This window comes from Photobacterium sp. GB-1 (assembly GCF_003026165.1).
Lineage (GTDB): Bacteria > Pseudomonadota > Gammaproteobacteria > Enterobacterales > Vibrionaceae > Photobacterium.
In genome coordinates, this window is the sequence record NZ_PYOB01000022.1 from 1 (window position 1) to 57,671 (window position 57,671).

Annotated in this window: 43 protein-coding genes (1 of these 43 running past the window's edge); 18 read left to right on the top strand and 25 right to left on the bottom strand. The window is 39.9% G+C overall.

Translation table 11 applies throughout. The features are described from left to right. Positions 1–272: 272 nt before the first annotated feature. Positions 273–629, bottom strand: coding sequence for a hypothetical protein (locus C9J45_RS17110; protein WP_107208398.1), 357 nt, complete (start codon positions 627–629; stop codon positions 273–275). Positions 630–1,424: 795 nt separating this feature from the next. Here C9J45_RS17110 and C9J45_RS17115 point away from each other — a divergent pair. Further along, complete coding sequence (locus tag C9J45_RS17115; protein ID WP_107208399.1) at positions 1,425–3,134, top strand: L,D-transpeptidase family protein; 1,710 nt, start codon at positions 1,425–1,427, stop codon at positions 3,132–3,134. 190 nt (positions 3,135–3,324) lie between these two features. Here the strand turns inward: C9J45_RS17115 and C9J45_RS17120 are convergent, their stop codons facing one another. Then, positions 3,325–3,663, bottom strand: coding sequence for a cytosolic protein (locus tag C9J45_RS17120; protein ID WP_107208400.1), 339 nt, complete (start codon positions 3,661–3,663; stop codon positions 3,325–3,327). Between the two features lie 285 nt (positions 3,664–3,948). On the opposite strand from C9J45_RS17120, the gene sigZ reads away from it, so the two are divergent. The 5 genes from sigZ to C9J45_RS17145 all read left to right on the top strand — a co-directional run bounded on the left by sigZ (position 3,949) and on the right by C9J45_RS17145 (position 11,632). Next, complete coding sequence (sigZ, locus tag C9J45_RS17125) at positions 3,949–4,524, top strand: RNA polymerase sigma factor SigZ (RefSeq protein WP_107292795.1); 576 nt, start codon at positions 3,949–3,951, stop codon at positions 4,522–4,524. A 231-nt stretch (positions 4,525–4,755) separates the two neighbouring features. Further along, positions 4,756–6,429, top strand: a complete 1,674-nt coding sequence (gshA, locus tag C9J45_RS17130; RefSeq protein ID WP_107292796.1) for a glutamate--cysteine ligase — start codon at positions 4,756–4,758, stop codon at positions 6,427–6,429. Beyond that, positions 6,426–8,261 (top strand): ABC transporter ATP-binding protein, encoded by a 1,836-nt coding sequence (locus C9J45_RS17135; RefSeq protein ID WP_107292797.1) that lies wholly within the window; start codon positions 6,426–6,428, stop codon positions 8,259–8,261. The genes gshA and C9J45_RS17135 overlap by 4 nt, the downstream gene beginning before the upstream one ends. Then, the gene (locus C9J45_RS17140) at positions 8,251–10,080 is read left to right on the top strand and encodes an ABC transporter ATP-binding protein (protein WP_107292798.1); all 1,830 of its coding nucleotides are present in this window, start codon (positions 8,251–8,253) and stop codon (positions 10,078–10,080) included. Before C9J45_RS17135 ends, C9J45_RS17140 begins: the two co-directional genes overlap by 11 nt. Positions 10,081–10,108: 28 nt before the next feature. Continuing rightward, positions 10,109–11,632, top strand: a complete 1,524-nt coding sequence (locus C9J45_RS17145) for a glutathione synthase (RefSeq protein WP_107292799.1) — start codon at positions 10,109–10,111, stop codon at positions 11,630–11,632. A gap of 495 nt (positions 11,633–12,127) precedes the next feature. On the opposite strand, the gene C9J45_RS17150 is transcribed toward C9J45_RS17145, so the two are convergent. After that, on the bottom strand, positions 12,128–15,562 hold the full coding sequence (locus tag C9J45_RS17150; RefSeq protein WP_107292800.1) for a M66 family metalloprotease: 3,435 nt from the start codon (positions 15,560–15,562) through the stop codon (positions 12,128–12,130). A 514-nt stretch (positions 15,563–16,076) separates the two neighbouring features. Then, a complete protein-coding gene (locus C9J45_RS17155) occupies positions 16,077–16,736 on the bottom strand; it encodes a cytidine deaminase (RefSeq protein WP_233217823.1) in 660 nt (219 codons plus the stop codon). A 584-nt stretch (positions 16,737–17,320) separates the two neighbouring features. On the opposite strand from C9J45_RS17155, the gene C9J45_RS17160 reads away from it, so the two are divergent. Both C9J45_RS17160 and C9J45_RS17165 read left to right on the top strand, forming a co-directional pair. Beyond that, the gene (locus tag C9J45_RS17160) at positions 17,321–17,695 is read left to right on the top strand and encodes a cupin domain-containing protein (protein ID WP_107208407.1); all 375 of its coding nucleotides are present in this window, start codon (positions 17,321–17,323) and stop codon (positions 17,693–17,695) included. A 310-nt stretch (positions 17,696–18,005) separates the two neighbouring features. After that, on the top strand, positions 18,006–18,596 hold the full coding sequence (locus C9J45_RS17165) for a hypothetical protein (protein WP_107292801.1): 591 nt from the start codon (positions 18,006–18,008) through the stop codon (positions 18,594–18,596). A 371-nt stretch (positions 18,597–18,967) separates the two neighbouring features. On the opposite strand, the gene C9J45_RS17170 is transcribed toward C9J45_RS17165, so the two are convergent. Further along, positions 18,968–19,843, bottom strand: a complete 876-nt coding sequence (locus tag C9J45_RS17170; RefSeq protein WP_107292802.1) for a WYL domain-containing protein — start codon at positions 19,841–19,843, stop codon at positions 18,968–18,970. Positions 19,844–20,127: 284 nt separating this feature from the next. On the opposite strand from C9J45_RS17170, the gene C9J45_RS17175 reads away from it, so the two are divergent. The 4 genes from C9J45_RS17175 (at position 20,128) to C9J45_RS17190 (ending at position 26,632) form a co-directional block, all read left to right on the top strand. Continuing rightward, positions 20,128–23,886, top strand: coding sequence for an ATP-binding protein (locus C9J45_RS17175; protein ID WP_158260229.1), 3,759 nt, complete (start codon positions 20,128–20,130; stop codon positions 23,884–23,886). Beyond that, a complete protein-coding gene (locus C9J45_RS17180; RefSeq protein WP_107292804.1) occupies positions 23,883–24,530 on the top strand; it encodes a hypothetical protein in 648 nt (215 codons plus the stop codon). Before C9J45_RS17175 ends, C9J45_RS17180 begins: the two co-directional genes overlap by 4 nt. Further along, entirely contained in the window at positions 24,531–25,772 is a 1,242-nt protein-coding gene (locus tag C9J45_RS17185) for a hypothetical protein (RefSeq protein ID WP_107291283.1), read from the top strand. A 227-nt stretch (positions 25,773–25,999) separates the two neighbouring features. Continuing rightward, complete coding sequence (locus C9J45_RS17190) at positions 26,000–26,632, top strand: hypothetical protein (RefSeq protein WP_146144328.1); 633 nt, start codon at positions 26,000–26,002, stop codon at positions 26,630–26,632. A gap of 144 nt (positions 26,633–26,776) precedes the next feature. Here the strand turns inward: C9J45_RS17190 and gcvP are convergent, their stop codons facing one another. Further along, positions 26,777–29,656, bottom strand: a complete 2,880-nt coding sequence (gcvP, locus tag C9J45_RS17195; protein ID WP_107292805.1) for an aminomethyl-transferring glycine dehydrogenase — start codon at positions 29,654–29,656, stop codon at positions 26,777–26,779. A gap of 119 nt (positions 29,657–29,775) precedes the next feature. Then, positions 29,776–30,156, bottom strand: a complete 381-nt coding sequence (gene gcvH, locus C9J45_RS17200) for a glycine cleavage system protein GcvH (RefSeq protein WP_107208410.1) — start codon at positions 30,154–30,156, stop codon at positions 29,776–29,778. A 350-nt stretch (positions 30,157–30,506) separates the two neighbouring features. On the opposite strand from gcvH, the gene C9J45_RS17205 reads away from it, so the two are divergent. Together C9J45_RS17205 and gcvT are read left to right on the top strand one after the other, a co-directional pair. After that, positions 30,507–31,133, top strand: coding sequence for a helix-turn-helix domain-containing protein (locus C9J45_RS17205; RefSeq protein ID WP_005365619.1), 627 nt, complete (start codon positions 30,507–30,509; stop codon positions 31,131–31,133). 85 nt (positions 31,134–31,218) lie between these two features. After that, positions 31,219–32,337, top strand: a complete 1,119-nt coding sequence (gene gcvT, locus C9J45_RS17210; RefSeq protein ID WP_107246068.1) for a glycine cleavage system aminomethyltransferase GcvT — start codon at positions 31,219–31,221, stop codon at positions 32,335–32,337. Between the two features lie 63 nt (positions 32,338–32,400). On the opposite strand, the gene C9J45_RS21690 is transcribed toward gcvT, so the two are convergent. The 6 genes from C9J45_RS21690 to C9J45_RS17235 all read right to left on the bottom strand — a co-directional run bounded on the left by C9J45_RS21690 (position 32,401) and on the right by C9J45_RS17235 (position 40,354). Then, positions 32,401–32,565 carry a hypothetical protein gene (locus C9J45_RS21690; protein WP_199187161.1) on the bottom strand — a complete coding sequence of 55 codons (165 nt, stop codon included), beginning with the start codon at positions 32,563–32,565 and terminating at the stop codon, positions 32,401–32,403. A 147-nt stretch (positions 32,566–32,712) separates the two neighbouring features. After that, positions 32,713–33,822 carry a M20/M25/M40 family metallo-hydrolase gene (locus C9J45_RS17215; protein ID WP_107292806.1) on the bottom strand — a complete coding sequence of 370 codons (1,110 nt, stop codon included), beginning with the start codon at positions 33,820–33,822 and terminating at the stop codon, positions 32,713–32,715. A 267-nt stretch (positions 33,823–34,089) separates the two neighbouring features. Then, positions 34,090–35,364, bottom strand: coding sequence for a tyrosine--tRNA ligase (gene tyrS / locus C9J45_RS17220; protein ID WP_107208413.1), 1,275 nt, complete (start codon positions 35,362–35,364; stop codon positions 34,090–34,092). Positions 35,365–35,393: 29 nt separating this feature from the next. Further along, positions 35,394–36,617: an amino acid permease gene (locus C9J45_RS17225; protein ID WP_107208414.1), complete on the bottom strand. Its 1,224-nt coding sequence runs from the start codon at positions 36,615–36,617 to the stop codon at positions 35,394–35,396. 158 nt (positions 36,618–36,775) lie between these two features. Beyond that, entirely contained in the window at positions 36,776–38,689 is a 1,914-nt protein-coding gene (locus C9J45_RS17230) for a pyridoxal-dependent decarboxylase (protein WP_107208415.1), read from the bottom strand. Positions 38,690–38,911: 222 nt separating this feature from the next. Next, positions 38,912–40,354: an APC family permease gene (locus C9J45_RS17235; protein ID WP_107208416.1), complete on the bottom strand. Its 1,443-nt coding sequence runs from the start codon at positions 40,352–40,354 to the stop codon at positions 38,912–38,914. A gap of 1,150 nt (positions 40,355–41,504) precedes the next feature. Between C9J45_RS17235 and C9J45_RS17240 the strand changes: the two genes are divergently transcribed. Beyond that, positions 41,505–42,197: an FCD domain-containing protein gene (locus C9J45_RS17240; protein WP_107288041.1), complete on the top strand. Its 693-nt coding sequence runs from the start codon at positions 41,505–41,507 to the stop codon at positions 42,195–42,197. Positions 42,198–42,354: 157 nt separating this feature from the next. Further along, the gene (locus C9J45_RS17245; protein ID WP_107291286.1) at positions 42,355–43,536 is read left to right on the top strand and encodes an amino acid aminotransferase; all 1,182 of its coding nucleotides are present in this window, start codon (positions 42,355–42,357) and stop codon (positions 43,534–43,536) included. A gap of 56 nt (positions 43,537–43,592) precedes the next feature. Here C9J45_RS17245 and C9J45_RS17250 read toward each other — a convergent pair whose 3' ends face one another. From C9J45_RS17250 to C9J45_RS17265, 4 genes are all read right to left on the bottom strand, one after another. Beyond that, on the bottom strand, positions 43,593–43,973 hold the full coding sequence (locus C9J45_RS17250; RefSeq protein ID WP_107208419.1) for a PH domain-containing protein: 381 nt from the start codon (positions 43,971–43,973) through the stop codon (positions 43,593–43,595). Between the two features lie 389 nt (positions 43,974–44,362). Next, the gene (locus C9J45_RS17255; protein ID WP_107292807.1) at positions 44,363–45,469 is read right to left on the bottom strand and encodes a DSD1 family PLP-dependent enzyme; all 1,107 of its coding nucleotides are present in this window, start codon (positions 45,467–45,469) and stop codon (positions 44,363–44,365) included. 315 nt (positions 45,470–45,784) lie between these two features. After that, on the bottom strand, positions 45,785–46,609 hold the full coding sequence (locus C9J45_RS17260; RefSeq protein ID WP_105062077.1) for a phosphate ABC transporter substrate-binding protein: 825 nt from the start codon (positions 46,607–46,609) through the stop codon (positions 45,785–45,787). Positions 46,610–46,738: 129 nt separating this feature from the next. Further along, positions 46,739–47,161: a DUF3859 domain-containing protein gene (locus C9J45_RS17265; protein ID WP_107292808.1), complete on the bottom strand. Its 423-nt coding sequence runs from the start codon at positions 47,159–47,161 to the stop codon at positions 46,739–46,741. 169 nt (positions 47,162–47,330) lie between these two features. Here C9J45_RS17265 and C9J45_RS17270 point away from each other — a divergent pair, with 169 nt between their 5' ends. Beyond that, entirely contained in the window at positions 47,331–48,155 is an 825-nt protein-coding gene (locus C9J45_RS17270) for a CPBP family intramembrane glutamic endopeptidase (RefSeq protein ID WP_107292809.1), read from the top strand. 54 nt (positions 48,156–48,209) lie between these two features. Here the strand turns inward: C9J45_RS17270 and C9J45_RS17275 are convergent, their stop codons facing one another. The 7 genes from C9J45_RS17275 to C9J45_RS17305 form a co-directional block, all read right to left on the bottom strand. Continuing rightward, a complete protein-coding gene (locus C9J45_RS17275) occupies positions 48,210–49,343 on the bottom strand; it encodes a M14-type cytosolic carboxypeptidase (protein WP_107292810.1) in 1,134 nt (377 codons plus the stop codon). Between the two features lie 155 nt (positions 49,344–49,498). Beyond that, positions 49,499–49,819, bottom strand: coding sequence for a cytochrome c (locus C9J45_RS17280; protein ID WP_107208424.1), 321 nt, complete (start codon positions 49,817–49,819; stop codon positions 49,499–49,501). 127 nt (positions 49,820–49,946) lie between these two features. Next, a complete protein-coding gene (locus C9J45_RS17285) occupies positions 49,947–51,149 on the bottom strand; it encodes a dihydrolipoamide acetyltransferase family protein (protein ID WP_107292811.1) in 1,203 nt (400 codons plus the stop codon). Further along, entirely contained in the window at positions 51,146–52,129 is a 984-nt protein-coding gene (locus tag C9J45_RS17290; protein ID WP_107208426.1) for an alpha-ketoacid dehydrogenase subunit beta, read from the bottom strand. Before C9J45_RS17290 ends, C9J45_RS17285 begins: the two co-directional genes overlap by 4 nt. Next, the gene (gene pdhA, locus C9J45_RS17295) at positions 52,122–53,231 is read right to left on the bottom strand and encodes a pyruvate dehydrogenase (acetyl-transferring) E1 component subunit alpha (protein WP_107292812.1); all 1,110 of its coding nucleotides are present in this window, start codon (positions 53,229–53,231) and stop codon (positions 52,122–52,124) included. The genes C9J45_RS17290 and pdhA overlap by 8 nt, the downstream gene beginning before the upstream one ends. Positions 53,232–53,467: 236 nt before the next feature. Continuing rightward, on the bottom strand, positions 53,468–54,412 hold the full coding sequence (locus C9J45_RS17300; protein ID WP_107247945.1) for a DNA ligase: 945 nt from the start codon (positions 54,410–54,412) through the stop codon (positions 53,468–53,470). Positions 54,413–54,570: 158 nt separating this feature from the next. Beyond that, positions 54,571–55,113: a hypothetical protein gene (locus tag C9J45_RS17305; protein ID WP_107292813.1), complete on the bottom strand. Its 543-nt coding sequence runs from the start codon at positions 55,111–55,113 to the stop codon at positions 54,571–54,573. 309 nt (positions 55,114–55,422) lie between these two features. Between C9J45_RS17305 and C9J45_RS17310 the strand changes: the two genes are divergently transcribed. Next, entirely contained in the window at positions 55,423–56,115 is a 693-nt protein-coding gene (locus C9J45_RS17310) for a hypothetical protein (protein WP_107292814.1), read from the top strand. Positions 56,116–56,240: 125 nt separating this feature from the next. Here the strand turns inward: C9J45_RS17310 and C9J45_RS17315 are convergent, their stop codons facing one another. Further along, on the bottom strand, positions 56,241–57,671 hold the 3' portion of the coding sequence (locus C9J45_RS17315; protein WP_107292815.1) for an FAD-dependent oxidoreductase. 42 nt of this gene lie beyond the right edge of the window; 1,431 of the gene's 1,473 nt are visible here — the last part of the coding sequence; its start codon lies off the right edge, out of view; the stop codon is at positions 56,241–56,243.

Here is a 57,671-nt window from a genome sequence, read left to right on the forward strand (position 1 = left end):
GTTACATTGTCCGAGCCGCTGCTTTATTCAGGCTCGTAGGTTCATCTGGTGATACAGACGGTTCACTCATAAAGCGGTGAACAACGCTTCATACGACTTCAGGTCGCACGGACAAAAGTGTGTTACGCACTTAGCTCTATTCTGGCTGGTAAGTATTAGGAAAGGTAGGGATAACGCCCAAATAATGGGCTAAAAATTGTTGGCTAAAATAAGCGACGCAGGAGTAAAAGCCAACTGTTTTTAGTCCTGATTTATTTGCTTGTTATGTGTATTTAACCACAATCCAATTTTTTATTAGCTTCTACAAATAAAGCTGAAGGATTTATTACCGCATTTGGAAAGTCCGGTACAGGAAAGTTTAGTGTTCTAACTTTTATCCAAGCAGGATATTTCTTGAATGCTGATTTAACTATGCTATTAAAGTCATTAATTTCATTACGATTATTGCACAAGCATACATGATGTTCTTTTCCAGATTTAATGCAAGAAGTTACGCTTTTTGAAACATCTTTTAAAGCCTTATGAATACCTAAAGCGACATTTAATTCAGCCTCATTGCTTAGATGTAAATCTTGAGCGAGTACAACCGGTGATAAAATAATAGAGAAAATAATGAATAATTTACGCATGACATCCTTATACACATAACAGTATATTAATAAGCATTCTTACTTTCGCGCAAAAATATACTTATGAAATACCTTTACCATACTCGATATAATCGTTGCATATTATGAACTTGATAGCACTTTCTTACATTTATCGATTTGAAAGAGGGTGTGAAAAGTAAGAAATGTATTTAATCAGTCTTATTAAATACAAACTGAAATATTAAATTAACTAATTATCAATTAGTTATAGCTTCACCTCTGTTTTTAACAAGAAATATTTCTTATTAAAAACAGAACTAAAGCGATAAAATCACCACGTTTCATTATAACTGTTGATATATACAGTAAACAAAACTAATCCAAAACCAAGTTAACACGATATGAATGAGTAAAAGGTCTAACGCATAAAGGGGCAGAAATGAGTTAGAATAACTAGCGGCATTCATGAGCACAAAAAAAGAATTAGTTCATTTCTATTATTGGTTTGCATTTAGTTTTAAATTACCGAATATCGTTCAATTTATTTCGCTTTTATTTACTATTTGTAAATAATGATTCACTGGCACTTTTGAGAAATTTATTTTAACAAAACAAACAATTAATGATCTTTATTGCATCATTTTTTATCAACCGCAATCGAACAAAGTTCAGGTTAAAATTTAATATTCCGAAAGTGTTATTTCCACTTATCGTTTTTTAGCATAAATTACTCACTATTAGTTACTTTGAAATCTTTGTCACTTTTTAATGAGAATGATTTAAATGCTAAGGAGGTAAAATTTTACTTCCTTAGTTTTAGTTAAGGAATGTTGGATGAAGTTTAGTCGAAAAAAAATAAATACATTCATTGGTTCGGTAATGGCGGTTTCGGCTTTATTGACTTGTGGCTCGGCTTTCGCTGCTAATAATGTGGCGCAACCAGATTTAGATTGGCATGTGTTAGATGGTGTTAAGATAAATAGCACTGCGTCTTTATGTCCGCAATCAACCGTAAAAGTGTGTAACGATAACATCTTAGATGCACTATATGCTGATAATAACTTCATGCCATTTTGGTTAAACCCTGCGCTTGTCAGTGCGATCATGCCGCAATTACAAGCGTTGGCAGATTCAGATACACTACCTGGTATGAAGCAGCGCCTACAAGAGTTGAAGAAATTAGAGACAAGGCAAGATGAGCGTGGCTTTGATTTACTATTAACGGATACCTATTTGGTGTACGTGGATTATGTGCACCAGTTAATGCAAGATCCTCGACCGTTATACAATTCACAGCCAGTAAAATTAACGCCTTTGTCGTTAACAATGGCGCAGAAATATTTCCCATTAACGGTTCAAAAAATCAATTCTCTTATTCCTTCTTCGCAGTTTGTTCCAACAATGGGGGTGATTAACCATTTATTAAGTTTGCCAGCTAACCCACTGGATTCAAGTGTCGTTCACTTCGATAAGGTTATTAGCATTGGTGAGCCGATCCCTTATGGCGACAAAGTTGCAACGGTGCTTTGGAATCTGGGTTATTTAACTCAGCCTGAGTATCAACAAGTTGTGGCTCAAGCAACAATTACCAATACTGGTGTGATTAACCAAGCGATCAAAGCTTTTGAAGGAAACTATGGCTTGAAGATGGACGGCATTATCGGGCCTGACGTTATGAGTCAATTAACACGCCCTTATTCAAGTTTGGTACGTCTTGCTGCATTAAACTTACAACGTGAGCGTTTTGCCCAATTAGAAGGGGATGGTCCACAAATTATTGTGAATATTCCTGATTACAAAATGACGCTATACGATAATCAAAAGCCAGTATTTGAGTCGAAAATTATTGATGGGATGCCAAAACGTCCAACCAATTTGTTTCAGTCATACATTAATACGGTTGTGATAAACCCATACTGGTATGTACCTGAAACCATTAAAGTGCAGAATACGATTCCATCGGCTAAAGCAAATCCTAATTTCTTAACGAATAGTCGTATGGATGTGATTAATAGCTGGAGTGATCGCTCTGTTGTGCCGCCGAGTTCTATTGACTGGGCAACGGTAAATCCAAAAACATTTACTCATGAGTTTCGTCAAGATCCTGGCCCTGAAAATGCGCTTGGACGAGTTGCATTTTTGATGCCTGATTCATTCTCTGTGTATATGCATGATGAAGCGCAATCAGAGTATCCATTGTTTAATCGTCGTCATCGCGATTTAAGCTCTGGCTGTATGCGTGTACAACAACCACGTAAAATGGCGACACTTATTTTGTCTTACCAAAATATGCCTAACTTGCCTTCTGTTGACGATATGATTAATACCAACAACCACCGTGAGATTGGCTTGGATACACATGTGAATCTTGATGTGGCTTACTTAACGGCATGGGTAACACCGAATGGTCAGTTAGCGATACGTCCTGATATTTACGGTTACGATAGCCCTCGCGCTAAACCGATTCAGAATCAATTTATTTCGATTCCCAATTACCGCACTCATCAACGTATGGCACTGGCATTGAATGGGCAAAGTAGTTAATTCGAAAGTAGGTTTTAGTTTCGAAGAATAAAGCGCTTATTCAGCGTATGAAAAAGGCTAAGTGCAATACACTTAGCCTTTTTACTGTATTTAATCGGGCAATATTTATAGGCTGCTGTTAATAAATGAAATGCTGACGGATGAGTGGGGAGGGATGCCAATTTTTCGATGAGTAATTACTGATCAATTTTCAGTCTATTCGGGTAATAAAGGTTTGCTCGTCATCCACAAAAGCGACAAAGCCACCGTGATAGATGAACACTCGACCGCGTCCTTCAACGAGGCAAGCAAGTTGTGGGTTCAAACCTTCTTCGTTATCTTTGCTTTGAAATGTACCTGTATCGGTGATAACACCGCGGAGTACAGGCAAATACCCATAAGTCCGCTTGGCTTGATCAATCAGGCTTAATTCGCTGGTGGTAGAGAAGCAATAAGGTATTTTACCGGCTTCTTCGATAAACATAGTTTTGAATTCTTCAAAAGCTGTGATCACCAGCCAGTCAATGTCGTTAACGTGATGGATAAACATAGAGTTTCTCGGTAATTCTGATATGCAGATTCTATCACTATCAGGGCTGAGTGGAGTAGATATTGCGCCTAAAACTAGCGAGGTATTGAGAGTGACCGTGGCGACAAGAAACGTAAGCCTGAAAAAGTAGCTCATTTTGTTGCTTTCATTTGCGCGGACATGGGATGCCTTAAATGTGACAGGGAATGGTTGCTTGAATTGTTAGATCTTTGCGCTTTACCTACTCACTATATTTCGATTATTATCGAAATATAGTGAGTAGGTATCGATAATTGAGGAAACGCTATGTTAGCAGAGTGGCTCATACACAAAGATCAACTAAGAAGTTACATAGTGAAAAAGACGGGAGATCTTGATTTAGCTGATGACATTTTGCAGGACGTTTACATCAAGGCCAGTCAAAAGATTGAACAACTAGAATCGAGAGATAAGCTCCACAATTGGTTGTATCGCATTACGCATAATACGATTATGGATTTTTATCGGACTCAACAAATTCACGAAGAGTTGCTTGACAATCAAGTGGCAGAAGAAATGTCGGCAGAGCTAATTAACCTGCAAGCGGTGGCGCAGTGTTTACGTCCAATGTTTGATTGCTTGCCCGAGAAATACCGGCAAGTGATGATTCTTGCAGAGCTTGATGGATTGTCGCAGCAGGCTGTTGCTGAACAATTAGGGCTATCACTTTCAGCAACGAAGAGTCGCATTCAACGAGGTCGCGTAAAGCTAAAAGAGATCTTAATGGATTGCTGCAACATCGAAGCAGGAGGTGAGGGAATTGTCGATTTTGACCCTGATCCAAAGTGCGTAGAGTTCTGCAAAACAAGCGCGATAAATGACGGTGTTCATCAATCAGCCTAGGTGACCACACTCTAGATGATTTCTTGAATACTGGGGCGTACAACTGCATGATTTTTACTATGATGCACTTGTGACAGCCTCATTACCTTGCCTAACAACAGCGTTTTTTCCTTGCCTTTCCCATCCACATTTTCGTCAAAAATTAATTATAAAAATAGCGAATATTTTTGCGTCTTTTTTGGTTTTATTGCGTCTTCACAGAGTGAATAACACTTTTATTGAATAAGACAAATGAAAAATAAAGCCACCCCAATTGATATAGAGACTCTGGTTGATGAGTCGCTGTTGGTATTTATAGCAAGTGATGATGTGCAAGATACACTGCAAGGTGTTCGTCGTGGTATAGAGCGTGAAATGCTTCGAGTGACACCAAGTGCTCAGCTTTCGCACCGGCCCCATCCGAAATCGCTAGGTTCCGCACTGACTCACCCATACATCACGACCGATTTTTCAGAAGCACAGTTGGAACTAGTGACGCCTGCGGTGACCGGTAGAAAGGAAACATTTAAAAAATTGGCTTCGTTACACCACTTTGTAGCTACACATTTGCCGGAAGGTGAATCAATGTGGGCGGCAAGTATGCCTCCGTCTCTACCTTTAGATAGTGATATTGCGATAGCAAATTATGGCACATCCAATGTGGGTATGGCGAAGATGCGTTATCGAGAAGGCTTAGCAAACCGTTATGGAAAAAGAATGCAGCTTATTTCAGGCATTCATTACAATTTTTCGTTACCAAAACCTTTCTGGCAGATGCTTCATGCAAATACAGAAAGTCAATTGCCGCTAGAAGATTTTATTTCTGAGCGATATTTTCATCTGATCCGCAATGTTCTACGCAATGGTTGGATCATTCCATATTTGTTTGGTGCTTCACCCGCAGCCGACAAGAGCTATCTGCGAGATAAGCCTTATCAGTTACTGCAGTTAGATAGCACGACAGATTACTTACCTTGGGCGACATCGTTGCGCTTAAGTAACTTAGGGTACGGAAGTAGTGAGCAATCTCGATTCCCGATCAGCTTTAATAGCAAACAGGATTATCTGATCGGACTATGCAAAGCATTAACTCAACCCAGTGTGCAATATTCATACTTAGCAGAGCATCAGCAGTTGAATGGTTCGGTTCTTCAACTCGAAAATGAATTATACGGTTCCATACGTCCTAAAATTGTCAATGCACAAATGCGCCCATTGGTGGCCATGTGTCATTACGGGGTGGAATACATAGAATTACGCAGTTTGGACAATAATCCTTTGTTACCGCTTGGTATTGATGAACTTCAAAGTCAATTCATCGATCTATTTCTACTTTACAGCGCATTATCGCCTAGCCCTGAAATAAGTAAGCAGGAAAGAACCTTGATTATGCAAAGGCAAGAGTTGGTCGCGACACAGGGCAGAAAGCCGAATTTGATGTTGCCTACCTTGAATGGTGAGGTGCTACTGACGGATTTGGCGAAACCACTAATGAACCTGTTAGCCAAAATGGCGACCATCATGGATGGCGGGCAGAATAATAATGGCTATGAGAAAGCCGTGATGCGTGAACAAGCCAAGTTTGATGCCAGCCAGTTAACGCCTTCAGCACAGATTTTAGCGGTTATGGAGCAAGAAAACCTAAACTTCACAACGTTAATGAAAAGCTATTCAGACGAGCACCAACAAGGATATTTGAGCGATACGCTCTCTGACGATGAAATGACGCAATTACAAATGCTGGCATACAACTCTTTACTTGAGCAAAAACAGCTAGAGGCAGGAAATGAAGAAAACTTTGATGAGTATTTAGCCCGAAAACGTCATATCAATTGTGAAATGCCTTCTCGGGCTGATGCCGCGTTATCAATGCAAAGATATTCGATGCAATTTCAAGACAATAAAGAGCCAGCTAATCAATTATGAATATGCTTTGGAAATTAAAAGGCTACATCAAAATGTATGGCCGGCACTATCTCATTGCCCTTATCGCTTTGCAGTTGGTTGCTTTGATCAATTTGGTGCCTTCATGGCTGATCGGTCGAGTAGTCGACGGCATTAATCAAGGAACATTAGATGCACACAACCTAGTTATCTACGTCGGTGGAATCATTGTTTCGGGTGCGGCAATGTATGGTCTGCGCTTTGTGTGGCAAAGCAAGTTATATGGGGCGTCTATTGCGATTACTCGTGTAATGCGCAGTGAATTGTTTCAAAAGTTCTCACAACTTCCTCCTGCCTTTTATGCTCGCCGCAGTGCTGGTGATTTAATGGCGCATGCAACCAATGATCTTAACGCTGTTGAAGAGACTATGGGCATGGGAATTATGACGTTAGTGGACTCTTTCATCGCAGGTATAACCGTCATTTTAGGGATGATTTTTGTTGTCAGTGGTGAACTGACCGCCATTGCTCTGCTTCCCTTTCCGTTGTTAGTGCTGATCACTCGTCGTTATGGAGTGCAGCTACATAAAGCTTTTGGAAAGGCACAGTCTGCATTTTCTGATTTAACGGAAGAGACGCGTGAAACGGTATCGGGCATTCGTGCGGTTCGTACACACGGTATTTCTGGTCGTCAAGAACAACGCTTTGGACAAACCTTAGACCAAACGGTCGATGCCAATCTGACTGTAGCGAAAGTCGATGCAGCGTTCACTCCAACAATACAATTGGTTTACGGATTGTCGTTTGTGATCGCTCTTGGATACGGCGCATGGTTAATCGAACAGGGTAGTATCACTGTCGGTCTCTTTACGACTTTTACTTTGTACCTTGGTCAACTGCTGGGTCCATTTATGCAGTTTGGTTGGCAATTCAATGTCTTTCAACGGGGTAAGACCTCTTGGCGTCGGTTGGAGCATTTGTTTGCGGAACACTCGGAAGTGGTTGAGGGGGATCTAACATTAGCCAAAGATTCGGATTCAAGTATGTCATTTGATATCCGAGAGTTTAGCTATGAGCAATCAAATCGAAGAGTTTTGGAGAGCGTAAAGTTTGAAGTGCCATCAGGTGGATTAGTGGGCATTACTGGGCCAACAGGCAGTGGCAAAAGTACGCTTCTGCATCTGGCTTTGCGTCAATTTAAACTTGAGCAGCCATCCAGTATTCATGTTTCAGGCATGCAAAGTGACAGCCTCACCTTTGATGCTTTGCGCAGCAAAATGGCTTTGGTTCCTCAAAAGCCGTATTTATTTTCCGGCACGATCGCAGAGAACATTGCCCTGTCAAAACCGAATGCGTCGTTGGCTGAAATAAAGCATGTGGCAGACATGGCTTCTATTCGAGCAGAAATTGAAGCGATGCCTGAGGGTTTTGATACCCGACTTAGAGAAGGCGGTACGAATCTATCGGGGGGCCAAAAGCAGCGATTAACACTTGCTAGAGCACTCCTGTCGGACACTGATATCTTGTTGTTAGATGATCCTTTCAGCGCATTAGATATAAAAACAGAGGCGCAAGTTCGTCAAAATTTAAAATCGTATTATTCTCACAAAACGATGCTGCTTGTCACCCAGCGCCTGACCAACCTTATTGAAGCTGACCAAATCTTAGTATTAAACGATGGTCAGGTGGAGGAACGCGGTTCTCATCATCAATTATTGGCAAACCAAGGTTGGTATTCCATGGTTTATCAGCGTCAAAGTCAGTTAGGGGAGAAAGGCCCGTTGGTGAGCGCAGAAGCATTGCATGCACGTTCAAGCAGTACTTTTAACGTTAACAACGATCCTGCTCTGAAGGAGATCTACCATGGGAAATAATACGCTTTATCGCCGTTTGTTAGCGTTTGCATTGCCGCACAAAGCTCGTTTTGGTTTTGCATTTGTCATGTTGGGGCTAGCGGTCAGTGCTGAAATGACAATTCCTTGGTTGGCAAAAAGTGTCCTTGATGACGTAATCGTGCCTCAGCAATTTGAATGGCAACAGCTTATCTTTTTGATTGGGCTGGTTATGTTTTTTTACGTTTTAGCTGCGGTGTTCGGGTATTTTCAGGCGGTCGCTTTTAAACACGGCGCATTGCTTGTGGTCAAAGATGTGCGCGAGCAGTTATTTCGCCATGTGCTGAACTTTCCCATTGCGACATTCGACAAGCTGCCGACGGGGAAGCTGGTCTCTTACATTACTAACGACACTGAGTCATTGCGAAATATGTTCGTGTCGACGCTACCTACCGTGGTTCAAGGAACCTTACGTATTTTAGCCACTTTTATTGCTATGGCGTTTTTAGACTGGCGTTTGATGTTATTAAGCTTGGTGTTGATCCCCATATTACTTGTGACCATGCATCTATATCGCAAGATTTCAACGCCAGTATTTGATGGCATTCGAGTTCAAGTCAGCAACATCAATTGCCAAATCAATGAGTCGTTACAGGGAATGGCGTTGATTCAAGCGTTTCGCCAGCAGAAACGCTTTCAAACCAAGTTTGAGAAAGAAAATCAAAGCTGGTTTAACTTCAGAACCAAATCGGTAGCCATTGATAGTTTGATGTTGTTGCCATTGACCCGTTTGATTGGGACGCTGACCGTAGCGGGTATTGTTGCCTGGTTTGCAGGGGCTTCAATGTCGACCGTTGTGGAAGTGGGCACCTTATACGCTTTCTTAAACTATGTTGAGCGATTCTTTGACCCGTTCCGACAGTTATCGATGGAACTGCATAAATTGCAGGTTGCTACGGTATCGTCAAAACGTATTTTTGAGCTACTAGACGATGAGTCTGAGGTTCATCATCAAGTGATGCCAGAGGTAGAGTTCAATGATAGTCACGATATTGAGTTTCGCAATGTCACTATGGGGTACGAAGAAGATAACCCCGTGCTTAAAGACGTTAGCTTTACAGCAAAAAGTGGTGAGTTCACCGCAATTGTCGGCCATACCGGAAGCGGGAAAAGCTCCGTAATCAATCTGTTAATGCGTTTTTATCAACAACAGCAGGGTGACATTTTCATTGGCGGGCAATCGCTTCGAACTCTTCCAGAAGCACAATTGCGTAAGTTGTTTGGCTTGGTATCGCAAGATCCAACCATCTTTAGTGGTTCAATTGAAGATAACATTAACTTATCTCACGATGTTCTTACCATTGATAAAACAAGTGCAAACACATTGGCGAAAAGCCGTGAGAGAGCGATTCATGCAGCCCAATTGGTGCAAGCAGACCGATTCATTCATCGTCTACCTGATGGTTTTGAACACAAACCAGGTAATGGCGGTGCCTCGCTTTCCGTTGGGGAAAGGCAGTTATTGGCGTTAGCTCGGGCGATTTCCCACGATCCGAAAATATTTCTACTCGATGAAGCCACGGCGAATATCGACAGTGAATCGGAAGAAGCGGTTAAACAGGCGCTTGATAATATCCAGGGCGGCAGAACGGTTATTGCTGTGGCACACCGGTTATCTACCATTCAAAACGCTGATCAGATTTTGATGATGAACAGCGGCAAGGTCGTACAAAGAGGCACACATCAAGAACTGATTGCTCAAGATGGCGACTATCGAGATTTGTACCTAAGTCAAAAAGCGCAAGAAGAACATGACACTCAAAACAGCACGCTTGGTTTAACCGCCGCCAGTGCAGCATAAATAGTTAATTATGACGAGCAAGAACATTATGAAAAACCACACAACGCACATCGAATCTAATGATACTGATCAAACACAATTTGTATCTGAGCAAGTGATTGAAGACATCCTTGAGTGGGAAATCATGCACGGCGTAGCATTTCGTCAGGCTGACAATACCGCAAGGCATGTTCCCTTTAGTATTGCGCCGATGACAATGGAACGTTCAACGTATGACCACCTACGTAAGGTCACGCCATTGATTGCTAAATTGGTGAGCAACGTTTCTGAAGATCATCGTTTTCTGCAAACCTCATTGAGTGAGATGGCGAAAGCCGACCCGTTCTTCGGTCGCTTAATGGAGCTCCATCAACAAGCTCATGGCGATAAAACCGCCCCTAAGCAACCAGCTCGTCAGCCGCTGTTATTAATGAGAACAGATTTTATGGATGACCGACAATACGGGGCGAAAGTTATTGAATTTAATGGCATAGCGGCGGGAATGGGCCCTTTCGGTCAACGTGCTTTCGAGCTGCATCGTTTTGTTGAAAACCAATGGAACGAGGTTTACCGAGAGTGGCTAGAAGATGATTCAGCAACACCTGCCGATAACCAAGGATTGGAACAATTAGCCCTAGGCATCGCAACAGCAGCAAAAAAGGTTCAAGCTCATTTTGCTGATTCTGACAAGAATGGCGTAAGCAAAAATCCTGATCAAAAGCCAACATTCTTAATGATCGTCCAAAAAGGAGAAGACAATGTGTATGACCAACATCTTTTGGAGGTGGCATTACATAAGTTGGGCGTTCGTACCGTTAGGCGTACATTCGAGCAATTGAGCACTCAACTTTCAAGTGGTGATAACCAGCGTTTAATCCTTGATGGTGTTGGCGCTATTGATACCGTGTATTTACGCGCGGGTTACCAATATTCAGATTACTGCGCGCCAGAGTTGGATGAAGACATTTGTTGTCACACATTGAGCCAAACTCGCTTGTTTATTGAAAAGCATTACGTGGCGATGAATGCCACCATCAGTCAACAATTAGCGACGAGCAAATCTATGCAAATGCTATTAACGCAAATGCCAGCCGAGGCTTATATTCAATGGGGATTGTCCCTTAATGAAGCCCATTTAGTGAAAAGCGTTTTGGCAGAGATGAAGGCGATCACCGCAGAAAGTATTGAATGGTTTTATCAGAGTGCGAATAAAAAAGAGTGGGTATTGAAGAACCAAGGGGAAGGTGGCGGTCACTGCGTATTTGGAGAGGATATTAGTGCTATTTTGCAACGACTAAAGCCAGAAGAATACAATGCGTGGACGTTAATGCAGCGCTTGTACCCACATGAACGTGACACCCCAACCATTGCCGTTCGAGATGGCAAGCAAACCTTAGTTAGCGACCTTGTTAGTGAAGTGGGGCTTTTTACTGCGCATTATCAAGGTAAGCCTGTTACTGAAAATAACGGTTATGCTGGATACTTAATACGCAGTAAGCCTGCCAGTGAGAATGAGGGCGGAATACATAGCGGGCAGGGGATTTTGGACTCATTAGTCTTGATTAATAACTAACTATATATTCGTGATGTACAACTTGCATGCGAGTTGTACATCAGTGGTTAGTTCAAAGGTTTGGCTTAAGTTTTTTTTGATCTGTTTGTAGGTGTTTGAGGAAACCTTTAATTTCATCAAAATCGGCTACAACTTCAATGATCGTTGAACATGAACGTATACCTGCGGCTGTGTCGTGACTAATGCTATATCATGAGGAAAAACAATGACTTGGCGTTCTAGTGATTACTCTATTAACCTTTTGCGACTTTTTCACTCTATTCTAGGGGGGCTGGCAGCTCTTGGGTAAATACTTCCATGCCATAATAAGAAAACACACTCCAGAGCTCAGAAAGCGTCTGTCATCGATTCTGAGTGAAAATTCAGTGGAAGCGCTCTTTAAGGGGACGCCAAGAATAAAAATCAGGCACATTGCAACTAATTAAAACCCCTAGTCATTTAATCTATAAGACTAGGGGTTTTCTATTATTGTGTCTTTATGTGGTTGGTTATTTATTAACGGTAGCTATATTGACCGAAGCCGTTAGAAAAAGTCCAATGCTTGCCGTTAGACCACTTAATCCCTGGAACTTGAGTACATTGTCCACCTGCATTAATGAAGCCTGCGCCATAAAAACCACTTGTGTTTACGCTACATAAATTCGCATGACTTCCTTCAACAGCTTTAACTGATTGACCTACTTGTGCAGGGTTGTTTAAAGACATCCACTCAAATTGGTTCAGCATTGATTGCAATGGCATTTCTCCTTGATTACTTGCCACTGAAATTTCTGAACCACCTGTGCACTGATAATCTCCATTGCCAAAATCTTCAACGTAGCCATGTACTGTTTGTTCAACACCATTAATTGCTAATGGAAATCTACAAAGATACGGCTTTTCACTTCCTACACGCATTGTCGCTAATGAGTTACGATCTCTTACTGACAAAGTGTTAGGATCAAAGCCGTTAGTATGAGCAAACCAGCTTGATGGAATATTCGATTCAAGAGCTTCGTACCCGTGCTCTTGCCCTATAATTACAGGTCCTTTTAGGTCATCTGCTGCAGGGTTTCGAAGTGTCGATTGTGAATCTAACACTGTTTTTGTACCAGAAGTTGATGCGCACTCAATGGAGATACGTGTTGGGTGATTATCTGCTGGTAAATTGAGGTGTAGTTTGTTGCTTTCATTATTGTTATAGCGGTGGCCGTTCAATGCAATTTTAGTGACATCACCATTTTCAGTCTCAACAATAAGTTGGCACTGCTTTTGTGATGTAAAGCTGTATTGTTTTATTCCGCCTTGGTGATTTACGTATGACCAATTAGCTCCATTATTATGTTTTACGCCATCAATTTGCATACATTTATCGTTTTCTATAAATCCAGCACCATCGTGGGATGTTCCTGGTTTATCTAATGTACACAATGTTTTTTCACCCAGTTCAATTGTCGGAGTGTAGGTTACATAGCCTTCTGTTTCGCCTTTCGTGGCCAGTAACATGTAGTCATTGAAAGCCGACACTGGTACTTCGCGCTCATTGTTTACAGACCAATACATATCTGAAGAAACTTGGCATATGCCTGTTTCGCTATTTTCAAAGCCAACAAAATTCGCGGTCTGCCCGTTCATGTTAGTGTAACTAAATTGACATAATGGTAACCAGTTATTGTCTATTTTAATTGTTTGCCACTCTGTATTATTTCGATCCTCTTCATTTAACTCGACAGTTGAAACCCATCCTTCAAGTTGAGAAGGTGTTGTAGAGGGCTCTGGTAGATCGAATAAATTACCGTAGTTTGAGTAAATCAATGGGTATATTTGACTTGGATTTTTTTCTGTTGGGTCATAGATACCTAAGACAGTAATTACAGGCACACCTTGTTGACTTGGCTTATTAAAGTTGGTTTCTGAATCAGTATATCGCTGACTTTCATGATCCCATTGAACAAAGCCTGTGGAGCTATTTAGATCAAGGTTGTTAGACTGATTAAACCAATCTTGAGTCATGCGAGTTGCAATTGGGTGCTCCAAAGTATAATGGCTTATTAGGCCAGTTAATGGGGGCTCGCCACCTCCCATAGCCTCACGCATAAAGCGGAATTCATTTTCAAATGGCGGCACACTTTCTCCGCTATTTTCATTCGTCATTGTTATCGGATCATCTGACCAATGAATATTTCCAATAAAACGTTGGTATCGTGCATCCCAGCCCCAACCAGACTCCATATCGTGAATAGATGCGTTTTGAGGATGGTGGCCTCTATTATAGTTATGGCCTAATTCATGAGACCATTCATTGCCACGTGTTGAACTTAATGTAACTATGCCACCACCACCGCTCAATCCATGGTTGACGACATTAGAAGTGATGACTCCGGTGTCAGGATCTTTAGATAAGTAGCGTCCGCGATTGTTGTGGGCAGTAATATGGCTAAATGGGCGAGGCCAACTTGCATCACCTCCAGCAGTATCTACTATGCCAAAGTTTGCATTGTTAATACCTAAAGAAATCAGATTCTTGCCAATAAACTCACGCATATCACCAGCATAAATTCCGGCATTTTCATATTCACTAGCTTTGGTGTAGACCTTTCCGTTAGGCATGGTGACTTTACGTAGATGTAATGGTGTATAGTCTGCCATAACCATCTTAGATACAGGTATCTTTTGGAAATAATCAGTAGCTAACTGTGCCATGTCATCAATCATTTCATATTGGTTGCGCGGTTCAACCAGCATACCTATATCAATATTTTGAAGAACTAGCTCAGGTGCACCACCAAAAACGAAAAGATTTTCCGTTATTTCTCCCTCACGGTTGCGATTGTCGCTAAATTTAAGTGACAAGCCAGGTTTCATCCATTCCCAGCTTAATGGTAGGCTCCATGCGTGGTGTGAGAATATGACTTTGCTTTTGCCGTTATCGCGCTGATCTGTATCAGGGAGTGCGCTTGGTGGGTTCATGAGGTGGCGCCCCATAGTTACTCCATCAACAACTACTTCAACCCATAATTGATGAATATTTCTCACTTTAGGTGTTACTAATAATAAGCCTTCTCGATCCATTATTAGATTAGGATGGTTTATTTCATCATTCCCGTAAGGAGCAACGCTTGTATGTGTTTGTGCAATAGCAACATTTGCACTCAAATTGCCAGCCAAATGATTAATACCATTACGGCTATCATTGTAACTTAATCGTAGCGGTAACGTTTTGACACTAATCGTCTTATCGTCACACCCATGCTGATTACACTCAATTAACTTTACTGAGTATTCAGTATTGGGTTCAAGTTCTGGTATATAAAAACCTGAATTGTTAGCACTGTATTGATATGTTATTGAAGACTCGCCCGGCTTATTTGCTGTTAATTCGATTTTATAACTGTTGCCTTCGACAGTCTGATCCCAAGCTATCTGCATACCAACATCAGAAACTGAAGCCACTTTAAATCCTGTGATAACAGGTATTGACGAATCACTGCATTCAGACGTTAATACTCGTTGTACTTCTGCCGTTTCCCACTCATAACTTCCGTCATCAATTTGAGAGCCACGCGCTGCAGGTACATATTCTGCAAAGCATCCGCTGCCATCAGGATTTATTACCCCCCATTCGCGGTGTAGTAAATAAAAGCCACCGTTATATGAAATATACTCCCAGTCAGGCCCTACGAATGGGAACGCGCTACTGTAATCATCATTAGCGTTGCTTAATGGGAACATTGGTGCATTCTCATGATTTAACTGGTACTCTTTTCCATTGAATTGTAGGTACCGTATACCACCTCTTTCTATGACATTCTCTGGATTATATGCTATCTCCTGCATGTGATTGATGGTTTCGAACGTATCTGCGGCTATGGCGGTTAATGTATGTTCTGAAGCAAGAACGCCTGTGCTTAATAGGCCACTAATGACTAGTGATAGCATTTTCATTTTCATTCTTGTTTGCTCTTGTAATACCCTGAATTAGGGTGAATTATTAATACCTAATTAAAATGAAAACTAAATGTTTGATATGTAACAAAAAGCACTATAAAAAGTACAAAAAAGCATCTTTTTTCATTGGATACCACTAGAGCATTCTTATTTTCTTCAAAAGATTCTAAATTAGTTAAATATTTCAATAAAATAAGACCAAATAAAGCAACAGTGCGCATATTGGTATGGCAAAAAACCTAAACATTTTAATTGAATAATAATATAAGTTATTGAATATTGTTTTTTACTTGGTGATGAGTATTCGCCCATCAACCCGCGGGGCGATATGATTAGTGTCTAAAATTCGAAGGCAGTAGTGCATTGATACCAGGCTTACAGAATCGGTTGGTATTTATCTCGTTATGTTCCCTCGTAATGACATCTACTCGTAAGCATAATGTGAAAGAATCAAAAAATGCCGTTCACACTTATGTGAACGGCATTTACCCAATAGGCTCTTTTTTCAATGACTTTATTACAATAGTTCCGGTAGTCGATTTGCCGCTCTTTCCAACGCCAGATTGACAACCTTCGTAATTTCCGGGTATTGATTATCTGAATCATCCCAATCAACATCTTCTGGTAACAGTACTTCTTCTAAAATTCGATGCTCCATTACGATCTTATTGTTTCCCAGATCAACCAGCGTGACCTCCGCATTCACATAGCCACGAGGTTTTGAAAGAGGAATAAAGCCGTAGTAATCACGCAGCGTGCCCGCAGCCATGATTTGGATAACAAGTAGATGTGTTGCTTGATACTGATCCTTCACGACAGAAACATCGTAATCGAAGTAACCTTTTTTAAGTTCATCTTTTGGAAGTTTATGTTCGTCAGTCGCTTTATAATATTCTGGGATAATCACGCTGTGGCTTCCCCGATTCTCTATCAATTTCGCAACTTTTGACTTGCCTACTTCAAACTTATCATGCGTTAGTGATTGAATATGAGATTCAACACTATCAGTCACCATTTCGTTGATAGCAAGATCAAGTAAACCTTCAGCACCTGATCGATGCGCCTGCATTTCTGGTGGTTGGACAAATGCAACTGCGATATTTTTATCTCCTCCCGTTTGCCAAAAGTCAGATGGAATATCCATTGCTTTTTTAGATACACATCCAGACAAAAGCATTACTGCTAAAGCACAACCGATAATTCTTATATATCTCATAATGTTACTTCCCTTTATTATATGAGAAAAAAAGGCTATCAATGGAATTATCAATGTACAATGTATCGTAAATTAAAAATGACAAACTGTGATTAATTACCTAATGGCAGTGGTAGTAGGGGTTATTACAATTTAAAACTTGGATCGATAAAGCAAACTTTTGCGTTTGTTTTTTATTCAATATGAGCCGCTGCAAATTCAGTTTCATCTCTTTTTTGTCAGGGAACACAATGTGCGTTACTGCTACTAACACTCATGTTCGACACAATAAATATTGACCACAACGTTAAGTGACTTTTCATTCCTGCAGTTATTTATGATGTACTAATTTTTCCGAAAATGATTTCTGTGGCACATGAGTTAGTTATTTGGGCTAGCTTATTTATCTGCCTCATCCTCTCATAAAGCGTTAGATGTAAAAAAACGCCATCAACATCATAATATATAGAGATTATATCGAGTATGATGAAGGTATTTTATGCGTATATTTTTGTATAAAAGTAAGAATACTTATTAATACACTGATGTAGATAAAGGAATGGAGTATGTCTAAAAGCACAGCAACATATTGGAATGTATTGGCCGAATCAAATAAGAGCAAGTGGGAACCGATTGAAGGTAGTTCAGGTATGCTTGAGCAATTAACGCTTGCTATAGATGAAATATCAGGAGATTACACTCGACTTACTCGTTTTAAGGCAGGTGCAGATACAAAAGAGTTTGGTGGTAAATCACATGATTATCCAGAGGAAATATTTATCATCTCCGGTAGGCTTTATGATATGGCATTTGATCAGTGGTTGGAAGCAGGGCATTTTGCAAGTCGTCCACCCGGAGAAGTACATGGTCCGTTTATTTGCGACGAGGATTGTTTAGTATTAGAGGTATCTTTTCCAAGTCAGAGTATAAAAATTACATAACAAAGCCCATTAAATCGGCTGACAAAACACGGTATTTTCGCTTATGTGTAGCCGTGTATTTTGCACTGTTTATGGCAGCAGTTACCTTATTTCTCTTAATACTACCAGTCTAAATAAAGCAGATAGCCTAACTGGTTTTTGTCTCAACGTTTGCTAGAAGCCTTAATTTGTTTGAACTCTAAAATAGCCTTACATGGTGAGCTGTCTGAGCATAATGTCTGATAACGAGTACAATCTGATGAGAATTGATGGTATAGCTCATTGTCTCGTACTAGAATTTAAAAATCTCTCAAATAATGATTAAACTCCAATGACACTATATATAATTCTGATAGTTATATTTCTGTGCTTTGCTTGCTGGTATGACGGGTGGTGGATTTCATCACTTACCGAAGAGGAAGGAAAAGATTTATATAAAGCATTAAGTGGGCAACGTGTAGAAGATCAACCTAAAACCACGGTTAACCCCAATGCCGTTGATTTGTTTGCTAGAACTGACAATGGAAAAGCGTTTTACATGCTCAACCTTATTAAGGACAAAAAAGATCTAGAAAGTAAGGATATGGGAGCACTTGAAAGTATAGATAGAAATTACGCTAAAGTTGTTTTCCCTCTTTTATTTAAGCATGGTTGCCATCCTGTTCTCGTATCAAAACCACTCACTACTTTTTCACAACCAGCTACTGAGGAAGAGTGGGACGCTATTTTCATTATAAGATATAGAAGCAGAAGAGATCTTTATAAGATAGTAACCAATCCTGAATTTCAAAAAGCTTGGGAGTTTAAATTGGCATCTATTCAAAATACCACGGTTATTCCCTCTATTCCTGTATTACAAGGAGTAAACTTAAAGTGGATTGTTGGTTTAATATTAATTTTAATTGGATGGGTTAGTACATAAATCGTGAGGGAACGCCACGAATTATAACTTTATATTAAAGGCTTCTGCTATCTCATATCGGTATTGATAGACGTAAATTAATAAATGTTCACCCGAACAATATCGATAACGCTGTATATTTATTCCACTCATAAAAAAAGCGAACCTTGTGGGTTCGCTTTTTAATTTAGCAATAAGTTAACGAACGTAATTCGTTATCTTCAACAGGTGATCACAGATAACTAAGTTGGAAATTACCACTTCATATCACCTCTTTGTTAAAGTAATCACTCAGTTCGTAAAAACCGAACCGTACTTTGCGAACCGCGAATTTGTAATAAACCAGCTGTTGGTTTACGTAAACAACTCAATATGTTTAGAGTTTATTTAATTTAAGCCTTTTCATCTTTGTTCTGTATAAAGCCAGGCACTAGAGCTTGTATAGAGTTAATATGCTCTAACTCGTGCCTATTCATCAACTGCAAGTTGAAGGCGTGCGGCGGCAAAGAAGCATCAGGTGTACAGTCAACATTAAGATCATTTAATACGAATCCTGCTAGTGCTTCGTTAGTGGTAATGTTTCGCACGTATTGACCTTCCATACCAAGATCAATAGCTAAGTCATTTCTATTTTCATGCTTAGAGTGCGGTGCAACACTTAGGACGACATCTCGGTTCCAAAGAGCATCGTCCTCTATAGTCTTGTCGTATAAGCTGTTGGTTTGCTCAGCCTTAAGAATTCGACTGATTCTAAAACACAGGAATTTACGTCTTTTACTGTCCCATGCTCGGATGTGCCAAGCTCCAAGTCCTTTAAATAGAGAATGAGGAGTCAGGGTTCTAGTCTCGGTGCTAGTTGAGGAACTGTACAGGACAGAGATACTTTGTTTGTTCAGGATCGACCTTGTGACTTGAGAGACGATATCAATTGATAGTGAATCCAAAACTGTTGCGAAGCTGCTTACACCATAAGTTGTTACGGGAATAGAGTTCAACTCTTGGCCCCATGCGATTAACCTCAGAGCAGCTTCTGGGTCATGCTCAAAGGCTGGGCTAAATGATGCTGACCTCATATATGCTCGCAGGCTTTCGTTGAAAACCGTATTTTCAGAAAAACGTTCTTTGTATGCGTTAAAAGAACGGCTTGCTGTTGCAACGGCAATATCACCGTGCTGAATAAGGTCGGAGCGATTCACTTTCCCAAAGAAGCTGAGATAGAAATCAATAAGCCTTAGTCGTTTGGTTTGCGGAGATTCGACACAACGCACAATGATTACCCTTATCAAAATGAACTGTACTAATTTACTCTAACGAATCATTTGATTCCAATGTAATATGATACTAGTTGATTCTTTGACCGCTAGTAGACACGACACACTTGGCTCTTTTGGGTGTTGGGGCATTTTTATCTTAAACGCAGCCTGTGAACTCTGGTGGTAGTTGGAAGCACTAATAATGGACTTACTTAGTGGCAGCCGAGTCAGTAAGTTTGTTGTAGATCATTCACTAACCGAGGGGTTGAGAATATCTCTACCGCACTGTGATGAAAGAAATGAATAAATCTGAAACAAAAAGCTCAAAACTACTGGAGATCGTACTTTTTCACTCATTTATCCCTGGGAAACTATTCAAGGTCAAGGCTATCGGGCATAGCAACAATACGGGTGATAATGGAGCTGGTAAATCCACTTTGTTAAGTTTACTTCCAGCGTTTTATGGAGCCGATCCGAGTAAGCTGGTGGATAGACAAGCGGATAAAGTTTCCTTTGTTGATTACTATTTGCCTACTCCAAAATCTGTCATCGTGTTTGAATATGAAAAACTTGGTGAGAAAAAGTGTTCTGTAATGTATCGAAATGGCTCCAGTGTCGCTTATCGATTTTTGACCGGAAGTGCTGAACAGTTGTTTTCTCAGCAGTTGTACGACGAGCTAATTAAGCAGGGAAGTGAAACTCGTACATGGCTTAAAAACCTTGTGTCTCAGTCAATGTTAGTAAGTTCGCAAATTGAAACCAGTGTCGATTACCGCGCAGTCATTTTAAATAATAAAAACCGTTTAGCTCAAAGAAGTCGTGCGGGTAAAAACTTAGTTGCAATCGCTCATGAGTATTCGTTGTGTTCTGCGAGCCATAATATGAATCATATCGACATTTTGACGGCGACAATGATGCGCCATAAGAAAATGTTGAGTCGTTTCAAGACGATGATTGTGGATTGTTTTTTGAACAATACATCGATGGACGATGTTCCATATAAGAAAGAGTATATCAACCTAGCAAATAGCCTAGATGTATTTGTTCAACTAGATACTAAAAAGAGCAAGTTCGATGAAGCAATTGCAAGTAAAGACAGCCTTGATGAGTACATTAAGCAATTAAACTCTTATCGAGCTCAAATCGCTTCTCATCTGCGTCAATTGGCATTAAATGACATTCAGTTGTCAGACAAGATTCGTTCACAGAAGGAGCTGTGCGGCTCGTTGGTCAGTGAGAGGAAAGATAGGCTTCAAAAGCTCGACACTGAGTTAAGCATCCATCGGACTGAGTTTGAAAGGAAATCCAAAATAGTTGATGCTATTTACAATAAGCGTGACAAGTACGAGAACGAAGATGATATTTTAGGGAAAATAACGCTTTACAATAGTTTGAGTGACTTGCTGAAGGAAGCGGAATCTGCAAAAAAACATTACGACAACTTACTGGAAAATGTAGAAACAGAAGAAAGTGCGTTTAACAGTCAAGTACAAAAACTGGAACTCGAATGTGCTGAATTCCGCTCCCGTAAGCAACAAGAAATCAATAGAATACTTAAAACTAAGGAAGAGATACTCGAGCAAAAGAGCGACCGTTTAGAGGCGATGCAGAGTGACTTTAACCTTCAAAAGAAAAAGTTCCAAGATGAGTTTGATGAGCAATCTGAAAAGATAAGACAAAAACTAATCCGACTCGCCATTCTAGAAGGGCAATCTTTAGAGTTCACACCAGAACAAAAAGGCGAATTACGTAGGCTGGAAAGTGATCTTGAGAGTAAGCGTGAAAAACTTAATGCTTCTCACAATGCAGTAATTCATTTGAATGAGCAGCTACGTCAGGCAGAAAAAAATCACGAGAGCAGTCTTTCTACTTATCACACTTGTACTAGTGAATTAAAAGAAATTTCAGATGAAATAGCTTCTGTGAGTCGTGCATTATTGCCAGCAAAAGGATCGCTCAACGAGTACTTAGATCAAAAAGTGCCTGATTGGCATGGTAATATAGGCAAAGTAATCACTCCTAGTTTATTAAATACGAAGAACTTGAAACCATTTTTTAATCCAGAAGCTACTGAGTCGATTTTTGGTCTCCATTTAGAGCTGGATTCAATCGCACTTCCTGATTTTTGTCTCAGTAAAGAGAAGCTTTCAGAGCGACTAGAGACTTTAAAAATCAAGGAGCAAGAAGTAGAAGTTCGGCAAGGCAAAGCGAAGAGTAGAGCTAAAAGTGATGAGCAAGAAGCAGATAAGCTTCACAAAGAAATGAAAATTCAAAGTACAAGAACAAAAGTCTTTGTGGAAGAACTGAGCAAACTCAACCTCCTTAAAGAGCAAAAAACAGTCCTGTTTGAAAATGATGCTGAAAGTCGTGCATCTGAAGTTAAGAAACAGAAAAGTGTACTAGAGTCTGAACTTTTTTTAATCAAGTCTGAGCTGAAAGAAAGATTTGAAAATGAAGAGAAGCGCCATCAACATGATCGTGTTCAGGTGAAAGCTAACTTCGATTATCACTTGTCAGAAGAGGACGCGAAAAAAAGTGCTATTGATGAGCTCATTAAAAATAAAGAAACGATAACTTCAGACAGAGTTAGTGACTACAAGTTAGCGTTCAACCAAGCTTTGATCAGTAAAGGGGTTGATCCAGTCAGTATCGAAAGAGCCAAATCGAAGTGGGAATCTCTCGAGCGCAAATGTGAGGAAATAAAAACATTTCAAGCTTTAATTCACGATTATGGCACTTGGCTAGAATCAGAATGGAAATACATTGATAGCTATAATTCTGAAATTTTGGTTTTAGAGCGAAAGATTATGGAAGATGAAGCGAAGAGAATCGATTATGAGAAGTCGATAAATAGAAGAATTGACGAAATATCGTTTTCAATTAAGTTGGATGAAGAAGAGCTCAGTAAAGTCAAGGTGGCTATAGGGCAACTTACAACTTGTACCAATAATCTGGAAAAAGCGGTCGATGAATCAGATTTAGCTAGCTTAGAAGATGCCTCTGTAGATTTGGAGTTTCATTCTGTTGAGCATGCAGTGAGCCTAGTGACAGATAAAATCACTGCGATTAACACGTTGAAGAAAGAAATAGTTAATAAAGTAAAAGATGTAAGTAACACAATCCTAGCGTTGGATAACAACAATGAAATAAAGATGATGTGGGAACAGATGCGCTCTGCAACCATGACGAAGCTTTCAGAAAATTATGACTATGCTATCAACTACGATAGTCCTCAATTTTCCCTTGCTTGCTTGGGAGACCTTGAAGAGCTTGTCCTTAATGTGATTCCAGATGTTAGGGACGTTAAAATTGAGACACTTCGTTCTATATCTACTCAAATATCTAATTATCACCAAACGCTAAAACAGTTAAATAGTAAGGTTGATTCAGTTTCAACTATTCTGGATAAGTCGATTGAAACGAGCAATCCTTTCCCTGCTATCGATAGCATCTATATCAAACTATCAAGTAAGATCCATACTTTTGATCTTTGGAAAGACCTTAATCTTTTTAGTGTCGAATTAGATAGATGGTCAGGCGAAACCTCAAGAGGTTTACCTTCCAAAGCGTTTCTTGTTTCTTTTAAGCAATTGCTGGCTTCATTTAAAGAGGCTCAGATATCTAAAAACCTAGAGTCTTTGGTCGAGATGGAGATAACGATTGTTGAAAATGGACGCCCAGCAGTGGTTCGAAATGATGAAGATTTAGAAAAGGTCGGCTCCGAAGGGATTTCCAAACTGGCTATTATCGTTGTTTTCTGTGGGATGACTCGATTCTTGTGTCAGGATGAAGACGTTGCCATTCACTGGCCGCTCGACGAATTAGGGAAAATTTCTATTTCTAACCTGGCTATTTTATTCGACATGATGGCTCAAAAAGGTATTTGCTTGTTCACAGCTCAGCCAGATCTGCATCCAGCCACTTACAAGTACTTCGCGACTAAAAATCACATAGTGAAGAATGTGGGGGTTAAATCATTTATTGGTGGACGTAGAAGTAGAGTCAATCCATTGCTTTCTGAGTCGAAACAAAATCAGTCTACGGAGGTGGTTGAATGAATAAGTTTGAATCGGCTTTTCGATTACTCATGAGTAAAAAAGTGATCTGTGAATATGCATCTCCTATTGAATACACATATTTATCCGATACGAGAAATCGAAGTGACATGAACCAATACCTGTCTCGAATAAGCATGACAACAGTCGAAACACAAGACGGGCTAGGTTTTTACTGTGGATATGAGAGCATCGATAACACTCGAAAGAAAAACGAAGTTCTCAAAGACTTTGAAGTTTTTTCGCAGACGATGGAAGGGATAATCGCTTGGCTCAAACTAGCCCGAAATATTGACTCAGACTCCAGACCCATAATGGCTGGTGGCAAGCTTTCGGAGTCAGAGTTGCTCGCAGCAATAGAGGAAAGTAACTCACTTCAAAATCAGCTTGATCATATTGCACACAAGCTTAAAAGAGCCCATAAAAGCAAAGAGAGTAAAACGAAGCTGAGGTCGATCTTAGATTATCTTGTCCAAGAAGGATACTTTGTATCTCCATCATCAACTGGTTCTCTCTTTATCGCCACAGCGAAATGGTCATTGCTTTATGAGACTTTGGAGTTTATCGCTATTAATGAAGGGATGTTGGAAAGTGAAGCTGAAGCTGATGGTGAAAATGAATTAGATACTCAAATGGGGTTAATTTAGATGTCTCGACAAGTGGAGTCAAAAGAAGCTGTGCGAGCGCTAAGTACTCATACTGAGGTAGTAGATGAGGCTTGCTATGAGCAAGCTGGAGTACTTCATCATAGTGAAAGCAATAAAGCTGTAATTGCAGCGCTTACAAAACATCAATTGGCCTATCACTTAGATGATGAGCATGGCGTCCAAATTCATTCGTCTGTTAAACGTTTACTGGATAGGGTAACGAGTCGTTATAGATTCAGAGAACGTCATGGCGAGTTTTCTAATCAGATTGAAAACTTGGATTATGCCGTTGGCAGTTACCGACGAGTTAAGGACTTCAATGATGATAAAAAACAACACTACTTAGATGAAGTTCGAGAGATAACAGTCGAGATAAATGACGCCTTGGTTGAAACCGTGTCTACTTTTCATAGAATCGTTGCAGATGAATTTAGCATGGTTACTGATGTTGATGACAAAATTCGTCAAATCGGTCGATGTAAACGTGAGATCAGTAGAATCAATAGTATCTTTGAGCATTTAAGTGTGAAAAAGCTTAGAGAGTGGGTACAAACTGACACTCACCTTGAGCGAATTCTTTTGAAGTTACTTAAATCTAAAATAGATATCGCATTAAGGGACTTAAATGTATCAAATAAAAAAATGGTCGAAATGTTGGCAAAGCTTCAGCGAGATAAGAAATCTTCCAAGCTTAATCGCATTATTGATGTTTTTGCAGCTAAGTTCCAAGATGACAAAACCTTTTCGCCATCCATAGATTCCATTGAATGCTTGCCTGATTGTTTGTCTCAGGTGTCGGAAACAGAAGTACGAGCCTACGGAAATACTAACAGTGACATTCAAGCTGATGACTTAGTTGATTTGGCTGTAAGGGCTCTTGCTAGCGGTGAGCGGAAAAAAGTCAAAGCTTCAGATTTAGACAGTATCGAAGTTACGGATGTCCGTGAAGATGAGGAAGAGTTTGAACTAAACGAGGTAGATGAAGCGCTAGAGTTAATGTTTGAGGCAATAAAAACAAATCCTAACATTCTCCCTCTATCTGCTGCGCAAAGCTATACACTGTTTGATCTCGATATAGAACTAGAGGACTGGCTTTTACTGGTCGATGGATATATTAGTGCGCAAAAAGTCGGTTTGAAGAGTATCGTCCAAATTAAGGAAGAAAGAGAAGTCGTATTACCTTATGACGGTAATGTGATTATTAGTGATATTGTTTTCGAAACAATCGGAGGTGCTAAATGACGCTATCTCTATCGCTAATTAATGCTGCTAAGAGGATTGTTGTTAACTCAAGGGAGAGGATTCCAGCCAACAAGTCCAATACTGAAGTTTGCAGGCTCGTAGAAGTCGGGGCAGTTAGTGGCAATTCAATTCTTTTATCCCGTTCAGATTTAAGGGAAATAGAAAAGTATTTTTCTTCAACATTGGGACAAAACCTTCTGACCTTTCAACAGAGTAGCAACTCTCGGATGGATACTGCACGCCCTGGTATTAGCGAGAAGTCTGCAAAAGGTGGTGTGTTTCAGCAGCTCATTAGCTTAGCTGGTAATGTGAATATCCCTTTAAAGAACCAGCCAGATGTACCCAAAGAAGCTAGGTATGTAGCTTCTGTAGAGTTGGATGATCTAGATTTCCCGCGTTTTAGCCGAGTACTTATTATCGAAAATGGCGAGCTAATGGTTCGATGGAAAGACGTTGTACTCTCTTTGCCAGATGAATGGCAATCCGCTGTGCTCGTTTACCGTGGTCACGGAAAAAACCAAAAAGACCTACCTACTCTGATTGACTGCTTTGACAACAATGCCGTTGAAGTAGGCTTTTTCTATGATTACGATCCAGCAGGCTTGGATATGGTTGAGCAGCTAAGCAATGCTAAGCATTATTGGGTTGTCCCTGCTTTAAATCTGGAGTTATTTCGAAGTATCAATAAGCTCGATGAATTTTTGAAACAACTAGAGCAGCTTGACAGGCTCAAGAACAGAAATGTCAGCGTATCAATACGAGAGCATTTAACGATCATTGAGAAGAATACACTGGCTATAACGCAAGAACACTTGATCAAGAATCAGTGCCCTCTGGTTATTGAAAGGCTTATCGAATAACAAAAAAATTAATTGTAGAAATGGTTTAACATCATCTCAAAAAGTAGCTATTTCACTGCTCCAAAAAAACAAAAGGCGAACCAAATGGTTCACCTTTTGTTATTCAAGTTAGTTTCTAACTTGGCGAACAGTGATCAATAGGCTTTAGTCTTCAATATAGTTCTCAATACTTGGGCAAGAACATACAAGATTTCGGTCGCCAAATACGTTATCAACACGATTAACACTCGGCCAGTATTTCGCTGCTTTGGTGTGTGCTGATGGGAAGCAAGCGACTTCACGGCTATAAGCGTGGTTCCACTCTGATTCCATCATATCAACTTGGCTGTGTGGTGCGTTAACCAGTGGGTTATCGTCTAATGACCATTCGCCAGATTGAACAAGGTTGATTTCTTCTTTAATCGCAATCATCGCGTCACAGAAGCGATCCAGTTCTGCTATGTCTTCAGATTCAGTTGGCTCAATCATTAATGTGCCAGCGACAGGGAACGACATAGTTGGCGCATGGAAGCCATAATCCATTAATCGTTTCGCGATATCTTCTTCTGAAATACCAGAGGCATCTTTGATTGGACGTAAATCAATAATACATTCGTGTGCAATACGACCTTCAGTACCACGGTATAAAACAGGGTAGTGTGGGCGAAGGCGTTCCATCACGTAGTTTGCATTTAAAATAGCAAGTTCAGTGGCTTGGGTTAAACCCTGTTCTCCCATCATCGCAATGTAAGCGTATGAGATAGGCAAAATAGACGCTGAACCTAATGCTGCCGCAGATACGGCATATTGCAGTTCATCGCTATTTGTATCTTCAACATGTCCCGGTAAGAACGGTGTAAGGTGCGATTTAACACCAATAGGTCCCATACCTGGGCCACCGCCGCCGTGAGGAATACAGAAAGTTTTGTGTAGGTTTAAATGAGAAACATCTGAACCAATAAAGCCTGGGCTAGTTAAACCTACTTGCGCGTTCATGTTAGCACCATCAAGATAAACCTGACCGCCAGCTTCATGGACAAGATCACACACTTCTTGTACTGCTTCTTCATACACGCCATGGGTAGACGGGTAGGTGATCATGATGCATGACAGCGCATCACGGTGTTTTTCGATTTTGGCTTTTAGATCATCAATATCGATATTACCTAACTCATCACAGCCAACCACCACTACTTTCATTGAAACCATTGCCGCAGACGCTGGGTTAGTACCGTGCGCAGAGCTTGGGATCAAACAAACATTACGGTGGCTATCGCCATTGGCTTCATGGTAACGCTGAATAGCGATTAGACCTGCATATTCACCCTGTGCGCCAGAATTTGGTTGCAGCGAGAACGCATCATAACCTGTAATTGAACACAGCATTTCAGATAAGTTTTTAGCTAATTCTTGATAGCCTAATGTTTGTGCTTGTGGTGCAAATGGGTGCAGTTGTCCAAACTCAGGCCAAGTGACTGGGATCATTTCTGCTACTGCATTTAGCTTCATGGTACAGCTACCCAATGGGATCATGCCGTGAGTTAATGAGTAGTCTTTGTTTTCTAGCTGCTTCATGTAACGCATCATTTGTGTTTCGCTATGGTAGCGGTTAAACACAGAGTGGGTTAGGTATGCACTGCTTCGGCGACATGCTGGTGGAATAGCTGCGAACTCATCTGCGGCAATGTCATCACTGAACATCGACACTTTAAGATCTTGATTAGTAAATAAGCCAAGTAGCTGCTCGATATCTTTTGCAAGGGTGGTTTCATCAATACTGATCCCCAACTTATCGCTGTATTTACGAAGGTTGATACCTGCATCAAGCGCTTTTTGATACAGAGCGTCAGTTTGAGATCCAGTTTTGATTGTTAGCGTATCGAAGAAGTGTTGGTTTTCTAATTCAAAACCATTATTGCGTAAGCCTGCAGCTAAAACGGCAGTAAAGTGGTGAACACGACGGCCAATTTTCTTTAAGCCTTCAGGGCCATGGTACAGGGCATAAAACGCTGCCATGTTGGCAAGCAGTGCTTGCGCTGTACAAATGTTAGATGTCGCTTTTTCACGGCGTATATGTTGTTCACGGGTTTGCATTGCCATGCGTAGTGCTTGATTGCCTTTGGCATCTTTAGATACACCGATTACACGACCCGGCATCGTACGCTTGTGTTTATCTTTGGTTGCCATAAAGCCAGCATGTGGACCACCAAAGCCCATCGGCACACCAAAACGTTGCGCACTACCAATAACCACATCTGCGCCCATTTCACCCGGTGCTTTTAATACCGTTAATGCCAGTAGATCAGATGCCACCGCGACTAATGTTTTCTTATCATGTGCCGTCTCAATGATGTCAGTAAGATCGAGTAATTCACCGTTGCTAGCAGGGTATTGCAGTAAAGCACCAAATACATCGTGTTTCGCGAGATCTTCTGCACTACCTGTAATGATTTCAAAGCCAACGTATTTTGCACGTGTAGTGACAACATCTATGGTTTGAGGGTGAAGATCGGTTGAAATGAAAAATGCATTGCTTTTGTTTTTACCCGCGCGCTTACATAGCGTCATGGCTTCTGCTGCGGCAGTGGCTTCATCAAGCAGTGATGCATTAGCCAGCTCCATGGCGGTTAGATCCATGATCATTTGCTGATAGTTAAGCAGAGACTCTAAACGGCCTTGAGAGATTTCTGGTTGGTAAGGGGTATAAGCGGTATACCAACCTGGGTTTTCTAATACATTGCGAAGAATAACATTTGGGGTAAACGTGTTGTAATAACCCTGACCAATATAACTTTTATTGATGATATTTTTGCCAGCGATCTGCTTAAGCTCTGCCAGCATTGCCGCTTCACTTTGTGCCTGTGGTAATGTCATCGGCTCTGTTAAACGAATGGAAGCAGGAACAGTTTGCGCTATAAGCTGGTCAATACTACCGACACCTATAGTTTCTAACATTCGCTGTTGTTCGAGTGCATTAGGGCCATTATGGCGATGTGAAAAATCATTATCGTCACTGAGGGCTTGAAGAAAAGGAGTATTGGTCATGGTTCTTTCCTGAACGTTGTCCTAGTTACCAGTGTCTGGCTTTAGGGTATTCATCGGTAATGCTGTAAATGGCAAAGCAACAAAGATCGAGTGCTGTACCCGATCTTTGTTTTTATAATTTAGTCTTCTTCAATTGAAGCAAGATAGGTTTCAGCATCAATTAATGTTGCCAATTCATCAGAATCGCTAAGTTTGATGGTTGCAATCCAGCCGCCTTCATAAGGTTCTTCATTAACCAGTTCAGGGCTGTCTTCTAAATCTTCATTAATCGCAACAATTTCACCTGTGATAGGGGCGTAAATGTCGGAAGCGGCCTTTACTGATTCCACTAAAGAGAAGGCATCACCAGCATCTGTTGTATCACCAACTTCAGGTAAATCAACAAATACCACATCGCCTAATAAACCCTGCGCATGATCAGAAATACCAACTGTCACTGTTCCATCACCGTTATCACGGATCCATTCGTGGCTACTGGTAAACTTTAATGTTGATTCCATGTTTGTACTCCTTAACCCACCGGTTATATGGTTATTTGATAAAAGTTTCTTATAGTGGAACACGTTTTCAATATCTATTGTGCGATTCTACGCAAACGTTTGCTATTTGTCATGTTTATTTGTTTCTAACATGGTTATACTAAGTTTAAATTTAGTTAATAAACGCTGATTTTCATCACTAAATCCATAATATTACCTATTTATAAATGGATTTAACGATAATGTATGCCTCATAGGCAACATTTTTTTAAAAAGATCATGACTTTGTGATGTGAGTTTTATTAAGTTTCCTATAAGAAACTATGATGAAGGTCGAGAGTTGTGGCGGCTGAGCTGAAGAAGGAAGTGATATGACAGATGAATATATCCACGATGTTTATCCATCGATGCGGATCGAAAAAACTCAAGCCGCAGAGCATATTGCGCCTTTAAAGTTAGGTGAGAGACTAAAAGAAATTCGTGTTTCTTTAGGTCTAACCCTTGAAGAAGCCAGTAAGCGTACAGGACTTGCACGTTCAACCTTGTCAAAGATTGAAAATGAGCAAATATCTCCGACGTTTCAAGCGATGCAGAAACTCGCTACAGGCTTAGCTATCGACATCCCACAACTTTTTGAACCACCGAAAACCATCACCGCCTCGGGTAGACGTGATATTACGCGCTATGGTGAAGGTCGACCTCATCCCACTTCAACCTATGAACATGAACTGCTTGCTACGCAATTAACAAATAAAAAGATGATGCCGTTTAAATCGCACGTGCGTGCACGATCGTTTGATGATTATAGCGAGTGGATCCGCCATGACGGCGAGGAGTTCTTACTGGTATTAAAAGGTGAAATCACTTTTTTCTCTGAGTTTTATGAGCCGATTCATTTAGTCGAAGGGGATTCAGCCTATTACGACGCGACAATGGGTCACATGCTGACATCTGTTAGTGAAGAAGATGCGTTAATTCTTTGGGTGACGGCATCTTAGTGTCATCGAACGGTTTATAGCATCAACCAGTTTTATAATTACGTTACCATTTACATGGATACCAACTAGATAACGGAGTGCAACTATGTCTCAACAACTTAAGCAGACCCCATTACATGGCTTACACATTGAAATGGGAGCGAAAATGGTGCCATTTGCTGGCTATGATATGCCTGTGCAATATGGCTTAGGAGTAAAAAAAGAGCATATACATTGTCGTGATTCTGCTGGGTTGTTCGATGTATCACACATGGGGCAAGTACGCTTAAAAGGGCAACATGCCGCGGCATTATTAGAAACCTTAGTACCTGTTGATATTGTTGATTTACCGGAAGGTAAACAGCGTTATGCCGTCTTTACCAATGAAAATGGCGGTATTGAAGATGATCTAATGGTGACGAATTTTGGTGATCATCTTTTCCTTGTCGTGAATGCGGCCTGTAAAGAGCAAGATATTGCCCATTTAAAAGCCCATTTGAAAGATGGCGTTGAATTAGAAGTGATTGAAGATCGCGCACTACTTGCCTTACAAGGTCCTAAAGCTGCGATGGTACTCGCTGAATTAAACCCTGTGGTTAGCGATATGGTGTTTATGGATGCGGCTAAAGTGACGTTATTAGATGTTGAATGTTATGTTAGCCGTTCAGGTTATACGGGTGAAGATGGCTATGAAATTTCTGTGCCGAATGATAAAGCCGAAGAGTTAGCTCGCGCGTTACTGGCATTTAATGAGGTGGAATGGATTGGTCTTGGTGCGAGAGATTCACTACGATTAGAGTGCGGATTATGTTTATACGGGCATGATCTTGACCCTACAACAACGCCATTTGAAGCCAGCTTAATGTGGGCAATTACGCCAAGTCGTCGTGCTGGTGGTGAACGTGAAGGTGGTTTCCCCGGCGCTGATATTATTTTAGAGCAACTACAAACTAAACAGGCTGCAAGAAAACGTGTTGGGTTAGTGGGGCAATCAAAAGCGCCTGTACGAGAAGGGACTAAGTTGTTTGATGCTGAAGATAATGAAATCGGCATTGTAACGAGTGGAACATTTGGCCCAACGAAAGGTATTCCTGTCGCAATGGGGTATATTCAACCTGAATTAAATCAGCTTGGTGAAACAATTTACGCTGAAGTACGCGGTAAAAAATTACCGATGACAATCGAGAAAATGCCGTTTGTACCTCAACGTTACTATCGCGGCTAATTGCTTCAAAATATTACTCATTAATAGCAGGCAAAAGTGCTTTTTTACGAAGTTAAGCCTGCTTTATTTGGTAGTGACTGCTTTGTATGCAGATTTAAAGAGTAAGGTGAAGCCTTCTTTCGATAGATCTTTAACGGTTAGATTTGCATCATTCAGTCGACGGTAACATTCATTTAGTGCGGTAATAAAAATGTCTTTGTCGATGGCATTATTCATTGTCTGTTTCATGGTTTATTCCTCATAGCACTATAATTATTACAACATCATACAGAGAGAGCATTAATAAACACTGAATAAAAGCTGAATGAGGGAAGGGTATTTCTTTAGGGATTAAATAGCCTCTATCTAAAATGATAGAAGCTATTAATAGAAATATTATTTTTGTGTCAAGTAAGTAAATAAAAACTCAGTTATATTGGTCATATCTTCGACGGTAATAAATTCTTCCGTAGTGTGTACTTTGCTCATACCGGTTGATAAATTAACGGTTTTTAATCCTTTCTCATTAAAGATATTTGCATCACTACCGCCACCGGTAGACTTGGTAAATGGTGCTATTCCCATTTCTTTAAAGCTAGCCATGATATCAATAACATGTGGGTCATTATCAGCAATAGAGTAGGCGTTATAAGAGCGTGTAGATTGAATATCTATTTGCGCGTTATGCTTGTTTGCTGTTGTGTTGAATACATCAACCATATGCTGAACTTGTGTAGCAAGCTTATCATCGTTAAGTGAACGCGCTTCAGCGGCAAGATACAATTCAGGCATCACGATATTCGTTGCTTGACCACCAGAGACAATGCCAATGTTAGCGGTTGTTTCATGATCTATACGCGCTAATTTCATATTCATCACAGCATCAGACGCGACTGTTAGTGCATTAATACCTTCTTCAGGTGCAAGTCCTGCGTGAGCGGGTTTACCTTTAATAGTCACTTTTAAGCTTTGCTGTCCGGGAGCACTCGTTACAATCGCACCAATAGCACCGCCTGAATCAAGCACAATAGCTTTATCTGCAGTGATATATGACATATCAAAGTGCTTCGAGCCTTGTAATCCACCTTCTTCATGGACAGTAAAAGCCAGCTCTATTGTTTTATGGGCTTTGTTGTTTTCTTTGATGGTACGTACCGCTTCGATGATGGCAGCAATTCCCGATTTATCATCACCACCAAGAATGGTGTCGCCTTTTGAACGAATAACCCCATCTTCAATAATCGGTTCAATACTATTGCCTGGCGTTACGGTGTCCATGTGGCAGCTTAAAACAATACTATCTTCAAGTTCACCCTCAAGCTTGGCATAAAGGTTAAAACCATTAGAAATGCTTTCAGGCACAGGTAATTTAGCAACGCTGAAACCTAACTCTTCGAGTTGTTCTGCTAAGGCTTGTGAAATCGCTTTTTCGTTTTTTGATTCGCTATCGATTTTGATGAGATCAATAAAATGAGAAATAAGTCGTTCTTGATTAATTGTTGTCATATTGCTTCTAACCACTAAATAGGAGGAATACACAGTACTCTAATAGGAATAATGGCGAGATGATGGGGGGCTAAATCAATAAAAGTAGAGATAAAAAAGAGGAAAGTAAGTGAAATGAGAGAAGTTTGAACAGGATTACGGCAATGAAAATGCCAAATAAGTCATAGCTTCACATGAATGCGGGAGCGAACCGATTGTGAATCTACATAACGCTTATTTGGCATAAATTGATAAGTTAGCTGATGCTATCAGCTAACTTAATACTCATTAGCCCCAAACGATCAGGCTGTAGTTCTTTTTACCACGGCGGATCAGAGTGTAGCGACCAAAGAGTTTGTCAGCGTCTGTAAACTCATAGAATGGTTCGCTTACTTTCTCGCCATTAACCATGATTGCATTTGAGCTGATGTGTGTTTTTGCTTGACCACGAGAACTTGCAAGACCAGATTTAACTAGCACTTGTTGTAAATCATCGCCATTTTCAGCTTCAGCACTTGGCATACCATCTTGCGCTAGTTGAGCAAAATCAGATTCAGATAAGTGCACTAGATCGTTTTCAAATAGGCAGCGAGTAATGTTCTGTGCCGCTTCTAATTGCTCTTGACCGTGAACTAAACGCGTTGCTTGCTCAGCAAGAATACGTTGTGCTTCAGGTGCTTTGCCACTGTTACGATCTGCTTCTTCAATCTGTTGAATTTCTTCTTCAGAAAGGAAAGTGAAAAAGCGTAGGAAACGATATACGTCAGCATCTGCAGTGTTCATCCAGAATTGGTAGAACTTATATGGGCTTGTTTTTGTTGGATCTAACCAAACCGCACCACCTTCAGTTTTACCAAATTTAGTACCATCAGATTTTGTGATTAGCGGTACTGTCATACCGAACACTTGCTGCTGGTTCATACGACGAGTAAGGTCGATACCTGCCGTGATGTTACCCCATTGATCAGAACCACCGATTTGTAGTTCCATCCCCATTTCTTTGTTCATACTTGCGAAGTCGTAAGATTGCAGCAAGCTGTATGCGAACTCAGTAAAAGAGATACCTACTTCATCACGGTTAATTCGTTGCTTAACAGATTCTTTGCTGATCATTTGGTTTACAGAGAAGTGTTTACCAATATCACGTAAGAATGTTAGAACATCCATATTACCGAACCAGTCATGGTTATTTACCATACGGGCAGGGTTTGTTGCATTGTCAAAATCCAAGAAAGGAGAAACTTGGCGTTGGATTTTTGTCACCCAACCTGCAACTGTATCTAAAGTGTTAAGTGAACGCTCAGTCGCTTTGAAGCTTGGATCTCCAATCATACCAGTAGCGCCGCCAACCAAAGCTACTGGATTATGACCCGCTTCTTGGAAGCGCTTAAGGCAAAGTAGAGGAACCAGATGACCTAGGTGTAAACTATCAGCCGTTGGATCAAAGCCGCAATATAATGTAATCGGACCTTTTGCTAAACGTTCGCTTAAAGCTTCTTCATCCGTAATTTGAGCGATCAGACCGCGATCTTTAAGCTCTTGAATTAAATTCAAATGATTCATGTGTTCTCCAATAATCATTTTATTTACGTTTAATTAAAAATAGGTACGGCATTATTCAATGTCAGTATCTGGTTTATTATGACTTGTAGGCCAATTAATCCCACAACAAATAATACGATATTATTTGTTGCGACATTATATTCAATTTGATGTTGTTTACCACGAAGTTTTCTAAGGGCAAGAACAGGAAATAGAATCGCTAATATAGTCAAGAAAATTGCAGCGGCACCTAAAGCAGGAACAAAGCCATTCGGGTACACAAGAGTGAAAACCAAGGGTGGCAAGTAGCATAGTACCGCAGTAATTAATCTATCTTTGGTATTATTACCATGTTTAAAGGTACTTGCCAATGAATCAAATAGTCCCAATGAAACACATAGATAAGAAGTGAACATTGCGATGGATGAGAAAGCACCAATTAGATAAATTATGCTATTTTCTTGAATGAATATCTGCATTTGTTGAAGCATTACCCCAACATTTGAGCCATGCTGTGCAATATATTGAAAACTATGGTTACCAAATCGAGGTAACGAGCCGAGCATGGTTACTTCCCAAACAATGTAAACGACCAGAGGAATTAAACCGCCAGCGATAAATACATTCCGTAATGTTTTAGGATTTTCACGGCCAATATATTTCACCATGCTTGGAACACTGCCATGAAAACCAAAGGCAGTAATGAAAACAGGAATAGCAGCTAAGGCATATTTGGATGAATCGTGGATATTGACTAAAAACCGACCATGAATGAATGGAATAATAGTAATAACAAGCGTAAAAAAGATAACAATGTTAGTACTAAATAAAACGCGGTTAGCCATATCAACAGCTTTGGTGCTAATAAATACAATGGTTGCAATTATTAACGTAAATATAATCGCAATGATATGAGAGGGGACCGAAATATGAAAATAATCGGTTAAATCACTCTTGTAAATAGAGGATGCGCCTGCAATATAGGCACAAGATAAAGCATAAAGTAGCAATAATAATGATAGATTTATTACCCATTTACCAGGTTTACCAAACAGATCATAAGCAATCGCTTCAAAACCTGTACCGGTTGGGTAATTAAGACATACTTCTAATAACATTAATCCGGTATAAGTCATTACCGCCCATAAAACGGTTAATAAGATTATTGCATTATAAATACCTAAGCCTGCAGAAATTAGCGGAAGTGCAAGCATTCCTGCGCCGAGCATTGTGCCAGAAATAAGCAGTGTCGCACCAATAGCTTTTTTATTCATGACGTGTATCCTGAAAAAATACCTAATAAGATTGTTATTAGGACGTAATTAACTAGCCATCAATAACAAAAAGACGGCGATAATTAATCGAGATATTAATATCTTTCATCGTATATAGAAGAACGCCAGTCTTTAAAGACTGGCGTTTATTTTCCTTTTTAAGCAGCAGTATGTGCTAGTTTTTGTTTATTTTCTTCATCAATAATTTCACTTAGAAGACTTGTGAATACATCACGAAGGTTATTCCAGTAATTATTGAAACGAATTTCATCACGTAGGAAGTGAGTCATTACCGCTGAACGAAGAATGTAAACAGAACCTACAGTATTCCATTCGTCTTCACTAAAGCCACGGCTCTCAGCGTATAGACGAGGAGTTTGACCGTATTCTTCTTCTGATAGAGAAGTAGAAGAAGTTAGGAAGTCTTTAGTGTAAGTACGGCCTGTTGCGTAAGAGCATAGTTCGTAAATACGTTGGTTTAGGTGGTTGTGTGCTTCAAGACTATCATTGCCGATTTCTTTGAAAGTAAAGTCGACCATGTGGAAGTCAGGATGCATTAGAGGGCGAACCTCAAAGCGACGACCGTCAATAACAAATGGTTCAGCCGTTGCGAGTTTCTTCGCAAACCAGTCAGCCGTCACGATACCACGGCCAATCACATGACCGTAACCACTTACAGTTAGTGGTACTAGGCGATGAGCAGCCCATACTGCAGCGGCAGTTGCACCTGCTTTTGAACCTTCCATGATTGATGAACCTAGAACAACTTGCTTATCCGCTTCGTTCTCGTCACCCGCTTCTTCGAATACGTAAGCGGCATGGTATGAAATCAAGTCAACAATACGCTTGTCTTTCATTGCCACTGCGCCAGCTGCGTACTGGATGAAGCCCACTTTATGTGGATCAACAGTGATAGAGTCAGCTTCTGACATGGCGTGGAATGCATCATACACTTCACGTTTTGGCCAGATAACACCTTCAGGAATGATGTCATCGCTACGATAACGTTCGATTAAAGCGTCGTATTCCATGAATTCGTTGTTGTCATCAAGGAACATAGAACGTACATAGCCACCGTAAGCAGCATCAACGTGAATGTAGAAAGATGAACCGTATTTCTCTTCACACTCTTTACGAAGTTTTATCACTTCATGAACCGCATCGATAGAACCTTCCTCGGTAGTACCCACAACAGATACCATACCTAAGATAGGTGTACCTTCTTCCATTAATTTAAAGGTTACTTCGCGCATTTTTTCAACGTCTGTACGGTAGTTACCATCAACGTCTAGTGGTACAATGTGCTCTTGACCTAGGCCAAGTACGTCCATTGCTTTCATCCATGAATAGTGCTTAGAACGTGGAACAAGGAATTTACCAAGTTTACCGGCATCAACACCGACACCACGTGCTGTTAATGCACGAACTTCTTCAAAGATACCGCGTTTTTTCAACTCATCAGTAAGATCTAAAATATCTTTAGATTTCATGTTTAAAAGTTGATGCTCAGTCATGCCTTCAACAAGGTCTTTTGACTTGTCGCATGCAGCGATTGCTAGAGGCATTGTTTTAAGGTTACGAGCAACCCAAACACCTTCGTAGTTAGCAACAGTACCGCCAGAAGTAATGTGCGCCCATGATTTATTTACATCGTAACCAAACATGCGGCATAGGTCATGACCTGCTTCTAACTCAAGCTCTGTGGTCACAGGAGAGGCTTCATGTGCACAGTTGTTTGGGTTGTAAAGCATGGTCATCACGTATGCAAGGTTTGATACCATTAGTGTATCTGCGTTCATGTGGCCTAAATAGCGAGGAGAGAACCAAGGCACTGATTTAGTTTTAAGGCGTGCAGATAATCCCTGTAAGATACCTTCTGTGCGATAAAGTGTATCGCGGAAATCTGGTTGGTGTTGCATTACAGGGTTTAGCATAGGTGCATCTTCTGGGTGGAAGTCTGAGCGCCAATGCATGTGTTCGCTAATTGCGTAATCCATCATTTCTTTGAAGAATACTTGGTTTTCTGATTTAGGACCTAGGAAAAGTGCGTCCACATTCATTTTTTCGCTCATAATAAAACCTATTTTATCTTTATATAGAAATACTATTTCTGTTTATATTTATCTGTTCGGTGAAAAATATGTCAGAAAGAAAATTAAATTAGTTTTAACAAATAATGGTTTAAAACTGGGCTGTAAATAAAGTGCAACCATCAGGAGAAGCAGAAGTAGAATAGGGAACAACTACTTCTCCTGTTTATTTGTTTTGTCTTTTTATTTGATGATAAATAAGACTTAGTTTGTGTGAGTTACTGGTGCTGCATTATCCGCTTTAGCTCGGTTTGAATATTTACCCCAAGCGTAAACAATAATTGGAATAATAATCATGATAACTAAACCAAAGAATTGGAAGTTAAAGTAACTGTTTGCAGTACCGTCGTAACTTGATGGTGCTTGGAAGCCGAAGTAACCTGCAAGTAAACATGTAGCAATACCTAAACCTGAACAGATCCACATACCAATGTTACCGCCAGGAACTGTAAAGCTACGTTGTGCGTCTGGACGCTTATAGCGTAGGTAAATCGCAGCAGAGAACATCAGTAAGTAAGCAACGATATATACAAGAGATGTTAGACCTAGAAGCATAAAGTAGAAAGAATCTACGTTAGGCATCACACAAATAAGCACACCCACGATTGAGATTAGGATAGCTTGTAAGTAAATAAGGTTAACAGGTACACCTTCTTTATTTGTCTTTTGAAGTACTTTAGGTAGTGCACCAGCGTTTGCTGTTGCTTGAAGACCACGAACGGGGCCTAAAACCCAAGAGTTAACTTGACCTGCAAGACCGATAGCCATACATATAGCCATGATAGGTGTTAACCAGCCTAGACCCCACATATCAAAGTAAGTTTGGAATGCTTGAATAAGACCTGCTGTCATTGAAATGTGCTTAGTTGGAATACCGATGAAGATTGCAAAAGAACCTACAACAGAAACGATAACCACAAATAATGCAACTAAGAACACTGCGATAGGGTAGTTACGTTCAGCGTTTTTAACGTGAGAAACGTTAGATGCTGATACTTCCATACCCATAACAACGAATACGAAGCCAATGAATAGTGCCCAAGTCCCCTTATTTGATAAATCAGGAATAAGGTTTGCAGTTGTTAATGAAAGGTCAGTAACAATTGGGTGACCACCAACAAGGTAAGCGATAGCACAAGCTACAAGTACAAAGAAAGGTAAGAATACACCTAAAATTACACACAGAGTGGATACCCAACCCAGTGTTTTAACACCTCGCATATTACCCAATGTACATGCCCAGTAAACCACTAATATAACAGCAAGAATGTACATTTTATTTTGTGCTAACGCTGGGTCAAAAGCATAGGCAAAAATTGCACCGACAATCATCAATATGGATGTCATGCCAAAAACCATTTGAATCCATTGCATCCAGACTGCAATAAATCCCATACGTTCACCAAATGCTTCGCGAACCCAGATGAAGATACCACCATCTTCTGGGAATGCTGTTGCAAGTTCAGCGGAGACAAGTGCTGTTGGAATCATAAAGCAGATTGCAGCAGCTAATGTTAAAAAGATCGTCATCATTCCTGGCTGCGCTGTCATAGGGAGTGTACGAACACTCATAACAACCGCAGCGGTAATCATGACGAAACTGAAAACGCCAATTTTAGCGGGAGAAGCGTTGGTGGAGCTAGCCATTGTAGACCTCAAAATCTATCAGTTAAGCAGTAATGAGATAAAAACATCTAATGCTATAAAGCATGGTAAATATCGATATTTTTAATTACCACGTCCAAAAATCGATTTTTATGGTAGTGACTAACGGTAATTTTGTGAAGCGAAATTAATTCCAAATTCCGATTGTTTAATTTGCATTTTTAAGCAATTTACGAATTAGGAATAATTGTATAATGAATGAATACAATATGCGCATGTATGCCTAGTGGTTATATTTGGTCATTAATGGCGAGATGATTAACAATCCATGTTAAAAAGCTGGCGAATAGACCGGTTATTGTCGCCAGAAATAACATTACAACAGGGGAAAAAATGTAAAATGAAATATAGTATTGGTGTGATGTGCTAATAATGTTTAAAATATAAGGTGTTGTAATAGAAAGAAAAGTTATCGAAATCCATGTAAAGAATAACAACCATGCAGAATATGATTGGACAGTGATGAGCGTTTTGTTATGAAAATATTCATAGTGCTTAATAATAATATGTAAACTAAACAGAGGCAGAAGTGACCAAAAAATAAGCGCAAAGCTAAAGACACTATGCTGTGGGTGCCAATTAAACATAAGTACATTAATAATAAAGATGCTAATAATTGAATATGCTCGGTAAGTCATCGTTTTAAAAGAGAAATTAGGTATTAATGGGCAAGATTATATTGTGGTGTTCAAATTAATACCGCTATACCGCGCATAAAATGAAGAAGAGCCGTCATTTCTAAACATTATGGTAATAAACTGGCCATTTAGCGCATTTATATGTATTTTTAACCTTCTTGTATGCTATTGCAGAATTTATTTGTGTGAATATTGATTTGTTAACTTGTTAATTTATATTGTGAAAAATACAGACTCTATTGTGAGTTTCTATCTTTAGAACAAAAAAAGTAAACGTCAGGAATAATTACTTCTCTTATTTAATGGTAAAGTGTTCTAGCATTATTTTGTGAATAGAATAAAGTTTGAATTATTATTCATTATTACTGTATTAAGTTTTCATTGAAAACAGGGGGGATCCCATGTTTCGTAATGTGGATATGTTTAATATTCGGTAAGATGTAAGTGATAGGATTATTCCGAATTTGTATTGTGTTATTTATGATTAAGATTAGATGGTTGGTATGACTAAAGATAATTTTGCAACCATAAGCGATAGAGTAATGTGCCAGATTAGGCATGATATCTTATGTGGTGAGTTTGAGGCTGGCCAGAAGCTGATATTGAGTGAATTAAAAGAACGCTATCAAGTTGGCGGTACTCCTTTAAGAGAAGCGATGGTGCAATTAACTTGGCAGAAGTACGTCAAGATGGAGCCTCAGAAAGGATTTTGGGTTGCCGATGTTTCACTCGATGAATTACGTGGAATTTTAAAGGCACGTTTGGCCCTAGGTCATGTTGCGTTAAAAGATGCGATTAAAAAGGGGGATGAAGCATGGGAACTACAGGTTTTAACGGCCTTTCACAAGCTTAATCGGTTAGATCCTGAATCAGCATTGTTTGATTATGATGAATGGGAATTGCGCCACAAAGAGTTTCATCTATCGCTTGTTGCGTGTGAAGGCTCTGAGTTTATACTCGATATGATCTCAAATGTTTATGATCAGCAAGAACGTTATCGACATTTCTTATTAAGCGCGAACCTATCACCAGAGAAGCAATATCATGACAATGGTGAGCATGAAGCGCTGATGAAAGCGGTGTTATCGCGTAATGTTGAACTCTCTTGTCAGTTATTAAAAGAGCATGGTGAACGTTTGTACCAGATACTTGAAAAAGCCCCTTCACTGAAGGCGTTACTTAACTAGCCAAATGTTAAAGTAAGACATGCAACACACGATAATTGATTAAGTTATGATGCTTAACTTAATCAATTAATTAATGTTTGATTTCATTATTTCTAATGACGTTAATTAAATGAAGTGATAACTTAATTTCATTGTTATATTAAATGGAATTAATTAGATGTTTAAATCGCTCTCTCCAGCCCAATTAGATCCTATTCTTTCCCTATCGATTGCATATCGAGAAGATCCGCGTGACAACAAAATAGATTTAGGCATCGGCGTTTACCGCAATAGCCTTGGTGAAACACCGATCATGCAAGCCATTCAACTTGCTGAGAAACGCTTAATTAAAACTCAAACAACAAAATCATACGTGGGTTTAGCGGGTAGTGAAGTATTTAATCAGTCGATGATGGATCTTTTACTCTCAGGAACATCGGCACATTCTCGTGCAGCAGCAGTACAAACACCAGGAGCGAGTGGTGCGTTACGTATGCTTGCTGATCTTATTCAAGTTGCGCAACCTGATACAACTGTTTGGTTAACCAATCCGAGTTATGTTAACCATAAACCTGTAATGGAAGCAGCAGGTTTAAAGGTGAAGTTCTATCCGTATTTCGATCCTGAAACCAAGCAAGTAAATAGCGAGGCGATGCTCAACGAACTGGCTAAAGCAGGCCCTAAAGATGTGGTGTTATTACATGGTTGTTGCCATAACCCGACAGGTGCTGATATTAGTTTTGCCGATTGGCAAGCGATTACGGCATTGGCAAACAAAAATGGTTTTATGCCGTTTGTCGATATGGCATATCTTGGTTTTGGCGATGGCTTAGAACAAGATGGTGCTGGCCTTAAGTATATGGCTGACAATACAGAAGAGATGGTTGTCGCGACTTCTTGTTCAAAGAATTTTGGTTTGTACCGTGAACGAACGGGTGCTGCGATTATTATTAGTAATAGTCAGCAAGAAGCACAAAAAGCGAAAGGACGTATTCTTACTTTAGCGCGTTCAAGTTATACCATGCCACCAGATCATGGTGCGGCTTTAGTTGCTGATATTTTAAATGATCAGAAACTGACAAATATCTGGAAAGATGAATTAGATACCATGCATAGCCGTATCTTGACGCTACGCCAAGGGCTAACACAAGCGATACGTCAACGTGGTAGTGAGCAGTTTGATTTTATTGAACAGCATAAAGGTATGTTCTCTGTAACAGGTTTAACGCCTGAGCAGATTTTAACGCTACGTGAGCAATATGGTATTTATGCGGTAGGAGATGGTCGAATAAATATTGCCGGCTTACAAGAAAAGCATATCGACCACTTGGCAGATGCTCTAGTTAGTGTGTCACGATAATTAATAATAAAGCCTGCATCTATTTTGATTAGTGCAGGCTTTTTACTTATGTTCTGTTATTTACCGGCAACTTTTGCCGCGAGTAATCCTTGCATTGCGTAGACATTAGTTTTGCCATTAAACTCAAGAGTCAGTGGTTCATGTTGACCAGAAATCCATAATTTTAATTCTGCATCTAAATCGAAGTGGCCTTTTGTTTCTACGGCATACATGGTGATCGATTTGTAAGCAATAGAACGGTACTCTACTTTTTTACCTGTAATACCTTGTTTATCAATAAGGATCAGGCGGTAGTCCGTTAAAATGATCATATCGCGAACAAGTTTGTATGCGAGTTCAATATTTTCGTTTGGACCAAGGATGGTTGATAGCTCCTCAGTCGCATCAGCGATACTCATTTCACCAGCGTTGCCTAACAGTGCATTAAAAAGACCCATGTGTTCTTCCTTTTATCCTTGATAACTAAATGATTAATTTATCGATATACTGTTTTCGATTTTAATCGAATTGTGTTTTTTACACTAGCAGAAACATGACAAGGTTTGGGTGAGCTTTTCGTTAAAAGTCTGGAAAAGTACTGGATATAAAGGGAAACCCTAATGGATATGAAAATGTTCCCTATAAATATTGGTGGAGCTGTGAGTATCCTATTTCAATTGGTAACTTCGATACTGACTTCATAGATAGAGGGGGAGCGTAAATACGTTTTCAGATAAGTAAAGGTACAGTAAAAGACATTTACGTTAACAGCATACTTTAGCGCTACCTTTCTGCTCACAACGCAGCGTGAGTGAAACGCTGCGTTTTATGATGTTTAAATAGAGGTTTAATCAGAACGACCACGGCCAATAATTGGGAATTGATCTATGACTTCACTTCCTCTTACGGCATACAAGGTGTTGAAATTGTTTAACGTTGTATCGCAATGGCTTGGAAGCAATATGAGTTGTTGGCCTATTTGTAGTGGTGCATGGTTATTAATGAGGTGAATAATACCATGTTCATCTCCTCCCGATTTGTAACTAAGCATGTCGTCACTTTCTACTTTAGGCATGCCAAGATCAATAGAAAGACATTTCATACCTGCATCAATGATCGCTCGCTGTGGGGTAGGGTGGCTAATAACAGTACTTAATACTTTTAGAGTGACATCAAATTGGTTATTTTGATACTGATCATTTTCATCACCAATATCTTGATAAGTAGTATCCATAAACAAGTAAGAGCCTGCTTGAATTTCACTAAACCCTAGCCCTTGATAGGCTTCATATGTGCCCGTTCCACCACCACTCACAATCTCCGGTGCCAGCCCTTTAGGTGTTAATACGTTATTAATGTAATTAAAGAGATCTTCGACGACTGTTCTTGCTTGAGTATTTCGCTCTTGATAACCTTTTATATGCTGCAAGTGACCACTGTATGCCTGCAACCCAACATAACTTACACCATCAGAACAGTTAATTGTTTCTATTAATGAAATTAAGTCATCACCTATCTCCACGCCACAACGTTGTTGACCACTTTCTACTTCAATCATTAATTCAATACAAATTCCCGCATCTGTTGCTGCTTCTGAGATATCGATGATATGTTGCTTATGATCAATTACCTGAATAAAGCGATAGTCGGGATATTGTTGATAAAGTTTGACTAAACGTTGAATCTTATTTTTTCCGGCTATAGGGGTTGTTATTAGAATATCGTTAATTCCCCCGGCAGCCATAACTTCGGCTTCCCCAAGTTTCGCAGTACATATTCCTTGTGCTCCTGCATCAATCTGCATTTTCGCTATAGTGGGGCTTTTATGTGCTTTAGTGTGCGGTCTGAGATTTAACTGTAGAGCATTAATACGTTGTTGCATCTCGTGTATATTGTTTTTCATTTTGTCGAAATCAACGATCAAAGCTGGTGTGGGGAGTTGAGCGATATTCATTGTTAACTTTTCTCTCTTTTTATTTTTAAGGGAAGCTATCTTATTTTCGCCCTATTTGTTCTTGATAGCGATAATGAATTTACGAGTATATTTTTTATAGAAGTAAGAATCCTTATGAATATAGCTAAGAACACTTGTGTTCACTGGTTTCGCAAACTTTTTGATGAACTGTTGGGTGTCTGTGGATCAGGATAAGAATAGGAGAAAATGGGAAAGGAAATACAGCAGGAGAGGACATTTCAACCCAAAGTACTGACGTACTCTGGGAGGAAAGTTCATTCATTACCACAGAAGGAATGTGGATTTTTAAATATATTAAGACATTGCAATATAGCCTTTATCTTTAATGATTTTTTGTCCTTCTGGCGACATGATCCAAGCAAGGAACTCTTTAGCTGCAGGTTTTAGTTTACCCGGTTGGTTTAGCACCAAGAAGGGACGTGAAAGTGGGTATGTCTTGTTCAGTACATCTGCAACAGAGGCTTTGTGACCGTCTACCTCAACTGCTTTTAACGAGTTATCAATAGAACCTAATGATACAAAACCTATCGCATCTTTGTTATTCGCAACGACTGTTTTTTCAATACCATTACCACTCGCAACTTGTGCACGTTGGCTGATAGTCGACACTTTAACGCCGTTAATTTTAGTGGTCAGTTCCATTAACTCTTCAAACGCACCTCGAGTACCAGAGCCATTTTCACGTGTTGTTACAACTACAGGGTCACTATTACCACCGACTTGAGACCATTGGGTAACATCACCTTTAAATAATTGCTCGATTTGCGATTTTGTTAGGTTGTTAACCGGGTTTTTTGGGTTAACAACAACAGCAATACCGTCACGAGCAATTTCCGTTTCAACCAATCCTGCTTTTTTCTCTTCTGCTGATAGGTTACGTGAAGCCATACCTAGATCATTTACACCTTCGATTGAAGACTTAATGCCTGCAGTTGAACCCGTACCGTTGATGTCAATAAATACGTCAGGGTGGCTCTTATGGTAGGTTTCACCTAACACTTCCATTACCTCTGTAACAGAAGTTGAACCTGATACGGCGATGTGTTCTGCAGCCATAGCCGATGTAGATACTGCCGCAGAACTTAAAATTAATGAAAGTGCAAGAAGTGACTTAGTCATGTGTATCCTTTAGGGGCTTAGTTATTTGCTGACTAAGTTAAAGCGACTATGTGACAACTTTGTTTCAAAAAATATTATTAGGAAGTAAGGTTAGATTCCAATAATGAAATAGTTTTGTTTCAAAAATGATTAAAGTCCACGACGCTTCCAAAATTGCCCTTCATCATTATTGAAAACATTGAAGGTTTTTTCCGCAATTATGTTGTTATTCATTTCTAATGTCATACGCCACGGGCCAACTTTATTGCTGATGGGAGCCCAAATTGTATCGCCAAGGTAAAAATCCCAATCATTATTACCAACATAAACATACCCATCGAATGGTTCTAAGACTTCACCGTCGTCATTAGTGATGTTGGGGTGGTAAATGCAGTAATGAACCTTTTCGCCTTTGGCTTTTTTTATATTAACGGTAAAGCCAAATTCAATATCAATTTCAGCTGGAATGTCTAAGGTAAACTCTTTGATCTTCGGTAGCTTTTTTGAGTCTGCATCCCAGGTGGTGAAAATGCCGTATGAGTGTAGGTGTATAATAGGTTTATTTTTTGTCATTGATTGTGGATCTCGTTTGATTAACGGTACGGATGAGATAACCGAATAATAAATCAAAAAACATTAATTTTCTTTTCAAATTAAGATGTTAGCAAATATTTCTTCAGGGTATGATATGTTTTCTGATAATTTAGATGTTAATAACTCTTATTATGAATGGAAATAGTAAATGGAACCAACAGTTTGGATATGGGGTTTACTAGCATGCGCTGTCGTTAGTGGGTTTTATCGTAAAACACTATTGACTGGCGTATTAGTTACTTTAGCTTTACTTGCTGCGGTATTTCAAGAGCGGTTATCAATCATTGCTATCGCTGGTGTTGCGATTGGTTTTTGTGTGGCGTATTTCACCGCGAAGCAAGAAGGGAAGTGGCGTTATGCTGGGTTAAGCTTCATGTTGATTTGGTCTTTAGCGCTTTTTGCTCACGCGATCCCCGGTTTTGATAATCTACAAGTACTAGATAAGGTGTACGCTAGCCTTGATAGCACACCGTTTACTATGTATTTAAATTTGGATAAACCGTTGGTTTTCTTTGGTTTGTTATTGGCTTATCCAGCATTGTTAGGGAGTAACAAAACTTGCAATTTTAAAGTACTCGCTTTAGTTGTGATGGGATGCTTGTCGTTATTACCTATTGCTGCGGGGTTAGGAGCGTTAAAGTTTTCTTTTTCGACACCACATTGGTTGTGGTTATTTGTACTAAACAACTTGTTGTTTACCTGTGTAGCAGAAGAAGCACTTTTTCGCGGTTTTATCCAACAAGGTTTATCGAAGCGTTTCGGTTGGGTAATCGGGCTTGTTGTTGCTAGCTTACTGTTTGGATTTGCACATATTGCTGGTGGCATGTTGCTAGTTGTGTTCGCAGGTCTTGCCGGTTTATGTTACGGCTTAGCTTTCTATCTGACAGGGCGTTTATGGGTAGCTGTATTACTACACTTTATGTTTAATTTGATGCATTTGATTTTCTTTACTTATCCGATGTTAGCAAAATAAGTAATAAAGCGGTCACCATGATGACCGCTTTATATATTTACTACTTACAGGATATTAGCGTAAGTGATCCATGACGACTAACACCGCTGCAAGTGTGTCGCTACCAAATGCCACACTTCGCTCTGGTGACCAACCGTATAAGCTGTCTGGTTGGTTATTGTGATCTTTAAATGGCATTTCAATAGTGTAAGAAAGACATTTAAATTCTTCTGCTACCCAGTTAGAGCCGACTGTTAGGTTTGCTTCACCGGGCTTATCTTTATCGTAACCATGTTCAACCTGGAACTCTGGTGTAATTGTTAGCAGTGCCTGCTTGAACATATTTTCAAGATTTTCTAAGCGCGCATCATAAGATGGAATTCCTTCTGAACCCGCAACGAAGTTATAAGGAATCGCTTCATCACCATGAATATCAAGGAAGAGATCCACACCTGTTTCAAACATTTTTTCACGCACGTAGAAAACTTCTGGACTGTTTTCTAGTGATGGTGTTTGCCATTCACGGTTAAGGTTTACACCAATCGCGTTTAGGCGAAGGTGACCACGCGCACTACCATCTGGGTTCATGTTAGGCACAATGTAGAAAACGGCTTTTTCAAGTAAAGCACGACCGACAGTATCGGTTTCATCCAGTAAACGTTGAATAAGACCTTCAGCAAACCATTCAGCCATTGTCTCGCCTGGGTGCTGACGTGCAATCACCCATACTTTCTTTTTATTTTCAGCGGTTGATTCATCACCAATAACCAATAGACTCATATCTCGGTTATCAAGTGTGTGGCCTAATGTTTCTAAACGGCAGTTGTAGTGGCTTTGTGCAAGGTGAAGAAGATCTTGATGGCGGTCATAGCTGTATGGTGCAAAGTAAGCAAAATACATTGATTCATTTTCAGGGATCACGCTGAAGGTTAATTTATCGCCATCAAATTCAGCTGGAATGCGGAACCATTCTTCACGATCGTAAGAAGCAACGACATCATAGCCTTTCCAGCCTTCAGGGTAGGCTGAATTTGCCAGGTCTAGGATTGTAAAGTTGTGCGGTTGTTGAGCTTCTGTTTCTAAACGGAAGTGGAACCATTGATGAAGTTCAGAGTTATTATCGTTAGGAATAGTTAACTGAATGTCGTCTTTGCTATCCGCTTTAACAACGTTAATACTTCCACTTTCAAAGTTACTGAAGATTTTCATTTTTAGTTTCTCATTCTAGGCTTTAATCTCAACTTACCACAAAGATAGTCTGCCTATGATGTTTTTTCCGTTATAAAACACGGCAATTGATTTGTATGATTAATAAGTAATCAGTCGTTCTACTCATATTGAAGGACGACTGACGTTGAGCGCGATTATTTCATTTGCGAATAGTATTCAGAGATATCGGCGATATCTTGATCTGATAAATTTTTAAGTTGGGCTTTCATCATTGACGACATCCCCCCAGTGCGGCTGTCATTTAAATATGCTTGCATTGAGTTATATAAATACTCTGCATTTTGGCCTTTTAGATTCGGGTAATCTGGGCGTGGTGCAATGCCATTGCTGCCGTGACAAAAACGGCAGCTCGGCGTTTTTATTTCACCTTGGGTGGCATCACCATCAGGCATTGCCATAAGTGAGCTTGAAAAGAGAAGCGTGATAAGACTTGCTGTAAAAAATGAATAGCGCATAGTTTTTATATGACTGCAAAATGAAAGGTAATTACTATCATAAGCTGTTGTTTATACCATGCAATATTTTGTTATTGTTTGATGTAACAATATGTTAGTAACTTTATTCCAAGTAAGTGTTATCACGCTATGAAGATTCAATGTTGTCACAAGGTGGACTTTCTAAGCTATTGACTAGTGCCTTAATAAATCGCGCGGCTTCTCCTCCCGTACATGCTCGATGATCAAAGGTAATAGAAAGAGGCAGTACTTTTATGGTTTTTACTCGTTCGTCTTCCATGATCACTTTATCCATGATCCGTCCAGCACCAATAATGGCAACTTGCGGTGGTGTCACAACGGGAGTGGCAAAAATACCGGCAATAGCGCCGTAGTTAGAAAGTGTGATGGTTGCTTTTTGTAATTGATGACGATCTATTTTTCGGCTGCGAATACTGGCAGCGGTACGATCAATCCAGCGTCGGATCCCTTCCTGATGATATTGTTCTGCATGATGTAACACAGGCACATACAGGCCATGGCTGCTATCGACAGCAATACCAATATTAACGGTTTTATGTAAACACCTTGTCATTGTTTCCGCATCAAACCATGCATTAAGCGCAGGCTCTATATGACAGGCGTTATTAATAGCTTTAACTAGATTGACCGTTATGTCGTCATCTTTTTGCCAGTGATATAAATGTGCTTCTTCAGTCAGAGTGACTGAAGCGACATCATGGTGCGATCGCGTCATATTTTTTGCCATATTGCGGCGCGATCCTCTTAATATTTCAGTCCCTGGTATTTGTTGTTGGTAAGCAAGATAGACATCATTATCAATAATTAAGTGATTAGCCCCAGATCCGGTAATTTCTTTAATATTGACACCTAATTTCTGTGCCAATAACCGTGCTGAAGGGGTCGCAATTAATGGATGATGTTGATTAGCAATCGAGTGTAAATTAACGGTTTGCTTTGCATCATCACAGATCGGATCAACATCAACATGTTTATCAAGCTGGGAGATGTTGCCTACAACCGTAGTCGAAGAAGATGTGTGATTTGCAGAGCTTGGACTGATTTTCTCTGGCAGTACGCTCGCAGTATTCGCGAGTAACTCATCGATTTCTAGCAAGCATTGACCAATATTAATAACATCGCCTTCGTTACCATAACGATGGACAATTTTTCCACTATAAGGTGCCGGAACATCAACCGTTGCTTTTGCTGTCTCTACAGTGACGACCACTTGATCGGTTTTCACAGTATCGCCAATATTAATATGCCATTGCACAATTTCTGATTCAGCCAGACCTTCACCAAGATCGGGTAATGTGAATGCTTTCATTGCCAACCCTCCATGAGTTCACGAGCGGCATTTACAATGTCATCGTGTTGGATCATAAAATAATCTTCATTACGATAATAAGGCATGATGGTATCAAACCCTGTTAGGCGTTTAGGCGGTGCTTTCAGTAAGCACATCGCGCTTTCAGCTACTCTTGTAATGATCTCTGCACCAACACCGCAGGTTTTTGCTGCCTCATGCACCACTAATAAGCGGCCTGTTTTTTCGAGTGATGCCGTAATGGTCGCCATATCGATAGGTTTGATACTGGCTAAGTCAATAACTTCAAGTTCTATGCCATGATGAGATAAGGTCTCTGCTGCTTGAAGTGATTCGACCACACAAGCGCCCCAAGTCACTAGGGTAATATCTATTCCTTTTCTCAACGTAAAACATTGTTCAAGCGGTAAAGCGAGACCGTTATTTTCGACATGTGATTTAACAGTTCGGTAAATCCGTTTGGGTTCAAAGAATAAGATCGGATCGTTACTTCGAATCGCGGCGAGCAATAATCCATAAGCACGTTGCGGTGAAGAGGGGATCACAACTTTTAAGCCCGGAATGTGGGCAAACATTGCTTCGATACTTTCAGAATGATGCTCCGGCGCATGAATGCCTCCACCGAAAGGGGCTCTAAACACAGCAGGGCAGGTTAAGCGGCCGCGAGTACGATTTCTTAGTCTTGCTGCATGGCATACTAGGTGCTCCATTGCTGGAAAAATAAAGCCTTGAAATTGAAATTCAGCAATAGGTCGGAGACCCTGTGATGCCATACCAACAGTGACACCAGCAATTAACGATTCTGCCAGTGGTGTATCAATCACACGTTTACAACCAAAAGCTTGTTTTAAACCGAGTGTGGCACGAAAAACGCCACCATTTTCACCAATGTCTTCACCCAAAATAACGACATTAGGATCGTGTTGCATTTCATAGTGAAGGGCGAGGTTAACTGCTTCTATTAATGTAATGTCAGCCATTATTCCCTCCTGAATTTTGCTTCTCCATTCGCATCGCTTTACTGATAAGTGCGTCGCGTTGATAGTGCAGATCGGGATCGGCTTTCTCGTAAAGATAATCGAATGCTGATTCTGGCGCTTGTACAGTGAGATCAAGGTATTGTTCAACGGCTTGATTAATACGCTGATGGCAAATATCTAACCATTGTGATTCTTCTGCTTCTGACCATAGATTTTGATTGATTAAATAGGTTTTTAATCGAGCAATAGGATCGAATTGCCATGCTTGTTTGACTTCTTCATCTTCACGATAACGAGAGGCGTCGTCAGCAGTGGTATGATCACAAAGTCGATAACTTATCGCTTCTATTAATGTCGCACCTTTACCTTTTCGTGCCTGATCTAAACTTTGTAGAAGGGCATCGTACATGGCAACAATATCATTGCCATCAACCATGATACCTTTGATTCCTGCGCCTTTGGCTTTATCGACTAAGTGTTCGGCATGACATTGCAAATGCAGTGGTACAGAGATCGCCCACTGATTATTGTTGATTACAAATACTAAGGGGATATTCCAAACACCAGCGCAATTGAGAGATTCTAAGAAGTCACCTTTTGAGGTTGCTCCATCACCACAAGTGGCAACGGTTGCTCTATGTAATCCTTTGATTTTCATTGCTGCTGCTATACCGACAGCATGAGTGCATTGTGTTGAAATTGGCACGCAAAATGGCATATCGTCATTATGTGAAATATCAGGGGATGTTGAGGGGAAATTGCTACCTAATTCATCGCCGCCCCAGTATTGCAAGTTCTGCAACATACTTATACCCCGCGCCCATAATGCGGGCATATCACGGTAATAAGGCGCAAGCACATCGGTAGATTGCATAGCAGAACCAATCGCGATACCAATGGCTTCCGCGCCAAGGTGTGAAGGATAAGTCCCTAACTTTCCTGTTCTTTGTAAGGCAATTGCTTTTTTATCATAGTGACGAACTAAAACCATATCGCGGTAAAATTGCTGTAGCAATGTATCATTAGCCCACTCAGGAAGAGGGGTGACTAAATGACCACGGTGATCTATATAACGATGCATGGGTTGTGTCTGTCTATTCATCCCAAGCTCCTTGTGTTTTATCACCTCTTTATTATTTTCTGCTAAGAAGTGAATCGTTATAACGGCTTGAACTGGATAATTTAAGTGTAACGAATAGACAGCAACTTGCTTGAGCTTTCTCGTTGATATAACAGTAAACAAAACAATACAGCGAATTTATTGGAAAAAAGACCTCTTATTCACAACTAGTAGTTAATTGTGCTTATTATTGGTGTAAATTATGGTCTTTTATGTTGCTATGTGTCTGGCGATAATCTTACCCGGCTAAATCGTGCAAACCGTGGAATACCTCGTTCGGTATACCCGTTGTAACGAAACTGAATGGTAGTGCCAAGGGGGGGAGGGTTTTTGCGTTGTTGTTCAGTAAAGCCTGTTCCTATCTTAAAGGTTTTATTATTGATTGTTTTTACCCAAATAGATCCCATTAATCCCTGATATTTTCCATTTCCCTTTTCGTAACCAATAACAATTGCTTCAGCATCTTGATGTTGTTTGAGTTTTAGTAACTTATTTGTTCTGCCTGCGACATAGTAGTTATTGATATGCTGAAGCATTAAGCCTTCACCATGGTTATTAACGATAATATCAAGCCATTGCGTAAGAATACTGATTTCGTTAATACGTTTATGCTCAACTAGATAAAGCACGTTGTTTGGCACTGTACTGTGAGTCTGGATAAGTTTAACTAAGCTGTTGTAGCGTTGTTCAAAAGGTAAATCTGATGTAGGTAAATCAAACACCATATACTTGACGTTACGCCATGCCTTGTCATTAGGGACGTGATCCATGACTATTTTAGTCAGAGCTTGGAATTTACCACGTTGTAGCCATAATTCACCATCAAGCGCTATTGCGGGTAAGTTTTTTATAAACCAATGAGGAGCATGGATTTGTCTACCTGATTTTGTCGTAAGTTGTGTGCCATTCCAATAAGCTCTAATGCCATCAAGCTTCTCACTAACAAGGTATTCTCTGACAGGGAATTCTATATTATCAATAACACTGTTCTTGTCATTAAGGTGCTGTAAATCTAAGGCTTTAGCTTTCATTAATTCAGGGGTTGATTGTGCAGAAAATGAAAGTGTCAGCATGACTAATGCTGCGATAGGTGAGAGCGGTTTATTTATATAATTAAGATGTTTTCTTGAGGAAACTTCAGCAGCAGTCAATATGTTTATCATCGCCTAACCTCTAAATTATAATTAGTAATAATTAAGGTATTAGACACTTGTGATAATGGAAAATATCAATACGGTTTCATATTGAAATAGTGTGTTGTCACTCTAAAATTTCTTCGAGATGATACAAGCATTAACAATTTAATGTGTTTTAAGTATATTTAGTTGTTGTTAAGTCTCGATAATGATGTCGCTTTTTTAACTACAACATCCGCCTTTGTTGTATAGCTATCAGCGCAATTATAGAAAGCTTGTGCTTGTTTATGATCAGCAACAAAAGAGAGCGGTTGCTCTAGTCCTTCTATATAAATCCGCGAGCGGTTGCCGTGAGAGCGAAAAGTATCGATGAATAATTTTGGGCTGACATTATCATTCGCGATAGTCGTGCTGTAGATGACATTTTTACTATCAATACGTTTGAAAAGGTTATGATCGACTAAGTACTTTATATCTGCTTTAGTTTTATTAAAGATCGGCTCTTGAGTTAATTTACCTCGAGATGGTGCGGATAAGTCATTGAAATGATATATTTTAATATCAAATTTACTATGGTAGTTAGATGATAACGCCAAAATAATCTTATCTTGATGTCGCTCTTCTTTTATACGTAACGTACAAGCCGAATTGTTTTGGATATAAACTGAATTTTCAAGCAGAGGCGTTGAAAAAGCAGAAACAGTGAGAAAAAGTAGTGGTGTAATCATAGTGCGCACCATATAGACATACATCAGTGTAAATCGAGGACAACATTTTGTTCCTACTTTAAACACTAGTGCTTATGGCAATCAAAATGTGGCTAACATTACAAACTATTATTTGTAATACACATTATTATTTCTGAGACGGCAATCTAGATTTATAGATAAAGTCTTAAATTAAACTGTACGAAGTGAGGTTGTTCGAAACCTTGCTATAAATATGACAATTGATTACATATTAAATGTTAAATTACGCATTTAGATAATAACAAAAATTAAAAATGTGCTGTTGCTGTATGTTTAGGAGAAAAAAATATGTCGAGTAGTACTACAGGAAAAACTACAAAACGTAACTGGAAATTGTCGTTACTTCTTGGGTTATTAGCTGGCGGGGCATTGGGCGCAGGTATACAGCATTACAATAATGTGCCTGTGACGACGGCATATAGTACGTTAAAAAGTGACTATCAGTCAGTAGTTGACGAACTCAATAAAGAAAAGTTATCAGTTAAACAGTTAACAGATGAGAAAGCGTTACTTGTTGAAAGCTCTAATCAAAAGTTAGATGCACTAAATTTGCAGTTAGATCAACAAAAGGTTCAGCTTGAGCAATTAACACAGCAATTAACTAATATTCAAAAGCAGCAAGAGACAACCCAAAAACTGGTCGTGACCAAAAAGAAACTTAATAAAGAAGTGGTAGCGCTAAAAACTAAAACCAAGCAACAAAAAGAAGTGATCGATAATTCAAATGTGTTGTTTGAACAAAAATCAAAGACACAGCATGATTTAGCTGTAGTTCAAAGGCAAATAGTGGCTCTTAGCCCTGATATAAAAAAAGCAAAAAAAGCATGTGCAGAGTTTAAATCCGGTAATAGCTGGAACTGGGTATCACAAAAAGATTGTGATAATTACGCGGATTTTCAACAGAAGCTTAATACGTTAAAAGCACAAGAAAGTCAGTTAAAACAGTCGTTAGCTACGCTTAATAAGAAAATTAATGCGTAATGGGTTAACCTTTATCAAGGTTCTTTCTGAGTGCTAGGAATAGCCTCAAAAAGGCCGCAATGTTGATCTTTTACAGTGAAGTGACACTATAAAATGAGGCATTGCGGCTTTTTATAATTTAGCTATTAACCTATAGGTTGAGCAAGTGAAGCAGGAAAACCGCGCTGAATGGCAATTTTTTCCGCATTCGAAACTATTTCTTGTTTATCTAACTGCAAGGTTGTTGAAAAAAGCTGCTCTCTTGTAGTTACATCATCATGATACGAATTGATGATTCCTTTTGTGATGAGTTCATTCACAATAGCATCGGCTGCTGATAGTGCTGATGAAGCTTTTACAATTTCAGAACGCGCATAGTTGTCACCAGAGAACGATATATCTGCAGCACGAAGCGTTGCATCAGTCCCTGGGATTTGCTGAGCGCCAAATAATGGTTTTCCGCCTACAACAGCACTTTTAAATGTATCAACATATTGTGCGACATGTTTTATCGCTTTTTCTGTACGCTCAATCACTTCTTCTTCAGACCATTGACGGTTTAATTTTTCTTTAAAAGCGTCATTAAGTTTTGGTTGAGCAGAGGAATGATCAGAGGTTACTAACCCATTTTCAAATAGAGTAATGTCTTTTGTCATTCCATGTAATTGGAAGTAGCCATTAGGGTAAGGTGTGAGTTGAGCCATGCCTTTTGGCGTACCACGCTCACCATGAATAATCACTTCTGGCCAATGCCCCTCACATTTCTCCCAGCGTGTTACATAAGCGGCTTTAAATTCTACCATTCGCTCTCGTGGAATATGAGCAAGATCATCGATTGTGCCAGAACGATAGCCACAAGCATTGATCAAGTAATCAACAGTACATTGTTGCTTATGATTATCCTGAGTTTCATAAGTGATTAACCATCGCTGAGTGACTTGGTCAAATTCAACCCCACACACTTTACTTGAAAGTAATACATGACAGTTCTCCATCTGCTTCAGTGCTAGGGATGCGGTTGCTGCAATTCGAAATACACTTAAACCATACTCTTGTACCATTACGATAGGGTATTTGAATTGATCTAATTGAAGCGATTTGGCGACAGGGATCATCCAATCATCAGGTGTGACTGGGTATGTTGGATTATCTAAGAGCTTTAACTTTTCTATATCTTGCTGCGAATAGAGAGTGAAGTAATCACTAGGCTCACCTAGCACTTTATTCTTACTATCTCGTTTCACCAATTGTTCGTAAGTGGTTTTTAGTAAATCTAAGCGAGGTATTAAATCTAATGCCGAGCCGTTATCGTCAATGGGCACAGCGATAACAGTTGGGCGAATGTTCGCGGTATGTTTGAACACTCTGAGCGTATCAATCGATTGCTCTAATAGGTTGAGACACTGTTGACTAGAAATCTCACGATATAAATTTCCGCCCGCATGAAGATGGCAAATAGGTGGGCCGTTAACGAGACTTATCCCTTCTTCGAATAGGTTTATTGAAATTCCCAGTTCAGCAAGACGAAGTGCAATCGTAGCACCCGCGACCCCTCCACCAATAATACCAACAGTTGA

Coding starts and splice junctions, on each gene's coding strand:
- C9J45_RS17185 (WP_107291283.1), top strand. CDS start 24,531: ATGTCTCGACAAGTGGAGTCAAAAGAAGCTGTGCGAGCGCTAAGTACT.
- C9J45_RS17205 (WP_005365619.1), top strand. CDS start 30,507: ATGACAGATGAATATATCCACGATGTTTATCCATCGATGCGGATCGAA.
- C9J45_RS17215 (WP_107292806.1), bottom strand. CDS start 33,822: ATGACAACAATTAATCAAGAACGACTTATTTCTCATTTTATTGATCTC.
- C9J45_RS17285 (WP_107292811.1), bottom strand. CDS start 51,149: ATGAAAGCATTCACATTACCCGATCTTGGTGAAGGTCTGGCTGAATCA.
- C9J45_RS17255 (WP_107292807.1), bottom strand. CDS start 45,469: ATGAATATCGCTCAACTCCCCACACCAGCTTTGATCGTTGATTTCGAC.
- C9J45_RS17275 (WP_107292810.1), bottom strand. CDS start 49,343: ATGAAAATCTTCAGTAACTTTGAAAGTGGAAGTATTAACGTTGTTAAA.
- C9J45_RS17160 (WP_107208407.1), top strand. CDS start 17,321: ATGTCTAAAAGCACAGCAACATATTGGAATGTATTGGCCGAATCAAAT.
- C9J45_RS17230 (WP_107208415.1), bottom strand. CDS start 38,689: ATGAGCGAAAAAATGAATGTGGACGCACTTTTCCTAGGTCCTAAATCA.
- C9J45_RS17305 (WP_107292813.1), bottom strand. CDS start 55,113: ATGATTACACCACTACTTTTTCTCACTGTTTCTGCTTTTTCAACGCCT.
- C9J45_RS17300 (WP_107247945.1), bottom strand. CDS start 54,412: ATGATAAACATATTGACTGCTGCTGAAGTTTCCTCAAGAAAACATCTT.
- C9J45_RS17180 (WP_107292804.1), top strand. CDS start 23,883: ATGAATAAGTTTGAATCGGCTTTTCGATTACTCATGAGTAAAAAAGTG.
- C9J45_RS17240 (WP_107288041.1), top strand. CDS start 41,505: ATGGTTGGTATGACTAAAGATAATTTTGCAACCATAAGCGATAGAGTA.
- gshA (WP_107292796.1), top strand. CDS start 4,756: ATGAAAAATAAAGCCACCCCAATTGATATAGAGACTCTGGTTGATGAG.
- gcvP (WP_107292805.1), bottom strand. CDS start 29,656: ATGACCAATACTCCTTTTCTTCAAGCCCTCAGTGACGATAATGATTTT.
- C9J45_RS17280 (WP_107208424.1), bottom strand. CDS start 49,819: ATGCGCTATTCATTTTTTACAGCAAGTCTTATCACGCTTCTCTTTTCA.
- C9J45_RS17235 (WP_107208416.1), bottom strand. CDS start 40,354: ATGGCTAGCTCCACCAACGCTTCTCCCGCTAAAATTGGCGTTTTCAGT.
- C9J45_RS17260 (WP_105062077.1), bottom strand. CDS start 46,609: ATGACTAAGTCACTTCTTGCACTTTCATTAATTTTAAGTTCTGCGGCA.
- C9J45_RS21690 (WP_199187161.1), bottom strand. CDS start 32,565: ATGAAACAGACAATGAATAATGCCATCGACAAAGACATTTTTATTACC.
- pdhA (WP_107292812.1), bottom strand. CDS start 53,231: ATGAATAGACAGACACAACCCATGCATCGTTATATAGATCACCGTGGT.
- C9J45_RS17120 (WP_107208400.1), bottom strand. CDS start 3,663: ATGTTTATCCATCACGTTAACGACATTGACTGGCTGGTGATCACAGCT.
- C9J45_RS17165 (WP_107292801.1), top strand. CDS start 18,006: ATGACACTATATATAATTCTGATAGTTATATTTCTGTGCTTTGCTTGC.
- gcvT (WP_107246068.1), top strand. CDS start 31,219: ATGTCTCAACAACTTAAGCAGACCCCATTACATGGCTTACACATTGAA.
- C9J45_RS17135 (WP_107292797.1), top strand. CDS start 6,426: ATGAATATGCTTTGGAAATTAAAAGGCTACATCAAAATGTATGGCCGG.
- C9J45_RS17140 (WP_107292798.1), top strand. CDS start 8,251: ATGGGAAATAATACGCTTTATCGCCGTTTGTTAGCGTTTGCATTGCCG.
- C9J45_RS17250 (WP_107208419.1), bottom strand. CDS start 43,973: ATGGGTCTTTTTAATGCACTGTTAGGCAACGCTGGTGAAATGAGTATC.
- C9J45_RS17265 (WP_107292808.1), bottom strand. CDS start 47,161: ATGACAAAAAATAAACCTATTATACACCTACACTCATACGGCATTTTC.
- C9J45_RS17145 (WP_107292799.1), top strand. CDS start 10,109: ATGAAAAACCACACAACGCACATCGAATCTAATGATACTGATCAAACA.
- C9J45_RS17310 (WP_107292814.1), top strand. CDS start 55,423: ATGTCGAGTAGTACTACAGGAAAAACTACAAAACGTAACTGGAAATTG.
- C9J45_RS17110 (WP_107208398.1), bottom strand. CDS start 629: ATGCGTAAATTATTCATTATTTTCTCTATTATTTTATCACCGGTTGTA.
- C9J45_RS17245 (WP_107291286.1), top strand. CDS start 42,355: ATGTTTAAATCGCTCTCTCCAGCCCAATTAGATCCTATTCTTTCCCTA.
- sigZ (WP_107292795.1), top strand. CDS start 3,949: ATGTTAGCAGAGTGGCTCATACACAAAGATCAACTAAGAAGTTACATA.
- tyrS (WP_107208413.1), bottom strand. CDS start 35,364: ATGAATCATTTGAATTTAATTCAAGAGCTTAAAGATCGCGGTCTGATC.
- gcvH (WP_107208410.1), bottom strand. CDS start 30,156: ATGGAATCAACATTAAAGTTTACCAGTAGCCACGAATGGATCCGTGAT.
- C9J45_RS17115 (WP_107208399.1), top strand. CDS start 1,425: ATGAAGTTTAGTCGAAAAAAAATAAATACATTCATTGGTTCGGTAATG.
- C9J45_RS17270 (WP_107292809.1), top strand. CDS start 47,331: ATGGAACCAACAGTTTGGATATGGGGTTTACTAGCATGCGCTGTCGTT.
- C9J45_RS17155 (WP_233217823.1), bottom strand. CDS start 16,736: ATGCTTTTGTCTGGATGTGTATCTAAAAAAGCAATGGATATTCCATCT.
- C9J45_RS17225 (WP_107208414.1), bottom strand. CDS start 36,617: ATGAATAAAAAAGCTATTGGTGCGACACTGCTTATTTCTGGCACAATG.
- C9J45_RS17175 (WP_158260229.1), top strand. CDS start 20,128: ATGAATAAATCTGAAACAAAAAGCTCAAAACTACTGGAGATCGTACTT.
- C9J45_RS17150 (WP_107292800.1), bottom strand. CDS start 15,562: ATGAAAATGAAAATGCTATCACTAGTCATTAGTGGCCTATTAAGCACA.
- C9J45_RS17290 (WP_107208426.1), bottom strand. CDS start 52,129: ATGGCTGACATTACATTAATAGAAGCAGTTAACCTCGCCCTTCACTAT.
- C9J45_RS17190 (WP_146144328.1), top strand. CDS start 26,000: ATGGATACTGCACGCCCTGGTATTAGCGAGAAGTCTGCAAAAGGTGGT.